Raw genomic sequence first — 49,492 nt, forward strand, 5'->3', positions numbered from 1 at the left:
GATTGAACAATCCTGACCCATAACCTGATTTGGATAATGCCAACGTAGGGAAATAGTCCGCTAAGGGACAGGTACTTATGATTCTTCATTCTGCATCTCATGAGACCATGAATTCTACGCTATCCTTTTTGGGGATGGCGTTTTTTATTCTTAACAAGTGTCGCTCGCGTAGTGTGCGGTATCTCGTTCCACTTTATTCTGCTTATATTTCTCTCCTAAAGTGTGTGAGACCTCATATGTCAGGAAATAGGAGGTCTTGCCTATCAGGAAATATAAGGTCTCGTCCATTAAGAAGCCGGCAAAGAAGTTTACAGAAAGAAAGGAGCTAAAAAGTGAAGGAATGTTTGGAAAATGTCAGAAGGAAAGCCCCATTGGTGCATAATATTACAAATTATGTAACGGTAAATGATGTGGCAAATGTAATCCTGGCCATAGGTGCCAGTCCGATTATGGCGGATGATAGGGAAGAGGTGGAAGAGATTACTTCCTTATGCGAGGGGCTAAACATCAATATCGGAACCCTGAACCAAAGAACTATAGAGGCCATGCATTTGGCAGGAAAGAAAGCCAATGCTCTTCAACATAAAATTCTCTTGGATCCTGTGGGAGCCGGAGCTTCCGCTCTTAGGACGAAAACAGCCCTTTCCTTAATGAAGGAAGTGCATTTTGATGTGATTCGGGGAAATGTCTCCGAAGTGAAAGCTTTGGCATTGGGAAGCCAATCCACAAAGGGCGTGGATGCGGATGCTGTGGATGTGGTGAGAGAGGAAAATCTTCAAAAGATGCTATTCTTTGCGAAAAAATATGCACAAAGTTTTGGTACTATCCTTGCCATTACAGGGGCAATCGATCTGGTGACGGATGGGGAAAAGGCTTATGTTATTCGGAATGGTTGCCAAGAAATGAGTAGGATTACCGGTACAGGTTGCCAGCTCTCCGGATTGATTAGCGCATTTCTAGCGGCAAATCCGGAGAATGCCTTGGAAGCAGTTGCAGCAGCCACCTGCGCTATGGGGCTTGCCGGAGAAATCGGGAAAGGCCGCTTACTGGAAGGGGAAGGAAATGCCACTTATCGGAATCGCATTATAGACGCCATCAGCCTGATGACAGGGGAGGAGCTGGAAAAAGGAGCAAAGTATGAAATTCGATAAAGACTCCCTCTTGCTGTATGCGGTGACGGACCGACATTGGCTTAAGGGAAGAAGCTTAAAAGAAGATGTGGAGTCTGCCCTTAAGGGTGGCGCAAGCTTTGTCCAATTACGGGAAAAGGAAGACATGGCTCTAGACCATGATGCCTATCTTCAGGAAGCCTTGGAAATAGGAAAGCTTTGCAGAAGCTATGGAGTTCCCTTTGTTTTGGATGATGAGGTGGAATTGGCTATAGAAGCGGATGCGGACGGTGTTCATGTGGGTCAGAAGGACATGGAAGCGGGAAGGGTTCGGGAAAAGCTGGGAGAAGAGAAAATCCTGGGGGTATCGGTACAGACCGTGGAGGAAGCCATTCTTGCCAAGGAAAGAGGGGCAGACTATCTGGGAGTGGGGGCAGTGTTCCCCACAGGATCCAAAAAAGATGCGGTGGATGTGAGTTTGGAAACTCTAAAAGCGATTTGTGAGGCGGTGGACCTTCCGGTGGTGGCTATCGGCGGCATCAGCAGAGAGAATGTGATGGAATTAAAGGGGAGCGGGATTGCAGGAATAGCCGTGATTTCTGCGATTTTTGCAAAGCCGGATATAGAGAAGGCTACAGCGGATTTACGGAAGCAGTGCCTGAAAATGCTATTTCCGGAAAAGGAAGGATAGGAGATTAAAGCTTCCCGTTGGCAGGAAGAAAGTTAGAGCATCAAATAATCAGGAAATAGCCAGAGCATCAAATAATCAGAAAAAAGCCGGAGCAGAAAAGTGCTCTTAAAAGAAAGAAGGTAGGCAAATGAGAACAGCATTAAGTATTGCGGGAAGTGATTCCAGTGGTGGTGCCGGTATACAGGCAGATATCAAAACTATGACCATGAACGGCGTTTACGCCATGACCGCCATTACTGCCTTAACGGCACAGAACACCTGCGGTGTGAGAGGAATTGTAGAAATAAGTCCGGATTTTCTGGGGCAGCAGTTGGATGCTGTCTTTGAAGACATTTTTCCGGATGCGGTAAAGATTGGAATGGTCTCCTCAACGGCACTGATTGAGGTAATCGCGGAAAAACTGAAATTCTATGGGGCAAAGAATATTGTTGTGGATCCGGTGATGGTGGCAACCAGCGGTGCGCGTCTTATAGAGGATGAGGCTCTTGATGCCTTAAAAAGAAAGCTTCTTCCTTTGGCAACGGTTATTACTCCAAATATTCCGGAGGCGGAAATCCTGACGGATACCGGGATTAAAGATGCAGATGCGATGGTGCAGGCCGCTTGCAGCCTTTCAGAAAAATACGGATGTTCTGCGCTGGTAAAGGGAGGGCACAGCATTAATGATGCCAATGATGTGTTGTTTAAGGCAGGGGAAAAAAAAGAAATCTGGTTTGAAGGGAAGAGAATCCAAAATCCCAATACCCATGGTACCGGTTGCACCCTGTCCAGCGCCATTGCTTCCAATCTTGCCAAGGGAATGGAATTGGAAGAGGCTATAGAGAAGGCTAAGGCCTATCTTTCCGCTGCGTTGGCGGCTATGCTGAATTTAGGGAAGGGTTCAGGTCCCTTGGCCCATAATTTCAAAATTTTATAGAGGAGCTTGGGGATTTCACTATGGAGTGGGTATCCGGCTTTCGCTGATATTTTCAGAAAGAAATTTTCAGAAAGGTATTTTTAAAACAGTATTTTTAGAACAATATTTTCAGAATGATATTTCAAGTGAAATGTAAAAATGAAAAGGAGAGTATAGAAATGGAAAAGGCAAGAAAACAAAAATTTGACGGATTTGCCAATCTTTATGACGAGTGGTTTATGAAGAACGAAAAACTATTTACCAGTGAATTAAGACTTTTTGAAAAGGCTCTAGGGGACATTCAGGGGAAGAAGCTACTGTCCGTGGGATGCGGAAGCGGACTTTTTGAGAGTTACATAGACAGTTCCAATATTGAAGGTGTTGAACCGTCAGAAGATATGGGGAAGATTGCGGAGAAGCGGGGAGTGAAGATTCTTCAGTATGGCCTGATTGAGGACGTGGAACTAAAGGAGGAAAGCTATGATATAATTTATTTTAACGGAAGCTCCAGTTATATAGAGAATTTAAGTCCTGCTTACGGAAAATGCCTGAAAGCTTTAAAGAAGGGGGGAAAATTAATTCTTTTGGATGTTCCCAAGGAGAGCGCCTTTGGCTTTATGTATCTTCTGGCAAAGAGTGTAAATAGCTATGAGCATGAATACTTGAAGGGTACCATGCCGGAGCTACCCTATCCTCTTGGCCTGGTCTCCGCGGGAGTATGGCATACCACGGAAGAGAAAATTAATGTTTTGAAAAGCCTGGGTATTCAAAACTTTTCCTTCTACCAGACCCTTTTGAAAAATCCTATGTATACCAATGATGAGCCGGAGGAAGTAGTCGAGGGCTATCAAAGCGGTGGATATGTAGCCATTATTGCGGAAAAATAAAGCTGAAATAGGATGAAATAGAGAGAAGAAGGTGAAGTATGGTGAAACTATCGGAACTTCTCTATAAGAAGACAGAAAGTCTCTGGCTTTCCTCTATGGAAGAGCCTTTTTTGATAGAAATGGCGGAAGGAACTCTGGATCAGAGTCTCTTCGGTAACTATATGCTACAGGACTATTTCTATCTTCTGGAGTATATTAAAATTCTTAAAGAATTACGATCTCTTTCGAAAAATCCTGCAATGCAGCGTTTTATGGAGGAGATTATTTCTGTTACGGAGAAGGAGTGCTTTCTGGTGCATGTTCCGGAAATGAAGAGGCTGGGCATAGGGGATGAGGCGATAAAAAAGACTAAAGCTTGCCGGGCAGTCTGTGACTATACTTCTTATATCCATAAACAAGTTAAGGAGGAGGGATTTTTGGCCGGTCTTACGGCATTGCTTCAGTGCTCCTGGAGCTATGCGTATATAGGGCGAAAAATGACGAAAAAGTATGGAGGCACAATACAAACATCTCCGTATAAAGCATGGTTTGACGCCTATTCAGCAAAAGAGTATGTAGAGGCCAATCAACTGTGGATAGACAGCTTGAATAGAGAATGGGAAGCGGTAAGATCTGAGAATGAAAGTCAAGATGTGGAAAATACAGAGAAGCTTTGTAATATTTTTCAGAGATGTGCAGAATATGAATTACTATTATGGAAGAGCCTATATCAATTAAGCCCATAAGGAAAATGTGTAAGAGGAGGTGGTGGATTTTGATTAAGGGAGTAATATTTGATATAGACGGAACCCTTCTGGATTCTATGCCTCTATGGAATAATTTAGGAGAGCGTTATCTTCAGAAATTGGGCTTTACTGAAGAGGAGACAGAGGGGCTTAGCCAGAGGATTTCCACTATGCCCTTTGCAGAGGGAATTCATTATATAAAGAAGGAATATTCTCTGGCTATTTCGGAAGAAAGAATTCGAGAACAGCTTCAGGAGATGATAGCAAAGGCTTATTGTGATGAGGTAGTCTTGAAAGCAGGAGTCGAAGAATATTTACAATTTCTGAAGGAGCGTGGAATTCCCTGCATCCTTGCAACAGCAGGAGATGCTTCTTTGGCTACCGTTGCCCTAAAACGGCTTAAAGTATGGGAGGAGTTCCAGGGACTTTTGCTTTGCGAAGAATTTAATACCTCCAAGCGGGAGGCAAAGATCTATTTTTTGGCGATGGAGCGACTTTCCTTGTCCAAACCGGAGGATGTATTGGTTTTTGAAGATGTGCTCCATGCTATCAAAAGTGCTAAGCAGGCAGGCTTTCAGGTTTGCGGAATCCTGGATGAAGCGAACAGGGAAGATTGGGAGAAGATTCAGGAGGTGGCAGACTTTACGGCTAAGGATTTTTATGAACTTGTCTATTTTTCTTGACTGCGGTGGGTAATATAATACATCTTGAAAGAATATTACTTGGGAAGTAGAATTTACGTTAATAAAAGATTGACGTCAATTAGTACATTTGGTAACTTACTTGTAAAGTTTGGTGATTCTCCACCATTTTAAAGAGAGAGACGATAAGGTTTGGTGTTCAGCGACCATGATAGCTGATGATAAAGGAAGGGAGGCCTCATGGCCTCCCTCTTTTCATGAAGTAAAAGTGTTTCTATTGTGAAAAAGTTCTCTGAATCAGTTGGAATCAATAATTAGAACAATCGAATATTTCCTCAAAACATTCTCATTAAATCATTATTCTATAGCAAAATTGATGCTTTTATGGTAAAATTCCAGATACAATTAAACATTTTGTACAGGAGGATTATTATGAAGAAAAAATTATGTACCGTAGCAGTATCGCTTATGGTAGGTCTTTCTCTGATGGCATGCGGAGGGAATGCAAAGCAGGCTGAGTCGGCGAAGGGCTCTGAGGCAGGAACAACGGCGGCAGCGGAAGAAAAGGGAACTGATTCTGCTGAGAAGGCTGAGGATGTGAAGGGCTCCGGAGAAGTTGTAGTATATTCTCCCAACTCCGATAGTGAGATTGCAGCAGTAGTACCATTATTTGAGGAGAAGACCGGCATTAAGGTTATCATTCAGTCCATGGGAACCGGAGATGTTCTTGCTAGGCTGGAAGCAGAGAAGGATAACCCACAGGCAGACGTAAACTGGGGAGCCATCAATATGTCTTTCTGGATGGGACAACAGGATTTGTACGAGAAGTATGTTTCTCCCAATGATGCGAAGTTACCAAAGGAATATCAGAATCCTAACGGATATTTTGAGTATACAAAGCTTTCCGGTTCCGCAGCTCTTCTTTTAAACAAGGATGTTTTTAAAGAGCTGGGACTGGATGCGGAGAAGTTCAATTCCTATGAAGATTTACTGGAGCCGAAGTTAAAGGGACACATCGCTATGGGTGATCCTACCAACTCTTCCAGTGCCTGGGCAGAGCTCACCAATATGCTTTTGGTAAAAGGTAAAGAACCTTATGATGATGCCGCTTGGGATTGGGTAGCAAAATTTGTGGATCAGCTGGATGGCACCATTCTTTCCTCCTCTTCCCAGATTTACAAGGGAACAGCTGATGGGGAGTATGCAGTGGGGGTTTCTTACGAGGATCCCTGTGTAAGCTTGCTGGAAGACGGTGCAGAGAATTTAAGAGTTGTTTATCCTTCTGAAGGTGCTGTATGGTTACCTGCCGGTGTGGCTATCGTAAAGGGTGCTAAGAACGAAGAAAATGCCAAGAAGTTTATCGACTTCTTGATTTCCGAAGAAGGACAGGAAGCTCTGAAGGATACCACCATTCGTCCGGTTATGACCTCTGTGGAAAATACCTCCGAGTTTATGCCTCCATTCTCCAAGATTAAAGTAGCTTATGAAGACATTAAGCTGGTAGCGGAGAAGAAGGAAGAGTGGCAGAACCGTTGGCAGGAGCTGGTAAAAAAGTAAAGAGTTAGAATAGGGGCTGTAAAAAATAGTTTCAATATTCTATTTTTTACAGCTCTTTTTATAAAGGGGAAGATTTTATGAGCGTGAATATTCGAATTCAAAATGCGGTAAAGAAATACGGGGACAATGTAGTTATTCCGGATTTGTCCTTAGACATTAAAGAAGGAGAGTTTTTTACTCTCTTAGGCCCTTCAGGTTGCGGAAAAACCACTTTGCTTCGTATGATTGCAGGCTTTAACTCCATTGAGGGTGGGGATTTTTATTTTGGAGATAGAAGAATTAATGATTTAGACCCTTCCAAGAGAAATATTGGAATGGTTTTCCAAAACTATGCGATTTTCCCGAACATGACCGTAGAAAAAAATGTGGAGTTCGGTTTAAAGAATAGAAATGTGTCCAAGGAAGAAAGAGCGGTAGAAGTCAAGAAATTTCTGAAGCTGATGCAGATAGAAGACTTTGCGGAGCGTATGCCGGAGAAGCTTTCCGGAGGACAGCAGCAAAGAGTGGCATTGGCAAGAGCGCTGGTGATTAAGCCGGATGTGCTTTTGATGGACGAGCCTTTATCCAATCTGGATGCCAAGTTAAGAATCGAGATGCGTACCGCTATTAAGCAATTACAAAACAGTATCGGCATCACCACTGTTTATGTTACCCACGACCAGGAAGAGGCTATGGCTGTGTCCGATAGAATTGCGGTATTTAACCATGGTGTGATTCAGCAAATCGGAACGCCCAAGGCTTTATATCAAAGACCGGCCAACCTCTTTGTGGCGAACTTTATCGGTCACAGTAATGAGCTGGAAGGAAGCTTGACAAAGGAAAACGGTCAAATGGTGGTTTCCGTTTGTGATGATTATTCCTTTGTTTTAAACAATGTGAAGGAAGAGCATTGTCAAGATGGAGTGCTTCCTGTGAAGCTTGCGGTAAGACCGGAGGAGTGGATTATTCAGGAAGAAACAGAGGCGGGTATGGAAGGAACGATTATCGACAGCATTTTCTTAGGCTTAAATACCCACTATCTGATTCAGTTAAGTAACGGTAAAGAAGTGGAGGCGGTGAAAGAATCCGAAATTGACTCTATTTTGCCAAAGGGAAAGAATGTAAAGCTGCAGATTAAGAGCCATAAAGTCAATGTTTTCTTGGAAGGCGGCAGTGAAAATATTCTCCAGGGCGTGATGTAGAGAGAGGAGAAGACGGATGAAAACAAAGAAAAAATGGGAAGTCTGGACCTTCATCACGATGATCATATTGGTGGTTTACCTGATTTTTATGATCTACCCCCTGTCCACCCTCCTTCGAAATTCTATGATTTTAAAGGAAGGCGGCGTAGGCTTTGCCAATTTCCAAAGCTTTTTTGCAAAAAGCTATAACTTGCAAACCATTTACCATTCCTTTGCAGTGAGCTTTTGTGCCACCATTATTACTTTGATTGTAGGAATTCCCCTAGGCTATTTCCATAGCTTTTACAAGATTCGGGGACAAAAGATTTTACAGATTTTTATTATCCTCTGCGGTATGTCTGCCCCTTTTATCGGTGCTTATTCCTGGATTCTTCTTATGGGAAGAAACGGTTTGGTTACCCAGCTCTTTAAAAACCTCTTCGGGATTAAGCTTCCCACCATTTACGGTTTCCGAGGCATTATGATTGTAGAGTGCATGCAGTTATATCCCCTGGTTTTCCTGTATTTCTCTGCGGCTTTAAAGAACATTGACAATACACTTTTGGAAGCTTCGGAAAATATGGGCTGTTCCGGATGGAAACGCTTCCTTACTTTGGTAATTCCTCTCTGCGCGCCCTCCATTATTGCCGCAACCCTAATGGTATTTATGCGTGCCTTTGCAGATTTTGGAACCCCTCTATTTATCGGTGAAGGATATAAGACCTTCCCGGTGGAAATCTATAACTCTTTTATGAGTGAGACGGGATCGGATAAGCATTATGCATCGGCGGTGGCTGTGATTGCCATTGTGATTACCACTATCATTTTCCTGATTCAAAGGTTCATTAACAGCCGTTTTTCTTTTTCCATGAATGCCTTGCATCCTATTGAGAAGAAGCCGGCAAAGGGAATCAAAGGAGTACTGATTCATCTGTATTGTTATCTTGTGGTGATTATCGCCTACGCACCTCAGGTTTATGTGATGTATACCTCCTTCCTGAAAACCAAGGGAAAGAGATTTCTGAAGGAATTTTCCGTACAGAGCTATATTGATGCTTGGAAGTTCTTGGACAATGCCATTCCCAATACCTTTATTATTGCCGGAACATCTTTGATTTTGATTATTATCCTAAGTATTATGGTAGCCTATCTGGTGGTAAGAAGAAATAATTTTGCCAACAAGTTGATTGATACCTTGTCCATGATTCCTTATGTTATTCCCGGATCGGTTGTGGGTATTTCTCTTGTACTTGCCTTTAGCAGAAAGCCAATTGTGCTGGTGGGAACCTTTGCCATTATGATTGTGGCCTTGGTGATTCGAAGGAATTCCTATACCATACGTTCTTCCATTGCTATTTTACAGCAAATCCCCCTGTCCATAGAGGAGGCAGCGATTTCTCTGGGAAGCAGCAAGATGAAGGCTTTCTTTGCGGTAACCATGCCCATGATGATTAACGGTATTCTTTCCGGAGCCCTGCTTTCCTGGATCAGTATTATTACGGAGCTGTCTTCCGGTATCATCCTGTATAACTATAGGACTACAACGCTGACGATTCAGATTTATACCTATGTTTCCAGAGGTTCTTACGGAATTGCGGCAGCAATGGCGACTATTTTGAGCCTGATGACCAGCATTTCTTTGATTGGACTGATGCTGTACTCAAAGAATAAAAATGTGATGTTCTAAAGGGAAAAGGAAAAGTCCCTTGAAAAAATAGAGACTTTATTAGAAAAGTCCCTTGAAAAAGTTGAGGAAATAGAAAAAAGTCCCTTGAAAAAGTTGAGAAAACTGTAAAAAGTCCCTTGAAAAAGTTGCTTTTTACTTCTATCATTAGCATAAACCAGTCCTATAGGAGGGGAGTATGCTAAAAAGGAAGATTGAAAAGCAACTTTTAAGTTGGAAAAATAGTAAGGAGAGAAATCCCCTCATTCTGAAGGGGTGTAGGCAGTGCGGGAAGACCTGGTCTGTGAATGCCTTTGCCAAAGAGCATTATAATAATGTGATTTACCTGAATTTCTTTGAAAATCCCAATTACAAGGAGATTTTTTCCGGTGCTTTAGAGGTTGATCATCTCACGATGATGATGAGCGTTTTTCTGGGACCGGATATTTCTTTTGAAGCGAATGAAACGATTATCATTCTGGACGAGATTCAAGAATGCCCGGAAGCTAGGACTGCTTTAAAATTCTTCAAGCTGGATGGTCGTTATGATGTATTGTGTACCGGTTCTTTGCTGGGCGTAAAGGGATATGGAGAAAAACCGGCTTCCATACCGGTGGGATATGAAAGTATCTTGGAAATGTATCCCTTGGACTTTGAAGAGTTTTTGTGGGCAAATGGGATCAGTGAAGAGATAATCACCATGCTTCAAGGCTATTTGCAAAGGGAAGAAAAAATTCCGGAAGCTTTACACCAAAGACTGCGAGAGCTATTACTTCAATATATTGTTGTGGGAGGCATGCCTAATGTTGTCCAAAACTTTGTGGATTCCAAGCAAATGAATTTGATTTTACAAATGCAAAGGGACATCCTTCATTCCTACCAGGACGATATGTTGAAATATGCTGAAAAGGCGGATAAGGGAAGAATTCGAGACTGTTTTAGTTCCATCCCCAAACAGCTCAGCAAGGAAAATAAAAAATTTCAGTATTCTCTTGTGAAAAAGGGAAGCACTGCCTCTCAGTATCTTGGCAGTCTGCAATGGATAGAGGATGCAGGGATAATCAGCCGTTGTTATAACTTGACGACTCCGGAATTGCCCTTGTCCGGAAATGCTATAACGGATATTTTCAAAGTATATATGAATGATACAGGCCTGTTTGTAGCTATGCTGGATGACGGTACCCAATTCGATATTTTGCAGGGAAATCTTTATAGCTATAAAGGCGCGATTTTTGAAAACCTAATTGCCGGAATATTTCAGAAAATGGGAAGAAAGCTTTACTATTTTCATAAAGATACCGGTTTAGAAGTGGATTTTGTGATTCGTTATCAAGGGAAAGCCACCTTGGTAGAGGTGAAAGCCTCCAACGGAAACACGAAAAGCACAAAGACCATCCTGAAAAATAAAGATAAATATCATGTGGAACAGGCGATTAAAATCGGAGATTACAATCTGGGACGAGAAGGGGAGATATTAACGGTGCCGCACTATATGGCGTTTTTGCTGAGGGGAGTGTAAGGAAAGAAATAAAGGATTTATACTTCGTGCAATATTAATATATCTTGAAAGAGTCTAAGTGACGAAATTTAACCTACGTAATTATAGGATTGATAGCAATTAGTATATTTGGTAACTTGTTTAATAAAGGTTAGTGATTCTCAATTGACAAGTGGGAGACGATAAAGTCTGGTGATCAGTAACTATGATAGTTGCTAATAGAGAAGGGGAGATCGTGAGGTCTCCCTTTTTCATTCGTAGCCTAAGTTGATTGTAACAAAATGCAAAGAAAAATAATGAAATAGCTGAAATCATTATGAAACATATGAAACGATATTGACTATACTTAAACACTATATACAATAAAATCTATAAATTACAATTATTATTTACATATAATACACTAGAAAGTGGAGATAAGTTATTGCATGGTAAATGATAGTCCAAAAGAAATTTCAGCAACAATTAGAGACGTTGCCAAAGCTGCAGGTGTTTCTCCGGCTACTGTTTCAAGATACTATTCAGGAAGTAGTGTAGTAGGAACAGAGCTGAGTAATCAAATTGAAAATGCGGCAGAAAAGCTTGGCTATATTCATAAATATAGAAAAAGAAAGGATAGAGGAGTTATTGCTCTGTTGCTCTCGGATTTAGAGCTATCATTTTATGGAGATGTAGTAAAAGAAATTTTAGAACAGCTATCAAGGTACAGGTTTCGTTTGATTATCATTCCTTATTCCAATGAAGAAAGTGACTATAAGCATTTTATTACGGAAATGAATATCGAAGGTGTTATTTATTTAGATGAAAATATTAACCCGGATATTTTAAAATATATTCATTCAAAAAACATAAAAACCATTATGTGTGGCGGTGTTTCCCAAAATGATAAGGTGGAATCGGTACATGTTAATGATTTGCTTGCGGCCTATGAAGGGATGAAATATCTTATCAAGTTAAAACATGAAAAGATACTGGTTCTTTCTGACTTTGAAAATAAAATGGGCTCTACTTTTCAAAGACTAATGGGATGTAGGAAAGCCTTAGAAGAGTATTCTCTTCAAGGTCAAGAGGAACTTATTGCTTACGGAAAAATGACCTATGAAATGGGGTATCGTTTGACTGAAAAAATGCTTAAAGCAAAAAAAGATTTTACCGCAGTGTTTGCATTTAGTGATGAGATGGCAATGGGTGCAATTAAAGCATTAATTGCAAACGACTTAGAGGTTCCAAGGGATACTTCGGTTTTGGGCTTTGATGATATAGCTTTTGCAGAAAAATATAATCCGCCATTGACTACGATTCACCAACCTATTAAAGCCTTTGTTACACAGTGTTTGGATTTTTTTATGAATGAAACAGAGCATAAAACTTTAGATATTATGTTCCCCTTTAGAATAATAGAGAGGAGCACATGTGCGGAAAATAAAAGGGTATAGATATAAAAGAAATGAATCCAAGAGAAAGGAGAAAATAAATGCCGAACTACCAACGAATACTTCTTTTTAGAACAATAAAGATTATTTTATTAGCTGTTTTCACTCTAATATCGATTGCTCCTTTGGCATGGATTTTACTTTCTTCCTTTAAAACAAATCGAGAAATCATGCTTTCTGCATTTTCGCTTCCTTCGAGCTTTGATTTTAAAGGATACAAAGTTGCGCTGGAGGTGTCTCCAATACTTCGGTTTTATGGAAACAGCCTAATCATTGCTACTGCAAGTACAATATTAAATCTTTTGTTTGTATCCATGACTGCATATGTATTTGCAAGGTTCGAATTTAAAGGAAGAGCCCTTATGGCGTTAATGATTTCTTCTTCCCTATTGATTCCAAGCTCTGCACTCCTTATGCCGATTTATAGGATCATGGTGAGTATTCATCTGTTTGATACGATTATCGGATTGATTTTGGTTCATACTGCCTTGGGATTACCAACGTCCTTCTTTGTTATTCGAAGTTACTTTCAAAGTATTCCCAAGGAATTGGAAGAGGCGGCATATATTGATGGCTGTGGATATATGAAAACATTTTTTGTAATCGTACTTCCGTTGGCTAAGTCGGGACTGTCTACCGTTGCTGTTCTACAGTTTTTAATGTCATGGAATGAATTTATGTTTGCCCTGGTTTTGACAAAGTCAGAAAAAGTAAGAACATTACCCTTAGCGCTAAATTATTTTACTACGCAGTTTTCGTTTAACTACACGGCTCTTTTTGCAGCCCTTACGATGGTGATTCTTCCCAGCATTATTATTTACATCATCTTACAAGAACAAGTGACGCAAAGTATGGTCACCGGAGCAATAAAAGGTTAAGGAAGGAGAAATTATGAAAAAAGTAGTTAGGAAGTCATTGTCTATGCTATTAGCAGGAGTGGTATGTTTTGGGGGGCTGACAGCTTGCTCTCCTTCTTCAAAAGAAGCATCCGGCACCGAAGCTAAGGGGCAAGAGGCAAGCAAAGAAGGCCAAGTAGAAATCACCTTTGCCACATCCTGGGTTGGAGTGAGTTCGTCTAAGGAATGGTTTCATAATAGACTGGACGCTTTCAATAAGGAATATGGCAGTGAAATCAAAGTGAATGTTGAGGAAATTGCCGGAGATCAGGCTTATGTAGATAAGATGAAAGTCTTATATAGTTCGGATGCGTTGCCGGATGTGATTGCGGCAGGAGGCTATAATTTAATTGATACGATGCAGGATAAATTTGTGGATTTAACACCTTACATCGATGAAGAGTGGAAAAATTCCATTGATGAAAAATGCTGGGAAGTCAATTCCCGTGATGGAAAGATTTACGGTGCTCCCATTTCCAAACAGGTTATAGGCTATTTTTATAATAAAGATTTGTTTAAAAAGGCCGGTATAGAAAAGCCTGCAAGTACTTGGGAAGAGTTTTTCCAAAATTGCGATAAATTAAAGGCTGCCGGAATTACTCCTTTATCTATGGATACGGCAGATTCCGGATGGGTAACTTCTCTTATGCTTGGTGCCATAGTTGGACAGACAGAGGAAGGGGAAAAGTTCATGAATACCAGCCTTCCCAAGGATTATAATCAAGAATATTTTGTAAATGCGGTTTCCGATATTCAAAAGATGTTTAACGAGTATACTTCTACAGATGCCATTGGCGGTGCTTATGAAAACGCAGCCGGAAATTTCTTTACGGAGCAAACTGCTATCATAGCGAATGGACCTTGGATGGTGGGGGATTTTTATGACACGGATAAGGTGGAAGAGGGCTTTGCAGACAAGATTGGCGTAGCTGCTTTTCCCGGAGATCTTATGTATGATGCCGGAAAGATTGGCTTTAATGTAGCAGCTAAGACGGAAGAAAAAAGAAAGGCAGCAGCTACTTTTGTAAAATTTATGACCAATGAAGACAGTCAAAAAGCTAATGTGGAAATTACCGGTGAGATTCCTTGTTTAAAGAAGGAAGTGGCTACTAATGTGTATCCATTAGTTCAGGAAACAATTCATTTAGCGAATACAGCAAAGAGACATATCAATGACTTTCAGTCTTTATGGTTTGCCAATGTAGTGGATGAAGTGAGTGTAGAATATCCGTTGTTGGCTCAAAACCAGATTACGGCTGAAGAATTTGCAAAAAAATTATCGGAAGCGGCTCAGAAGAATCAGTAAAATGATAAGTTAATTGATGATGCTAAGACTGTTTCCGGCAATAGGAATGTGAGGAATACTATGCAATCAAGGAACAAGAAATGGATGATTATACTTTTTTCTCTACCGACAATGATACTATTTATGATGTTGTATCTTGTTCCTATGCTCATCGTGTTTATAACTTCCTTTTTTGAATGGAAATCCGGTGGTGTATTTCATCCGGTAGGGCTCAAGAACTATCTGCTTGGATTTACAGCAGATCCAAGGATGCTTCAATCTATCTTTAACACAGTGATTTGGACTATTTTGCAAGGTATTTTTCATGTTTTCATAGGGACAGTTTTAGCATTGATATTAGCCAAGCGTTTTCGTGGATGGAAGATTTTTAGAACCATTTTTATGATTCCCAATGTAATCTCCTCTGCGGCATTAGCGGTTATCTTTTTAAATGTTTTTAATGCAAAATATGGACTGGTGAATTCTTTTTTGTCATCAATACTAGGTAAGCCAATTACGAAAAACTGGTTTTTTGATCCGAATAGTGCCTTTTTTACGGTAACAAGCATGTGGTTACTCTATTCAGGGATGATTGTTATTATCGTTCTTGCAGGGCTGTTTTCTATTCCTGAGGATATTTATGAGGCGGCAAAGATTGACGGTGCATCTGATTTTGTTATGGACATTAGCATTAGATTGCCTTTGATTCGTCCGGTCCTTGGGACAGCGGTAATTATTGCGGCTACAAGTATGCTAAGAGAATTTGAGTTAATTTTCTTGACGACAAATGGAGGCCCGGGAGATTTAACTTTAAACTTGCCGCTATATTTGTATAAAACAAGTCTGAAAGAAAGTAATTATGGTTATGCCAATATGATGGGCGTTGTATTAATCATCACCGGAGTTCTCTGTGTATTCTTTATCAATAAAATATTTAAGATGAATGAAACAGATATGTAATGGTTTGCAAAGGAAGGAGTTTTGTCATGAAAATAGCGGTTATAGGCGGTGGGGGAGTCAGATCCATCTTTTTGGCAAAAAGCCTTATGCAGCAGGCAAAAAGATTAGGGATTAAGCACATAGTTTTCATGGATAACGATTCCAGAAAGCTCAATATCTTTGGGAAAATGTCTGCTAAGATTGCCAAGTTAATTGACCCGGACATAGAATTTGAAATCACAAGCAATCCGGAACTTGCCATTAAAGATGCAGATTACATGATCACTACTATACGAGTTGGTGGTGATGAGATGCGAGTTCGTGATGAGAGAGAAGCTTTATCTCTAGGAATCTTAGGGCAGGAGACAACCGGAGCAGCAGGATTGTCCTTTGCCATGCGCTCTATCCCTGCCTTACAGGAGTATTGTGAACTGGCGAGAAAAATAGCTTCTCCGGAGGTTAAGATATTTAATTTTACGAATCCGGCAGGGGTGGTATCTCAGACTTTAAGGGATTTGGGCTATGATTTTACTTTTGGCATCTGTGATGCTCCCAGTGGCTTGTTGAGATCTTTTGCTAAATTATATGATGTGAGCCCGGATAGTATTACAGGAGACTGCTACGGCTTAAATCATCTTTCCTACTTTAATAGTATAAAATTGGATGGAAAGGAGATCTTACCGGAGCTCCTTAAGAATCCGGATATCTATAAAAAAACGGATATGCGAGTTTTTAAACCGGACCTTGTAAATCACTTCTCCTGCGTGTTAAATGAATATTTGTATTATTTTTATTACAGAGAGGAAGCGGTAGAGAATATTCTCAGAGCAGGAATTACCAGAGGAGAGGTAATCAGAGATATCAACGAACAGATGCTTCAGGAACTGGAAAAAATGGATGTGGATCAAGACTTTGAAGCTTGCCTGAAAGTTTTTGAAAAATGGTATGGTAAAAGAGAATTGGCCTATATGTCAAATGAAACAGGTGTAAAGAGAGAAGAGTCAGAATACCATTTTGATATTTACTCTCCGGATGAAGGGGGATATGCCGGGGTAGCGCTTCGGTATATAGAGGCTGTAGGTGAACAGCAGGATAAAGAAATGATTCTCTGTGCGCCAAATGAGGGAGCTATTCCGGGATTGCGGGATGATGATGTTGTGGAGCTTACATGCACTATTCATAAGGGGAATATCTTGACACATAAGGTTAATCCTGATCCGATTTCTATGACCTTGATTCGACAAGTGAAAGAATATGAGAGACTGGCATCCTATGCGATAAGAAATCGAAGCATCTCTGCTGCGATAGATGCACTAATGGTGCATCCACTGGTAAACTCCTATTCTTATGCTAAAAAGCTTGTGAATAGATACATTGATCTTAATCAGGACTATATTGGAGGGTGGCACTAATGAGCTTTGTGGCAGGTGTTGGAGTTTCCAATTTGGATATGATTTATACCGGAATAGGACGTCTTCCGGAAGAGGGAGAAGAAGTCTTTTCGAATGATTTTCGGCTTTGTTTAGGTGGTGGAGTTCCTGCTACCATCATTAATTTACATCGTTTAGGCGTTCCTTCTAAATTTGCTACTTTTCTTGGAAAAAATATGTTTTCCCGCTATGTTGAAGAGCAATTCAAACAATATGGCGTGAACTATACCAATCTTTATCATGGAGAGAAAAATCCTATATGTATTACCACTTCCATGGTGACAGAAAGAGATAGAACCTTTATGTCCTATAGGGAAGAAGTAGAATTTGACAAAAGATTGCAAGCACAGATTTTTGAATATTTAAAGGATGCAAAAATCGTAACTATGCATTTTGGGCTATTTGATGTATACAAGAAGTTAAAAGAAATTGGTTGTACCTTAGTCCTGGATAGTGGTTGGGATGATAATATGTCCTTGGAGCAGTATCAGGATTACCTTAGGTTAGCGGATTATTATCTTCCCAATAGAAAAGAGGCATTGAAAATAACCGGAAAATCCACTATAGAAGAAGCGGCTAAAGTACTTAGTGATTTCTTCGAAGATGTTACGATAAAATTAGATCGGGATGGTTGCTACCATTTTAATAGAATAGACAAAAGTTCTCGGCTGATACATACTATTCCGGTGGAAAAAGCAGTGGATTCTACAGGTGCAGGGGATGCATTTTTAAGCGGATTTCTTTATGGCTTGGTGAAAGGAGAAAGCATTTCAAAATGTATTAGCTATGGAAATGTCATGGGAAGTGCTTGTGTACAGGAAATTGGCTGCTTGGGAGCCAGTGTGAATGAGAAGGAACTGATAGAGTTATCAAGATATCATGAGCTTGATTAATGTTGCCCCTTTATTAGGGAGATGAGATATTTTGAGGCGGTATTTGCCGCCTCTTTTTGATTTCGTATTAGCGAAGACTGTAGCAGGGAAGAGATAGTATTACTTTATGGAAATTATCTAATTTGACGAAGAAAGATAGAAAGAATTTTTATTGCTAAGTGTATTTTGCGATGATAGAATTAAAAAATAATTAACATTGATGCGATTAAATGAAGATAAGTATGAAGATTCAAGATAGTATAGTTGTATCAACCGTTTTCTGAAAAAATAAGTCCTACTCTGTAAAGAAGAGAAAAAAACCAAGATAAATGACAAAATATGTCTAACAAGTTGCTTAGAATCATTGTATAAGCTTTTTTTAAAAAGAAATCTTGAAAAGCTATAGTAAGTTTCAATTTCAGTACAATAAAGAGATGCGGAGGAACCTGTGTGAGTGAGAAAAGTGAGATAAGTATTGTTCAATCCAATGAGATTTTAGACTTGTATGATCAGCTTCAAATCAAGAATGATGCAACAATTCATTCTGTTGCTAGGCTTGATTTTCCAATCAATGGCGTATTGCGTAATAATGAAAAGTGTTTTTACAAAGTAAAGCAATTGGCTTTTGATGAAGACTATCCAAGAAGAGAAGCTTTTGAAAATGTTTTATTATCCATGAATAATGAAGCCTTTAATTTTGTTTATATTCTGACAGGGACGGAAGAGGGAATAGAACTGTGCATCGGAGTAGTACAGAACAAGAATGAAAATCAGCCGGTTCTTGGAAAAAAGTTATCTGCAGTCAACTATGGAGAAATTGTTGCCAATGTTTTTGAAGGGAATTTCAATGGCAGTACTCTTGAAAAGATGACAGGGCAGGAACTGGATAAGCTCGGAGAGTCTAGTGTGCAGAATTATAAAAATGCCGGTGTAATCTTAGGAATCCCTTCCATTAATAAAAAAGAGAATGGGGAAGAATATGATTTCCAAGGCATTGATAGATTAGTAAACAGTATGTTGGGACTGGAGTGGAGATTGGTGATTGTCTGTGAACCGGTTTCTAAGGAGGAGATTCACCATGTTCGTGAAAAAGCCTATGAACTGTATAATAGACTTTCAGTATATTCAAAAAAAACTATTCAGGCAGGTATAAATGATGGAATTACCCTGTCCTTTGGAACAAATAAATCCACTACAGATGGAAAAAACTGGGGATTTAGTCATTCTCAAGGAAAGTCGAAAAGTAATAATGGGGAAACTTGGTCAAACGGGACAAATTCAAGTGATTCAAACTCTGAAGGAACAAGTCAAAGTGAACAGAAGGGGGAGAACCAAGGGCTGAATATGAATCGAGGCTTATCCGCCTCTATTACCAGAGAAATTGCCAATAAACACGCGGAAGACTTGATGAAATATATTGACGAAAGTTTAGCGGATCGTCTGAATACGGGCTATAGCAAAGGTTTGTTTAAAACTTCTGTATATTATATGGCAAAAGAACCAACACATGCCAATAGACTCAAGGTGGGAATCATGTCTTTATTTCAAGGAGGGAATTCTGCTTACAGCCCACTATGTGCACAAAGCATTGATCTGGAAAAGCCGGAAAATAAGTCTATTTTATCTACCTTTCAAAATCAGTATTTAGAGAGAGGAGGCGATTCCGATGATCAGCTACTCCTATTGGGAAGGCCTTTCTATGGGGATGTACTTGGCCTAAACTCTTATCTGACCACAGGAGAAATCAGCCTGATTGCAGGACTTCCTCAAAAGGAAGTGCCAGGGCTTTCGCTTAAAGAAACGATTGGTTTTGGATTAAATGAAAAAGCTATAGAGAAGGATTCTGCTATCTCTCTGGGGGTAATGGTACAAAAAGGAAGAGATTTGGAAAAAGTTCCATTTCTTCTCTCTAAAGATAGTTTAGCCAAACATACTTTTATTGCAGGAGTTACCGGAAGCGGGAAGACGACAACTTGCCATCGCTTGCTTTCTGAAGCGAATGTTCCCTTTTTGGTTATTGAACCGGCAAAAACAGAATATAGAACTTTGATCAGAAAAGATCAGGATGTTACAGTATTTACCTTGGGGAATGAAATGGTGGCTCCCTTTAGAATCAATCCATTTGAACTAATCAAGGGAGAGGTAATCTCTGCCCATGTGGATATGATTAAGGCTACCTTTACTTCTGCCTTTCCTATGGAAGCCTCTATGCCGCAGCTTTTGGAAGAGGCTATTTATAAGATTTATCAAAAAAAAGGCTGGAATATTGATACCAATGAAAATGAAATTTATGGAGATCAAGCATTTGATCCTGAAGTGAATAGTTTTCCCATACTATCCGATTTACTACATGTTATGAAGGAAGTTGTTGAAAGTAAGCACTTTAGTGCTCAGATGCAGGGAGATTATATTGGATCTTTGGTCAGCAGACTTTCGAATCTGACCGTAGGTTCCAAGGGGAATATGTTAAATTGTGAGCATTCCATAGATTTTCGATTTATTGCACATCACAATGTCATTTTGGAAATGGAGGAGTTAAAGTCTCCGGAGGATAAATCTTTATTTATGGGATTTATCCTAGCACGGTTATCAGCTGTTATTAAGAATGAACATCGGGAAAATCCGAATTATCAGCATATAACGCTGATAGAAGAGGCTCATAGATTACTGGCAAAAGTAGAGTATGGAGACAGCGGTTCAAAGAAAACAGCTGTAGAAACATTTACGGATTTGCTGGCAGAAGTAAGAAAGTATGGGGAAGGGCTTATCGTTGTTGATCAGATTCCCAATAAGCTGGCTCCGGAGGTTTTAAAGAATACCAATACCAAAATTATCCATAAAATTTTGGCTAAGGATGATAAAGAAGCAGTTGGTGACACCATGCTTATGGATGATAAGCAGAAGGAATATTTGTCCGCATTGACAGTGGGAAATGCAATTGTTTTTTCGGAGCATACGGATAAGCCGGTACATGTGCATATCAAACAGGTGAGCAATACCAATGAGGAACAGATAGATAACGAAGAAGTCAGAGCTCGATTTTTGGAGAAAAAGGAGTATTTAGGAGGACATTACCAATTTTTGGAACTAGGAGGATTAATGCCTCTATTTTCAGAAATCGTTCCTATGCTTAGGAAGTTATCTATGGATCAGGAGAAATATCAGAAGTTTAAAGTAAGATTTCAGGCTATTGCCAAACAATATGTTATAGCGGAAGAAAAATTATGGGAAAAGTTGATTTCCAGATATGAAAGAATTTCCGGTAAGGCAATTGCAGATTCAGAAAATGAAGAAAAACGATTAAGCGTATTAGTGGATTTCTTTTCTAAAGTATTTTTTAAAACTGATTTTAATGATGATGATATTTATGAACATAAGCAGTGTTGTTTTTATTTAAGTTAAAGGAGGAATTAGACAATGGGATTTTTTTCAGGAGTTATTGAAGCTTTCACTTCAGCAGTGGCAGGGGTTATGAAAGGACTGGCAGTAGGCGGATTAGCTCTTCAAGGTTTAAAGGGTTTAGCAGCTACTTTAATAGAGCTTGGAAAAGAACTGGGGCTCATAGAACCGGAAACAGATGTGGAGGATTTAGGGGATAAGGCGATGCAAAGTGACTTAAAACCTGATGATTTTGATTGCTATGAGGAATATCTTAAGGCTGTAGAAGACTATAAACTGGACCCGGAACAATCAAAATTAAATAAGGAAGACGATAAAATTCGGAAAGGCGTGGAGTTAACCATAGGAGTTATGATTGCGAAATATCAAGATTTTCCTATGGGGGAATTTATTAATATGATTGGTCACAATCAGAATTTCTTTACAGAAGCAAAAATGGGAGAGCTGGCAAAAGTTATTAAAACGGATGGGCAAAGCATTACTGATATTTTGAATTATGTCGATGGTACAGAAAAAAATAGTACAAAGATTCAAGGGGCTGTTGATACTCTTGTTGAAATTGAGAAAAACACCAATCCCGGCATCAGTGATAAAGAAGCGTTTAAGAACGTTATGGAATTAAGACAGTAAAGTATATATACAGCTCAGCAGTATTAAGACTAAACTTATATTGCTGAGCTGTAGAAATGTTTTCCTACACACAAGGATGTAGAGATAGGAGTAGAGTTGCAGACTTTTTATATCATCATAAAAAAAGACTATTTATCGTTTTTTGAAAAAAATGGAAATTCATATGAAAGAGTATATCTTGGGGGAAATCCTCAGTTTGAATACAGCTTACATAGTGTTAATGATAATGTGGATCGACTTTGTACTATAATAGTTGAAGAATATAATTTGGATACTATTGCCGAGGTGGATTTTGTTGTAATCAATAATGAGAATACTTTTATTTCAGAGGTAATGACCAAAGCACTAAATCAAAATATAAAAGAAATAATCAGCATTGACAGCCTCATAAAGACAGCAATGATAAATTTAAGTAGGGATCAAAAACTATATATTCAAAAATACGGAATTCATTTTGATGGCAAATCCTATTTCCTTCGCGATGGTAATTTATACAAAGAAGAATTCAGCTTAGTATCGTATGCCTTGAAGGATGATATGCTAATGAATTTTTTAAGCTAGGAGGAAATATGGAATATAATCTTTTGATTTGTACTTCTACGACGAAGTGGATTGCAATAGATATAAATCCCAATGGAGAATTAGATAGAATTAGCTTAGATGGCAACGACTTCGAAGAAGTTTGCTCTATAGAGAATGTCTTAGAGTTTTGTACAAAAATTTTGGGCTATTATAACATTAATAAATTTAATGATATTCAACTTAATGTAAAAATTGTAATGGTATCGAAATATTCTCCTTTGATTTCAGAACTTTTTGGGCATATAAAAGATGCTTGTAGTGTCAACATAATCGACGCAAAAACTATAATACCAATTTATGTTTTAAAGAATTACCCAGTCAAAGCCAATAGAAAGATTGGTATCTTTTGTATGGGAGAGAGATTTTGCTTTAAAGTGGATGATGAACTCACAGTAAGCTATGAAAGTGCTGGGGATGGTGAGGAATTAAGAATAGAACCGGAAAGTTTTTCTGTGGCATTTAGTTTTAATTGCCAGAATTTAATCTCTGATGAAAGAAAATATAAAGCCTTAGAGAAAAAATATATCGAAGAAACTGAAAAGCAAAAACAGGAAATAACAGAGAAAGCAGATGAGCTTAGTGTGTTGAATAACAAATATTCTAATATAAAGAGTGAATTAGAAACGTTAGAGAAGCAATTTATATCAGCTACTTGCAAAATAGAAAAAACTGAAGCAAAGCTTAAAGATCAAAGATCAATTATTTATTTTGACACAAAGTCTATTGCATATCTGCCCAGCTCACGTTTCGGTTTATCCGCTACGATTCATCCCCAAAAGAAATATAAATGTACATTATGTAAAACGGATGGAGAAGTAATTAAAAAAGGGCAACCCATTATTGAATTCGATTTGGAGGATTATAATAAACCTGGAATTGTCAAATCTAAGTTTAAGGGTGAAATTCATTATCTTGTACGGAAGGGCGATTCTATAAGTCTCAATGAGGCAGTAGCGATTGTTTCCGATCCGATGGATGACAATGAGGATGTTATGAAATGGTATAAGGGTATTAAACTGGGAGATAAAGATGAGTAAAAAGCTTAAGTGTCCAAAATGTAGTAAAGAAAATGTTTCTACAAGATATTTTTGCAAAGAATGTGGAGCTATGTTAGATAGTTCTATGTTTCCAAATGAAATTATCTACGAGGAAGAAGAATTAAAAATTGCACGTATATTAGAGAATATAGAGCATACACCTCATAGTCGTATACTTTGGAATGATACGGTGGATTTATATGCCCAAAAAGTGGAAAGATATCGTGCGATTATGAGACTTCCGGAAATGCATGGAGACGAAGGTGTAGAAGGTAAAATGCAGGATTTTCTGGAACTGTGTACGAAGGCGGAATTTCAGATAGCCTTTGTAGGAACTATAAAAACAGGAAAATCTACTTTGATTAATGCACTATTAGGAAACAACTATGCATCTATGGCAGTAACACCGGAAACTGCTGCCTTAACTAAATTTAGAAGTAGTGCAAAAGACTATGTAAGAGTTGAGTTTTATTCCAAACAGGAATGGCAGAAATTATGGAATTCAAGAACTTCTGCGGCAGATGCTTTTATGAAAGAATATCAAGATCTGGATGCGGATTCCATCAAAGATCAGTATCTTGATCATCCGGCCATTGAACAGGAAATGGAGAATAGTTGCATCAAAGAGTATTTAAGCAAGTGGTCTTCGTCTAAGTCTGCAGAACATTATTTTGTAAAAGAAATTGAAGTTGGAATCTCTACCTTACCTGAAAATTTTCCTAAGCAAGTAGTATTTGTGGATACCCCCGGATTATCAGATCCGGTTGCATATCGCTCTGAGATTACAAAGCAATATATTCGAAAAGCCAACGCCGTATTTGTGTGTGTAGATGCACAAAAAGTTCAAAAAGATGAGATAGAAACGATTTCATCAGTCTTTTCATTTTCTTCTCATAATAAAAATAAGGTTCATATTATTGCAACTCATTGGGATAAATTGAACCATCCTTTAGAGGACTGGATAGAGCAGAAAGCTTGGTTACAAAGTAGAATCGTAGGGAAAGGATTCTTTGATACAAAAGAAATGGCAGAAAAGAATATTCTCTATTCTGCTGCATATATTTATAATCTTTGCAGAGATTTTGAGAAATCCGGCTCTATTGATCCGACTCCTCTTTTTCAGTTCGCATTGGCTATGAAAGTGATAGATTTTGCAAATATAAAGTCTTATATTCCTATGCTTAAAGAGCAAACAAACATAGACAAAATTCGTTTAATAGTGAATGAGGAACTAGCAAAGAACTATCAAAAATTACTGATCCGAGATATCGAAAATAAATATACAGATGTTATGGTACATCTTAGACGAATAGCCAAAGAAAATCAGAAAGAAGTATCAGATATTCTTGAGATGACTTATGCTGATTTGGAAGAAGTAAAAGCGAAACTCGAGGAACAGAAATCCAACTATGAGGAGATTATGAGATGTAGAGGTCAACTGATAGCGAGTTTAAAAGCTGTTGAAAATGCTACGCAAAAACGCCTTGTGGCTGTTTTGGGCAATTTACTTTCTTCGTCTAAGAACAAAGGTTAAATCATGAAAATAAGTGAACTTACGAAGCTATGTGGATATGAGTTTTTTGGAGAAGACTTGGATGTTTGTTCTATTCGCTGTTTTGACCACGCAAATGAAAATGATATTGCGATTATAAGGGATTTAAACTGTATTGAGCAAACAAAGGCTAAATGCGTTCTGCTATCTCCTACTGTAGTAAATACAAATAAAACGATATTGTTTACTTGTGATTCTATTGATTTAGCATCTGTAAAACTTGGGAAGTTATTAAAAGAAAAAAATCCATATAAAGAACAAAAGCAATATAAACGACAGGGACATTTTTTTGCTGCTGGAAATGTTAAGATTGGCAAGGGGACAGTTATAGGTCCCAATGTATGTATAGAAGCGAACACTGTTATAGGGAATGACTGTTATATTTCGTCAAATGCTTATATTGGAGCAGGTACTATTTTAGGCAATAATATCAAAGTGGGGAGTGGAACTATTATTGGAGCGGATAGTTTTTACCATTACTATGATCAAGGTTTGCAAGAGTTTGAAGGATTAGGAAGAGTTATTATCAAGGATGGAGTTTCAATAGGGAATAATACGATTATTCAGAGGGGAACATTTTCAGATACAATTATTGGGGTTCGAAGCAAAATAGGAAATTTAATTGATATTGGTCACGATGTAGAAATAGGATGTGATTGTAAAGTGGTTTCTCAGACCGGAATAGCTTCTAATGTGAAAATTCAAAATAATGTCATAATATATGGCCATGTTGTAATTGCAAATCATGTTTGTATTGGGGAAAATGCTGTTATATATGCAAAATCACTTGTGACAAAAAATATTCCTCAAAATCAACATGTTTCAGGAATTTTTGCGCAGGAGCATAAGAAAGAATTAAGAATGCAAGCTAAATTAAGGAGGATATAAGTAGCTATTATGGGGTTTGTTGGAGATTTTATCTGTAATGTCGCTGAAGGAGTTCTTGACGGAGTAAGCGCAGCTGGAGATTTTATTGGAGGTGTTTTTGGTGACCTTTTTGGAGGAAGTTCAGGCTATCATCCCGGGCCATCTGAAAATGAGTCGCATACTAAAAAGATTGCTGATGAATTAGCGGAAATGAAGGAGAAGGTTAGAAAGCGTTCTGAGAAGCAAGAAGAAAAAATTCTTAAATATATTAATCAGTCCTTAGAACAGCTGATAAAAGGTCTGGAAAATGTTAATCATCAGGAATTTGGCGGTAAAACATTAAATATCAATATTGAAAATATTAAACGACAATATGAGTATTTAAAGAATGATGTGGTAGGTTTTATTGGAAATGAAGTGGATGGAAAATTGGTTCTTACGGATTCAGAATTATCTGTCATCTTAAAAGAACGAAACGACAAAAAAAGAAATAAGAGTTTTGACGATTTTTGTAAAAAATTAGAGCGTCAAGTGACAGAGAAGCTAAGTCGGAAAATAGAGTCTACAGTTAAAAAGCAAGAGAAGATAATTAGAACAGAGATTGAAATTAGGCTTAATGAGGTGAATAGAAGTATGGAAGAAGCACAAAAGGCATATACTGAAATATTAAAGATTAAAGAGCAAGACGAGTCTAAGATGGCGGAGACTCAAATAAAATATATGTATCAATATGAGTTATCAGAAATACTTTTAGACCAGTTAGGAGGATAATCAGTGTTTTTCTTTAATAGAAAGAAGTTGACAGCTATAGATGGTAAAGTGGATATTATCCAAGAGCAGCTTGAACAGAATACTCATAAAATTGAGGAAATTATGTTAAATCTTCATAAGCTGGACAACCGTTTAGAAGTAATAGAAGAGCAAGTAGAAAAAAACAGTACAGTTTTATCTCAAGCTATCAAGGAAGTAGAGGATGGCATGTCAACAGAATTAAGTTGTATGCTGAAAGATTTAAATAACATTCGTGACGAAGTGAATACTTCGATTGAAAAAGTTTTGGTGACTTTACAGTCAAGCTTGCAAAGTTCAAATGATGAGATAAAACTTATGAAAACTGATATTTTAAAGGAACATAGTGAAAGTACTGCTAAGTTAATTGAGGAAGTAACACAATCCCGCGATATTATCCGTAATAGTCTTATAGAGGAGAGCACGCAAAGCAAAAAATCTATAAATGAGTTCCAGAGCAATATTAAATCTGACATAGACAGAATCAAGGAATTACTCAATAGAGTGGATGAAGATTTAAATTCTTTATCGAGAACAGAACTAGCCGAAGTATCCTCGAAACTACAATTAATAATGAATGAAATTCACGCTGTGAAGAATGATACCCTTCAAGAACAAAGAGAAGTTTCTTCTATGTTTACTAGAAGACTAGATGAAACGAAAGAAGAGCTAAAAGATATAGTTTCTGAAGCGCAGACTGTAAGTCATGAAAAAGTAGAGCAACATACACAAGAATTAGAAAGTAAATTGGAAATGATGGAATCTTCGCTAAAACTATTGTTGCTCAATAGCGTTATGGAACAGATAAAGTAAGAGACTATAGCAAAGTTATTACAATAAGAAAATTTGAAAGCCCTCGGTGACCCCCATGAACCCAAAACCCTCAACAACTGAAAAAACCTTACCCCATAAAGCCTCTACCCAAGATGATTATAATTATCTCGGCGATAAAACCTCCAAAACCCTGCGTATTTTAGAGTTATACGATGAGTTTACCAAGGGGCATCCGGTGAATAAGGCTGCGCTGGCCCGGAAGTACCATGTGGACGAACGCTCTATTCAAAGGGATATTGATGAAATCCGCATTTTCCTATCGGAAGTATTGGCGGACGGTAAGGAAGATGAATGCAAGATTCTTTATAGCAAGGCAGAAAAATGCTTTAGGATGAATCGAAATAAGTCCTCTAAGATGAGCAACAGCCAAATCCTTGCAGTGTCTAAGATTATTTTGGAATCTCGTGCATTTCCGGAGAAGGAAGTTAATGAGATTTTACAGAAAATGGTGGATTCTTGTGTTCCTACTGAAAGTATGAAGCTTGTACAGGAGCTTATTGGAAATGAGCGTTATCATTATGTGGGAATACAGAAGGAAAGTCTTCAGGATAAGCTATGGGAAATCGGCTTGGCTATTCATGAAAAGAATTTACTGTCAATTGACTACTGCAAGGGAAGTAGCAAGAGGGATAGAATTAAAAGAGTAGTAGCGCCGGTATCCATTTTATTTTCGGAATATTATTTCTACTTAAATGCCTTTATTATGGAAAAGAATGAAGAAGGGCGTTATCTGCGAAAATATGACTTCCCTGCTATTTTCCGTCTGGATAGGATTGAAAAGTATAAGAAATGTAAAGAAAGCTTCTTTGAGCGGGGCAGTGAGCGTTTTGAAGAGGGAGAATTCCGTAAACGAGTACAGTTTATGTATGGTGGAGATTTGCAACGAGTGCTCATCAAATTTTACGGAGAAAATCCGGAGCCTATCACGGATCGATTACCTACTGCAACCATTGTGGAGCAGGGATTGGACTATTTCATTATCAAGGCAGAGGTTTACGGAAAGGGAATTTTGATGTGGCTCTTAAGTCAGGGAAAGAAGGTAGAGCTGCTAAGCCCGGAAAGCCTTCGCTTGGAATTGAAAGAGAGTATTGAAGAGATGCTAAGGCTCTATCAAGGATAGCATTCTATCAGAAGTGGTTTTTTATATCATTGGAAAGCATAATATTTTCAAAGGAGGAATTAACAATGTCCCTATTACCGGACTATAGGATTTGTCCCCATTGTCATAAGAAGTTTAGCTTTAACCCCGATGTGGGAAAGTTTAATTGTCCTCATTGCGGCCATCCCGTTCTGGGAGGAAAGGCGGATATTTCCTTAAAGCTTCAGGATCCCTTTGGAAAGGGAGAGAATTCTCTATTTGGGGGAAAGAAAAAGTAAAGATTGAGCCATCATCCAATTGTTTTAGTAAATTTAAAACATTGGGTGATGGTTCTTTTTTTTTGCAAAATCCTGTTGGCTTTAAAGAATTTTCCTTTGAACGCCTTTATATCTTTTAGTCTCTTTAAATCCTATTAGCCCCTTTTATTCCCCTTTACACTTGATAAAAAATCTTAGAAAGAAAATGTAGAATGACAGTATTTGTCCTCCTTAAAAGCTAAAATCATCTTATCTTCCCCAGGAAGAGTAGATTTATACCTCGCTTTTAGGTTCGGAAGGAATTGTCTATCAGGGATAGGTGGTACTTCCGGACCGATAATCAAAGAAGTTTTACAAGGAGAATGTTTATAAGGAGAATGCGTATGGAAAAGCGATTGTTTGGAGATTTGGAAGATTGCCTGAATCCTGTAGAGGAACTTTTGGATGGGCTGCAATCTGCGATGGAGGAGTTTTGCGAGAATCTATCGGATTTTGGAGATACGATAGGAGAGGGATTATCCTATATGGAAGAGAATTGGGAGGATGAGCTGGAAACGATTTCGGGAAATTTTCTGGAGGAAATCGACTGTGCCAAGGAAGAACTTTCTGCAGGGATAGAAGATTCTCTGGAGGATTTGGGCCGAGAATTAAAGGATATAGGGGAGCAGATTGGGGAGGGAATAGGTCAGCTTCCCAGAATCATTAGCGAAAAGGGAGACTGGGAAAATGCTAAAGAGCTTCAAGGCTTTTCCTTGCAGAAAGACCGTTTGTCCAATCGATACAGAATTGTGGACAGTAGTTCTGTGCAGCAAGCTATTGGCAGTAAGGAGGCTATGGAAGCAAGGCTGGAAAGGCTTGCCAAGGGACATTTTCTGGAAGCAGGAGATGTGATAGGTGTGCATAGACCGGGCTATGAGCATTATGGGATTTATATTGGAAATGAAAGAGTGATTCACTATGCCGGAGAAGGCAGCGATTTCTTAGGGCCGATTTGTATTCATGAGGCTAGTTTTTCAGAGTTTATGAAGGATGGAGGCGAGTGTTTTTATTTGCATTTTCAGGAAAAGCTGCCGATAAAGATTTATCGTTCCGAGAAGCTATATTCCGGAGATAGACTTCCCTTTGCCAATACCAAGGAGTACCGGATTTTTTCTCCGGAAGAGACGGTGAGAAGAGCTAGAGAAAGGGTGGGAGAGGAAGAGTATAACCTCATCTTCAAAAATTGTGAGCATTTTGCGCTTTGGTGTAAAACCGGCGTGGAGGAGTCTACCCAGGTAATCCATGGCACCATGCAGTGTCTCGCCTTTGGACTGAGCTGCGCGCTTCCGATCTTGCCCTTTGACCTTTCGGAGCAGTAGAAAGGAGGTTCTTATGGATTTATTTTTTGAATATTCCTTACTGGCTCTCGGTCTTTTCTTTTTAGGGCTTATCGGTTTTTGGAAGGGGATAGAAAATACAAAGAAAATACGAGGGCTGTTCTATGAAAGACGTCAGCCTAAGGAATCCTTTCTTTTCCTCTATTTTGGACGAATTTTTGCTTGGATTTTTCTGGGAGGCTTTGCAGGATATACTTTCTTCTTCATGGCCCTGCGCTTTCATCTTCGGAATCATGAGCTCATCTTGAAGACTTTCCATCCTATTTCTTCCAACTTTGCATTTACCGGAAAAATGCTTGGAGCGCTGGGAAATACTCTTGCCCAGGGTGGTACAGCAGGCAGTATGATTTCACTAAGCCTTTTCTTGTTTATGCTGGCTTTGATCTTTTGTAGTAGCGGAAGGTTCTTTGCGTGGATGAGTAAACTTTGTTTGCAGGAAAACTGCAGCAGTACCTAAGAAACTTTAGCGAGCATGCAAAAAATTTTTAGAGATGGCAGAAAGCCATCTCTATTGTTTTGAAGAGGTGGATTAGGCAGATTACGGTGTTTTGTTTACCGAAGGAACAGAATGGTGAAAGATTACTGGTAAATGAGTGTAAAAGCAAGCAATTTGTCAATCTGCAAGCATCATATGCCTCGTTGGGAAACCAACGGGGTGTTTTTTGCTCTGAATCAGACGATACAGAGCACGTAAGAAGTTAGAACTAACAGTATGGAGAATAATATACAGCATAGATGTAAATATTGCTTAGATAGTTGGACAATTGTCCTTGAAATGCTCTTTTAAATAGGATATCATTAGTTCGGATAAAGCGAAATAATGAAAAGGAGACTTTGACATGATCGTATTAGACTTTGAGCTAAAGGGAATTTATGGATTCAATGATTTTCATATCAATTTTAGTTATCCCAAAAAGATTGTCAATTCGATTATCGATCAGGAATATGTGAAAGGAAGAGAGCGGTTTCGCTATAAAAAGGCTGTAATTCTTATGGGTGCAAATGCTACAGGAAAGACCAGCCTTGGAAAGGCTTTGCTTCGTATTTTCGGATATATGACTGATGGAAATCCAACACCGCTGTATGAGATGGTTTCAGGCGATAAGGGATACTTTAGTATTGATTTTGTTAATGGTGATTACCGCCTGCAGCGGTTGTCAGCTCAGATTGATGCTTTTAATCAGGAAATTGACATTCAGTATCAGACCGCAGACATTGATACGATGGATTCGTATGAAAAATGTGTAAAGAAGCTGAAAGATCAAACAATAGAGGCAAGCAGAACCGCTACAGCACTTAAGAAGCTGGTAGGTGCTGTTCGATATCGTTTTGCATATTCTGAAATAGAAAAATCTTTGAAACTTACAGGTGCAAATAAAAGCAGTTTGTTGAAGACACTGCGTGCTGTTATTGGAACTCTTGATCCTACATTGCAGGACGTTAGTTTATCAAAAGATTTGAAGGATACTTTTATTATTCGGCGCGGTGGAACGGAAATCATCATTCAGGAAGGTAAACTGCTGAATCGGGAGATACTGTCCAGTGGTACAGCAGAAGGAATAGATGTCGCAATGTTCCTTGCTGCAATGGCGACAAAAGAAAGCAGTTTCTATTATTGTGATGAACATTTTTCTTATATTCAGAGCGATATTGAAAAACGGATTTTCGGTATTATGTTGGAGCGTATCGGAGACGATGAACAGTTGATTTTTACAACGCATAATACAGATATGCTGGATTTGAACCTGCCGAAACATAGTTATGTGTTTTTGCGTAAGCATCTGGAGGAAGGTGTATATCAGGTTTCTGCTGTTTCTGCATCGGATGTACTGAAACGAAATACAGACTCTTTACGCTGTGCGGTCGAGAATGATGTGTTTGCCTCGCTTCCGCAGGATTCCCTTTTGGACGAGTTGGAAATGGGGTGGGAAGATGAACAATAAGTGCATCTATTATGTAGAAGGCCCCTGTGAACAACAACTGATTGCGGCCTTAAAAGAAGCACCCTTTTTTATTTCTCCACCTCTCCGATGATATACATGGTCATTCTGGCGGTACAGAAAAGCTTATCTTCCTCGTCTTTAACCGTCACATCCTGCACTACCGTGGTTTTTCCCTTGTGCAGAGCATTACATTCCACAAAGAGCTTCGTGGCGCCTGCCGGGCGAACGTAATTAATGTTGCCGGAGAGGGTGACATTTTTTACTCCGTAGGCATAGGCGGCCATGCCGGAGGCAATATCACAGAGGGTGTAAAGGGCACCGCCATGAACGGCGCCATAATGATTCAACATTTTCTCTGTAGCCTCAATGCTGTAGAGGCAGTGTCCCGGCTCGATTTCTAAAAGCTCTATCTTGTCAAAACCGGATAATTCCTGAATATGGGCACGAACGCCCTCCATTACCTTTTCTCTCATTTTCATCCCCTTTTTAAATCCTTGTGTGCGGAAGAAATAGATGATTCTTCTACGCACCGGATTTATCTATACAACAGAATCGTTTTATGAAGTCTATAGCGAATACGGCTTTCCGGGAAAATGCTGAACGTGCTTTAGCCGTTTCGGGCATTCAGTATAGCATTTCTTTTCCGTAGTTAAAATGCCTAATTGGGCGATTCCTGTTTTTAATGCTTGTTTGAGTCACGGGAAAAGTTTAAGTTATTTTACTTTCGAATAGAAACTATACGAAAAACTCTAATTTTTTGCAAAAATTCTATAAACTTAAGAAAAATTCCTTTTCAAGAAAACGAAACTACAGTAGTATGTGAACTGGAAAAAAGCTCTATTTTTTTGAAGAGGAGAATGATTATGAAGAAGCCGGACAAAAACAAGATGGGAAGAATCGGGAAGATGCTTGTCTTAGGAACAGCTTTACTAAGCATGGCAACACCCATGGCAGCTTTTGCCAAGACCGACAGAGTGGATACTCCGGGAACCTGGCGGAAGCAGGGCGAGAAATGGCAATTTGTCAGAGAGTATGGTGCGCCGGAAAAGGGCTGGCTGGTGTATAAGAATGACTGGTATTATCAAAGTCCTGTAGAGGATTTGATGGAAACGGGCTGGCTGAACCTGCAGGGAAAGACTTATTTTCTCAGTACGGAAAATAATGCAAGCTTCGGGCATGTTGTTACGGGCTGGCAGTGGATTGATGGCTATTGCTATTATTTTGAAGAGGCGGATCAGGCAGATTACGGTGTTCTGTTCACCGGGGGAAGAACCAAGGATGGCTACTATGTGGATGCCAATGGTCGTTGGTTAAACGGTGCAGGAGGAGAGCCTGTTTATATCAGCGGGAAGGGATTATCTGCAGCGGTGTCCGATCAGCAGGTAGCCGGTGTCAGCCGTAGTATTCCTTCCGGAAATGCAGGTCAGGTAGCCGGTGTGAGTCGTTCCGGCGGTAGCTCTTCCGGCGGTTCTGTAAGCAGAGGAGGCTCAAGCAGCTCTTCCGGCGGATCCACAAGCGGAAGCGGCTCAAGCAGTAGTACCGGCAACTCCACAAGCGGAAGCACCTCCGGTGGCAATACCGGAAATACCGCTTCTTCCTCCAATCTACCGAAGGAAGAGGATGGAAAGCCTGAGGAGAAGCCCGGCACCGGAGATAATGGCAATACTGAAGAGAAGCCAGGAACCGGAGACAACGGCAATACCGAAGAAAAACCCGGCACCGGAGACAACGGCAATACTGAAGAGAAGCCCGGCACAGGAGAAAGCGGAAAGCCGGAAGAGAATCCCACACCGGAACAACCTGAGGAAAAGAATGTTATTAAGCTGGTGGGAGAAGCCAAGGTGAATCAGGATGTGAAGCTGTATGTATCCAAGGATATTATGGACAGCATCGCCTTTGTTTCCGTCGGTTTTCAGCCGGTTTTACCCGAGTCTCATAGAGAGAACGAGCCTAGCTACTCCTTGGATCGGGAAAAGCAGATTCTGACTCTTCCCAAGAGTCTATTTAAGAAAAGTAAAACTTATGACATCTCTATCCAGGCAGGGGGGATTCAGCCTTTCCATGATATTACAATAGAGGTAAAAGACGATGTGGAAGTACCTTTTACGGCAGAAAAGGGTGAGCCGGAAGTGTTGAATAAGGGAATTCTTTTAGGACCTACTTATGCAGCTTTGAATGAAGAAGCGGATTTACACGCTTTCCGAGTTACCTATGTTCCCGGAAAAGGAATGCCGGAAAAGCCCTGGTGGACAACGCGTTTAAAGTCTGTGGTGGTAGAGAAAACCCTCTATGAAAGAGTAAACTCCGAGAAGGAGTTTTTAGAGAAGAAGGATGTGTATTACATTGTGCCTGAGGATGCAGAGGAAGGCGCCAATACCATTCTTTTGTCCGATTCCGCATTTGAAGATAAGGAGAAATTTGATCTGATGTTGGAGTCCGGGAATCCAATAGAGAGTGTGATTTGGGACATGAAAGGCTAAATCAACGCGAAGGATTTTATTGTATTTTCATTCCGGCCGAAATATAGTAAGGAAGAAGTGACAAAATATGCTCGGAATTCTATGCTAAGCTAAAGCAAGCCTTTTGCCTTAAGGGAAAGGGTTCATTTAGTGGCAGAAGGCCGGAAAGAGAGTACTAATGGAAGATAAAAATCTGGATCAAAAGCTTTCGGACAATCATCCGGAAGAAACGAAAGTATTGGATACGAATACTGAAGTAGCGGACAAGCCAAAATCAAAGAGGAAAAAGAAGCAAAGCTTTATTCATTATTTGATTCCCACGGTGCTGTTTATTTCCATGATTGTCTTTGGCGGCCTGTTCCTCCGGGATTTTCTGGAATATCGGGCGGCGGAGGACGAATACGCATCCCTGCAGGATCATATTGTGATTTCCGAGGAGCCGAAGAAGGAGGCTCCGAAGAAAGAGAAGGCCGGTGAGGAAGAATTTGATGATGAGCCGGAAGAGGAGCCTGTAGATTTGCTCCATCCTCATTTTCAGATTGACTACGGAGCGCTCTCCGGGGTAAATGCTGATTTTACCGCGGTTTTGCATGTGCCTGCCCTTTCCATCACCTATCCGGTGGTGAAGAGTAAGGACAATGAAGAGTATCTGCATAGAACCTTTGAGGGAAAGGCGAACTTTGCCGGTTCTATTTTCCTGGATGCCAATGCCAAGGGAAGCTACGATCATAAGAACACCTTCATTTTCGGTCACAACATGAAGAATGGAACCATGTTCGGAAAGCTGAAATATTTCCTTCGGGATGATCAGCTGGCAAACAGCAATCCTTACGTCTTTCTTTGTAGACCGGAGGGGATTACCCGCTATCGTATCTTTAGCTATTATTTAACGACGGTGGAAAGTCCTATTTACAATGACTTCGAAGGGGACAAGGGCTATGATCAGTATTTGAGTCTGGTTCAGAGACTTTCTTCTTATAGAAATTATCCCAAGGACAGTATCGACTTTTCCCAGCGGCCGGATATCATCACCCTGTCCACCTGTTCAGGGCCTTCCGGAGGAAACCAGCGCTTTATTGTGCAGGCGGCTCTGGAAGAGGTATATCAGAACGGATAATAGAAAAGTAAATATAGACAAGAAAGAAGAAACAGTCTTGCCTGTGTTTTTCCATTTTAAGCTTTCGTAAGCTGAAGAATGGGAAATGCCACAGAGCAGGGCTGTTTTTTTGCCTTTTGGGCTGAATACTTATGGAAAGCATTGCTCAACACGCTATCGTATGGATGGAGCAAAAGTATTTGATGGAAATTACTCTAAAGCCTTAAGAATCAAGGTCAGAAGCAGCTTTTATTTCTGGTGAAAAATTAAATATTAAAAGCGTAAAATCACAGATATAATTATTTTTAAAAAATAGTTTGAAAAATGCTTATACAAATTAATAAACGAGGCGATACATTAAACAGAGATAGAAATTCCACTAGAAAACAAGTATCTCTTAAATAAAATAAAGATTTTGTTTATCGCCCAGTATAAATTATGAATGCACTCTCAGAACTTATATAAATAAAAGTGATAACAAATTCAGAAAAACTTTTAAGAAAATTGTTGACATAGCAAAGGAATATGCTATAATCCAAATTGTAAGTCATTTGGAACTCTTGCGCAGGGGACGAGTAAGAGGATCTCGACTTACCAGCAGATTCTGACCGGATCTGTTTGAGCAAAATCGGGGAAACCCGGTGACGCAAAGCTATAGGGCCTGTAATATGGCAGCCAGTTGCGATCTTCCAGTATGAAGATGTTACTCAACAAGTAAACAAACTCATTTCATCGAAGATTACGGTTAGCTGGCAACTAGAAAGGGAATTCTAGATGTCGGTTTTTTTATTACTCGAAAAGAAAGTATGGATTTTTTCTTTTCATCATATGGTGTCACCGTAAGATACGGTAGGACATCGGCAAACCCGGGGAAATCCGGCGACGCAAAGCTATAGGGACTGTAAAATGTCAGCCAGCTGCAATCAAGAATCCCCTGACCAGGGTGAACTGATTCTGCTTCCTGACTCCCTCTTTATGAAGGAGTTATCACATGAAAAAGTTAGTTATCAAACTTGTTGTACTTACAGCATTATTTACCGCATTTTTCGCTATGACTGCATTCGCTGCAAAGGGCGATGCTAAAGCCGCTTTTACTAAAGTTAACGAAATCAGAGTTGCAAACGGCCTTCAGCCACTTACTTGGAACTTCCAGATCGAAAACGCAGCTAAGGTAAGAGCTACAGAAATCGTTAGAAGCTTTTCTCACACAAGACCTGATGGATCTGCATGGTACACAGCTGACCCAAGCGTTCTTTACGGAGAGAACTTAGCACAGTATTTCGATGGCGCTGATGAAGTTGTAGTAGCTTGGATGAATTCTCCGGCACACAGAGCAAACATCCTTAAGCCGGAGTTCAAGTCCGGAGCTATCTACACTGTAGAAGTAAATGGCGAAGTTTACTGGGCACAGGAATTCGGTATCTAAAGAAGAAGTATAAAAGAACTGAAAACGAAATTGAAAAATTTGAAAAAATTGAAAGAGTATGTAAGGGAAAGAGCTACCGAAAAATCATCGGCAGCTCTTTTTCGTTATAAAAATTTTCTTTTTATCAAAAAAATGAAAGGAATTGCAAAGCTTGCTTTTTTTATGATAGAATACAGTACACCGTAGCAGTACCGGCAATACTTCATAAAGGGGATAGCGCATGGATAGCAAGGAAATTCGAAACGGAACATTTATCGTACAGGTAAAATACACGGAGAATGAGACTTGGCAAGGAAAGGTTACCTGGGCAGAAAAGAATAAGAGCCAGTATTTTCGGAGCGCTCTGGAGATGCTGAAGCTGATGGACAAGGCTCTTACCGAGGAAGATTTCCCGGATGAGGAAGAAGAGGAATAAGAAAGCCGGGAAGGCAATCAGATAAGTTGAAAAGCTTAGTTGTCAGAGATTGTTGCGAATCAGGCAATAGGACAGCGGTGAAGGAGACTATGGAAAATCAATTGGAAAGGCTTTATGCCATAGACTTATTAGGTATTCTGGTACATAAGTATCAGGATGGTCAGCTTGAGGGAGAAATTATTCATCAATATAAAGAGGAAAGTACTCCCTTTTTTGGTGTACTGGATTTAATCAAGAAAATGGAGTTTCAGTACGATGAGTGGGACTATCCCCAAACCTCCACCAGAGACCGGAGCTTTCGGAAAAGAGAGAAGTATAGCTATCCCAATCGTAAGGGGAAGAAACGTCTTCCGGATGAGGCGGGAACTTTGGAAAAGTTCCCCATTATTCAGAAAAGAGGGAAGGTGAGTACCTTCTTTATTCATACCAAATATCGGCAAAATGCTACCTGGCAGGGTGATATTTTTCGTGTGGAGGAGGAAGCCTGCTTCCCCTTTAAGAGTGTACTTCGGATGCTTCAAATCATGGACCGGGAAATGAGAAAGGATCAGGGGAAAGATGCATAAGAGGGCTGCTTTTTTCGGCAAGCTTACTGTTCTGCCTCTTTTTTTGTTTGTCCTATTTTTTGCCATCGTCTTAAGTTCCTGTGGAAAGAAGAGTACCGGAAAGATTCAGGGCAGGGAAATCCGTTTGGGGATTGACCGGGACAATGCGCCCTTTTCTTACCTTGATGAGGAGAAAAATCCCGCCGGCTTTGATGTGGAGTTGATAGAAGCCATTGCCAGGCTGGAGGGCTTTACCGTGAAATTTGTTCCCATGAATCCTTCGGCCTTACAGTCTGCCGTGGTGACCGGCACCATTGTAGGGGCTATGGGAGGGATTGAAATTCGGGAAGAAAAGCAGCTGAGCTTTTCGGAAGCCTATGGAAGTTCTACCCTTGGACTTTTATATGGAGAGGATTTTTCGGAAACGAAGGAGCAGTCATCTGTGCCCATGGGCAGGTCTTCGGAATCCGAGGAACATCCTTCGGCATCGGAGAAGCAGTCTTCGGAATCTGAGGATCAGTCTTCGGAATCGGAGCAAATGACTTCTTTACAGGGGAAGAGCATCCTGGTCAAGGAGGGAAGCGGTACGGCGGTTTTTCTGGAAAGCATCCGACAAAAGGAAGGTTTTTCTCTGCTGGTGGTGCAGGAAAACCAAGATCTTATCCGGGAATGGCTGGAAGGAAAGGGGGATTTTATTGCGGAGGATCTTCCGGTATTGGAGGCCATGAAGGAAGAAATTCCCAAAATCGATGAGACGGGAAGAACGGAAGACTATCTTCCTCCGGATCTTTTGGGCATCAGCGAATTTGATGTGCAGAAAGAGAAAAATAGCAGAGCAGGACAGAATATAGAAATATTTTCCCTAAAAGAGGAGCAGCATTACGGCCTGATGGTGGGAATGGGGCAGAATAAGGAGCTGCTTCGTGCCTTTGTTCGGGGGCTGAAAAAGATGAAGGAAAATGGAGAGTGGGAGGCGCTTACGAAAAAATATTCTCTTTTTTCTTCCAATTTAAATCCCCAGTAAAATGCTATGAAATACTTGACAGGGAGAAAAAAAGCTGTTAGCATAGCAAACAATTCAGTCTGATGAAGGATTTTTTGGGAAAGGATCGTTGGCAAGATGAGAAGAAACAGAACAGAAATCAATAGGATGAATTGCTGCTGTTGCTGTTGCCGTATGCATAGTCATAGGGCTTTTTGCCGTGCCAGCTGATTCTGAGGGTATTTTTGTGGATATATTTCAGCGAGCTGTTTCGGCAGCTCGCTTTTTTGTTTCTAAAACAATGGATTTTTACGGCATTGACTTTCTTAAAATAGAAGGGGACTTTCATTTTTAAGAAAAGGAATGAGTTCTAAGGGGGAGAGAGTTTTGGATATTGCATTTATCAAACAGTACATACCGATGTATGTGGAGGCGGGAAAGCTGACCCTGGGCATTGCCTTTCTGGGGATTTTGTTTTCCTTACTGATCGGTTTTGCTGCCAGCTTGATTTTGTACTATAAGGTTCCGCTTTGGCGGAGAGTAGTGCAGATTTATGTGGAGCTTAGCAGAAATACGCCCCTTTTGGTGCAACTGTTTTTTCTTTATTTCGGCTTGCCCAAGCTGGGAATACGTTTCAGTTCGGAGCTTTGCGGGGTTATCGGCTTAAGCTTTCTGGGGGGAGCCTATATGACGGAGGCCTTCCGTTCAGGACTTTCCACTGTACAAAAGATTCAAAAAGAATCTGCCCAAAGCTTGGGGCTGTCTAAAGGACAGATTATGCGTTACATCATTTTCCCTCAAGCCTTATCGGTTTCCATTCCGGCTATCGTGGCAAATATGATTTTCCTGATTAAGGAAACCTCGGTATTCAGCGGAATTGCCCTTGCGGATCTGATGTTCGTCAGCAAGGACTTGATCGGCCTGTATTATAAGACGGAGGAAGCCCTGTTGATGCTGGTAATTTCTTATCTCATCATGCTTCTGCCCCTCAGTATTTTGGGAAATGTTTTGGAAAGGAGGATGCGCATTGCTTATGTTTAATATTTTGCTCTCGGCAAATGCAGAGAAGCCTCCGGTATATACCATTCTTTTTGCGGGGAATAATTTTCAACGTCTTTTGTGGGGGCTCTTTGTTACCCTTCGAGTCAGCCTGATTGCGGTTTTGCTTTCTCTTCCCCTGGGGATTCTTTTCGGGCTTTTCATGAGAAGAAAGGATCCCATAAGTCGGGGAATCAGCCAGCTTTATCTGGCCTTTATCCGGATTATGCCGCCGCTGGTTTTACTGTTTTTGGTCTACTTCGGAACGGCAAGGATTGCGGGCTTTCATCTTTCCGGAGAAGCCTCCGGAATTCTGGTCTTTACCCTCTGGGGTACGGCGGAAATGGGAGACCTGGTTCGAGCAGCCATCGGCAGTATTCCCAGACACCAGAAGGAAAGCGGCAGGAGTCTTGGTTTAAGTTCTTGGCAGATTTACCGTTATATCATTATTCCCCAAACGGTAAGACGCTTGATTCCTTTAAGCATTAACCTGATTACCAGAATGATTAAAACCACTTCTTTGATTGTGTTGATTGGCGTGGTGGAGGTGCTGAAAACAGGGCAACAGATTATCGATGCCAATCGTTTCCAATATCCGAAGGCCTCCATTGTGATTTATGCGGTGATTTTTTTCCTCTACTTTATCGTGTGCTTCCCCATTTCTCAGCTGGGAAAGTATCTGGAAAAGAAGCTTAAGGTATAGGATTATAGAAAGGAAACTATGGAAGAAATCGTACAAGAACAGCTTTTAGAGATAAAACATCTGGAAAAAAGCTATGAGGATGACAGCCCCGTGTTAAAGGATATTTCTTTATCGGTGAAAAAGGGAGAGGTGGTGGTGCTTCTGGGACCCTCCGGCTGCGGTAAGTCCACCCTGCTTCGCACCATTATGGGGCTGGAGCATATCCAAGGGGGAGAAATCCTTCTGGAAGGAAAAAATATTGTGGGAAAAAGTGAGGAGGCTCGGAAAGAGCGGCAGAATCTGGGCATGGTTTTCCAAAGCTATGACCTCTTTCCCCACATGAATATCATGGAAAATCTCCTTCTGGCGCCTATGAAGGTGCAGGGCAGAAAGAGGGAGGAGGCTGTGCAGGAAGCCCGGGAGCTTTTGGCCAGGGTTCATCTTTCCGATAAGGAAAATGCCTATCCTTCCATGCTTTCCGGAGGCCAGAAGCAGAGAGTGGCGATTATTCGTTCTCTGATGATGCATCCGAAGCTGATGCTTTTTGATGAGGTCACTGCGGCCTTGGACCCGGAAATGGTTCGAGAGGTTTTGGATGTGGTGATGGAGCTGTCGGAGCAGGGCCTGACCATGCTGATTGTGACTCATGAAATGGGCTTTGCCAAGGCGGTGGCGGATAGAGTGCTGTTCCTGGAGGGGGGAAAGATTGTAGAAGAAAATACCCCGGAGAACTTTTTCCAAAAGCCTGATACGGAGAGGGCACAGCAGTTTTTACAAAATTTTTCTTACGTGTCTCATAGACATGTTGGAAGATAAATGTTTATTCCGGAGACCCGGAGAGAGGAGAAAATATGAAGAAAAATGTGATTTTTAGCGGAGTGGCGATTTTAGCAGCCCTTTCCCTGGCAGCCTGCGGAGGCGGAAAGAAGGCGGAAGAGGGACAGACTACTGCAGCTGCGGAGCAGGGCTCCCAAAAGGCGACAGAGCAGGCAGGAGAAAAGGCGGAAGCGAAGACAGCTGAAACCGATGGAAAGTCCAGCTTTAGAACTGTAGATGAAATTAAGAAATCCGGTGTGATTCGTATCGGTGTGTTTACGGATAAGGCTCCCTTCGGTTATGTAGATGAGAAGGGCGTAAACCAGGGCTATGATGTGTACTATGCCCACAGAATTGCGGATGATTTAGGGGTAAAGGTGGAATTCACTTCTCTGGATCCCGCTTCTCGTGTAGAGTATGTTTCTACCGGCAAGGTGGATATTACTCTGGCGAACTTTACCGTAACCAAGGAAAGAGCGGAGAAGGTGGATTTTGCTCTTCCTTATATGAAGGTGGCTCTCGGTGTGGTTTCTCCGGACAATGCGGTGATTAAATCTGTAGATGAGTTAAAGGGAAAGACGCTGATTATTGCCAAGGGAACCACTGCGGAGACTTATTTTGAGGCAAATCATCCGGAAGTTAAGCTGCAGAAGTATGATGCCTATGCGGATGCTTACAATGCACTTCTGGACGGAAGAGGAGACGCTTTCTCCACCGACAACACCGAGGTAATTGCTTGGGCTAAGTCCAATCCGGGCTTTACTGTAGGCATTGAGACCTTGGGAGACTATGATACCATTGCCGCTGCAGTGGCTAAGGGTAATGAGAGTCTTCTGAACTTCCTGAATGAGGAAATTGAAACCCTTGGAAAGGAGCAGTTCTTCCATAAGGATTATCAGGAAACCCTGGAGCCTGTTTTCGGTTCCGATACCGATCCGGACAGTATTGTGGTAGAGGGCGGAAAGCTTAGCTAAATTGTTATGTGTTTCAGTACTATAAAAAATATTTTTGTAGAAAATAATTAACATTTAAGTAAAATGCAAAAAGAGAGAAAAGAGGGGATTATATCTCCTCTTTTTTTTGACGATAGAGGTAAAGCAAAGGTTTAAACTGCTTCCTTCAGGGAAACAGCTTGGAAGGACAGCAGGAAACAGTTTCGATGGATGAGCAAGGATGCTCTGTTGCGTGGGAAGGAGTCAAATTGAATACAGAACAAGAACTTCTTCCGGGATGGATGAAGGAAAAGGACAGCTTAGGCAGTATTTTCAAGGATCCTTTAAGTAAGACCGTAAAAAACCAGGCCTTTCGGGACTTGGCTAAGCGGTATATGGAAGTAGGGCAATGTGCGATTTACTTCAATATTATAGATTTTAAGTTATACAATGAGCGCTTCGGCTTCGAGGCGGGAGATGCTTTGATTCTGGCTATGGCTAAGATTTTGAAAAAATATTTTCCTTATGCCCTGATTACCAGAATGTATGCGGATCAGTATGTTTTATTAACCCCAAGTTCCGGACATTATGAGGCGATATCCAAGGTGAGAGCCGCTATACAGAAGCTGGATCTTCCCATGGCTTTGGATTTTAAAGCCGGAATCTGCTTTGTTCGGGAACAAAAGAGCATCAGTGCGCTTTGTGATAAGGCAAAAATCGCCTGTGACAGTATAAAAAAAGAACGGGAAATTTTTTCTCGCTATTATGATGAGGAGCTGGGACAGCTTCTGACCAAACAAAGATATATTGTGGATCATATTGAAGAGGCTATGGCAGAGGGCTATATCAAGGTCTATTACCAACCGCTGGTACGGGCTTTGACCAAGGAAATCTGCGGTTTCGAGGCCTTAGTGCGCTGGGCGGATCCCCATTACGGCTTCCTCTCCCCGGCGGAGTTTATTCCGGTCTTGGAAGAATATCATTTAATCCATAGGCTGGACCTGTATGTGCTGGAGAAAATCTGTCAGGATTATCAGAAAACCAAGGAAGAGGGGGGCAGTTTGGTGCCCGTTTCCTTGAATCTTTCTCGAATGGACTTCGAGCTTTGTGACGTTTTCCGGGAACTGGAAGAACGGATGACAAAGTATCAGGTTCCCAGAGAGATGTTGACGCTAGAAATTACCGAGTCGGTTTTAAATAAAAGTCAGCTGCTTATCAGCAGCCAGATTAAGCGCTTCCATGAGGCGGGCTATAAGGTTTGGATGGATGATTTCGGCTCCGGCTACAGCTCCTTGAATATTTTAAAGGATTTCGATTTTGATCTGTTGAAAATCGATATGCTGCTTCTTCGGGAATTCAATGAGAAATCCAAAAAGATTGTCAGCTCCATCGTGGACATGGCAAAGAAGATCGGCATTCGCACCCTGGCGGAGGGTGTGGAAACGGAGGAACAGCTGGAATTCTTAAGGGAAATCGGCTGTGAGAAGCTGCAGGGCTACTATATCGGAAAGCCCGCCCCCTACCTGGAAAGCATTATGCAATGTAGGGAAAAGGGATTTCCCTTTGAGGCGGCCTGGAAGAGAAGGTACAACGATGATCTTGGCAATGTAAATCTTATGGGAACGAGCTCCTTTCATAGCGGAAAGGAACAGGATGGCGGGGAGGAAGAAGGCTTTCCTCTGGCCATTGTGGAGCGAATGGGGGATAGAGTGGAGTTTCTCTATGTGAATCCCTCCTTTGAAAGGGAATTGTCCATTATGGAAGGTTTAAATTCCGGCGTAGCCCAGGAGATTCTCAATAACAGGGAAGAAGAGATTTATCGGAGTATCCGTCATTTTTTTGATGACCTGTCCAAGGGCCTGGATACCGGACTGGATACCATGGGAGGCGATGCCTTTTTCGCCATTCGGGGTAGAGAAATCAGTCATATTCCGGGGAGAAATGCCTACCTTGTAAATTTGCAGGCTTTTCAGGGGAATTTCTTAAAGCTGAAGCAGAAGAAAATGATGGAAAGAGTCAAGGACTTGTACCGAGGCTATGAGCTTGTGCTTTTGACCGACCCGGGCAGAGGCGCTGCGGAAATCCTCTATGAAAAAGAAGGGGCTTATTCCTTCTCTATGGAAGGAAAAATTTTGGAAGAATTTGCAGGGCAGGTATTTTCCAAAGAAGAAAGTAAACGTTTTTTCCGCTTTTTGCAAAAGAACAAAAGGATTAAGGAAAGTGAATTTGCTAAGGAAGACTTTTTCCTGGCAAAGAATCCCGGAGGGGGCACCATGGTTTTGATGGTCAGCCTGAAACCCTCGGAGCTTGAGCAAAAGGGAAATATTTTGGTGAGCATCCGAAAGATTTATAAGGATAGCATTGCCGTATTGATTCACAAAACTCTTTTGGAAGAAAGAGAAAAAGACAAGGAAGAGAAGTAAGGGAGAAGAAGTATGTCTTATAAGGATATGAAGTTGCGTAGTAAGTTTATTTTTACACTGGTTCTCATGACGATTATGGTCACACTCTTAATCGGCTTGGCACAATTCTCATTTTTGAAGATGAGTGACATGATGGTAAACGATTTTGTGCAGATTGAGTATGACAACATGAAGTCGCAGATGAGTATGCGAAAGGATATTCAGAGTATCAATAAACGTTTACTTTTGGCCATGTATGATCCTAGCAACAATCCGGTAAAGGAGCAGAGAGAGGATTTTGACAGTCGTTTCAAGGATATGCGGGATAGGCTTTCCAAACTGGAAAATACACTGGAGGATAAGACCTTATTAGCAAACCTTTCCACTGCAATGGATGCTTTGGAGAAGGACAGTTATGCTCTTCTGGATATGCTGGATAAAGGGGACACGGCAGGAGCGATTGCTTTTTATCAACAGGGCTTCAATGCGGTTACCTCCGAGAACTTTGTATCCGCACTTTCCGCTGTAGGAAAGCTTTCCGATGAGCACTCTGAAGCGAAGATTCAGGAGGCCAAGGATATGCGGTCTAAGGAAAGCTTGCTTTTGGGCGTGGTCTTTGTCATCGTAATTCTTCTTTACGTCTTTGCCTTCCTGAAGCTGCAAAGAGATATTACCGGAAGAATCGGTACGGTTTCCAAGGCAATTAAGAGAATGCGCAGCGGTCATTTAAATATTGCTTTCAATAAGAAGTATATCGGAAGCGACGAGCTGGGAGAGATGGTGGACGACTTCTCCGCCCTGTCCGGGGAATTGAAGAAGATTATTACCGACATTTGTGCGGTATTATCCGAGATGAGCAAAGGAAACTTTGCGGTACAGTCCATGGATGAAAATATGTATGTGGCGGATTATGCCAGCATTTTACAGTCCTATAGGGAAATTAACCAGAACTTGAAGAATGTTTTCGGCTCCATTAATCAGGTGGCGGCGGATGTAGAGTCCGGTTCCGAGCAGATTGCCAACGGTTCCGTGGCCCTTTCTCAGGGGGCTACAGAGCAGGCCTCCACCTTGGAGGAGTTAAGTGCCAGCATTTATGCGCTTTCCACAAGAATCAGTGCCCAGGCACAGAAGGCGGGCAATATAGAAAGCTATTTCGGAGAGGTTTCCGAGAAGATTTCCGATGAAAACCAGCAGATGGGCGAGATGCTTCTGGCTATGGAGGAAATCGAGGATAAGTCCAATCAGGTAGAGCGTATCATCAAGGCCATTGATGACATTGCTTTCCAGACCAATATTCTGGCATTAAATGCAGCCATCGAGGCGGCAAGAGCCGGAGTTTACGGTAAGGGCTTTGCCGTGGTAGCGGATGAGGTTAGAAACTTGGCAGGAAAGTCCGCGGATGCGGCTGCAGAGACCTCTGTTTTGATTGAGAGCACCATCAATGCGGTGAAAAAGGGTGTAAATATCGTGGATCACGCCGCAAAGACACTGGGCGATGTTATGGACGGCTCTGAGAAGAGTAAGGAAATGGTAAGCGAAATTGCCGGTTCCATGGTAACGGATGCAAAATCCATTTCTGAAGTAAGTAAGGGCTTGGAAGAGGTTTCCAAGGTGGTACAGCAAAACAGTGCCACCTCCGAGGAAAGCTCCGCTTCCAGCCAGGACTTGAATGAGAATGCAGCTTCTCTGAAGGAGATGATTTCCCGTATTCAGGTTTAAAAGAAATAGTTAATTATGTAGAAATAAAAAGATATCTTCTATATAATAGCGGTATTGTTATAAGAATATACAGGCAAACTCCTCTTGGAAAAGAAGAGGAGCGTTTTTAAGGCTTTGGAAAAATAAGGAAAAGAAAAGCCTTTGGCTAAACGACCGGAAAGAACAGGGGAAAAGGAGGAAAAGCCTTATTTTCCCTTGCTCTAACAAGAAAGGAGTAGATATGAAAAAAAGAATGGCAAAAAAAGAATAGACAAATTTTCCCGGCTTTATTGGGGGAGAATTTGTCTATTTTCATGAGTAAAAATGTAAAGGGCAAGCAGCTTTTTTATAAATTAAGTTTTTCCTTCCTTTTCATAAGAAAATGCGAAGATTTTCAGGAAAAAAAGGGGAAAACAGAGACTTGTCATTACGGAAACAGTTTGTTATAGTACCATGGATTTAATATTAAAAAAATCGTAAATTCAGTTCTTGTGCTTATTTTTCCTTTTGGGAAAAAATAAGATTTCCCGTAAGTGTTCGGGAAGAGCTAAGAAGTGAATCCGCGTTTACTGTATTTAGGAGGAAAAAAGATGAACGTTTCAGATTTCATCAGTCCCTTATCATCTTGGAAGATTGGAAGTGTAGGGAGCATTGACCAGGGAACTCAGGTAGGAGGAACAGAAGGTGCAAGACTTTTTAAGGACGTGTTTCGTTCCGCCATTGACAATGTAAAGACCAGCCAGCTGGATGTGGAAAACAAACAGTATCTCCTGGCTACAGGACAATTATCCGATGCCCACAGCTTACCCATTGCGGAGGCGAAGGCGCAAATCAGTTTGGATTTATTGGTATCACTCAGAAATAAGGCGTTGGAAGGCTATAATGAATTGATGAAGATCAATTTATAAGGATCAGGAATAGGAGAGTTTGCAGGTGCAAAAGCTCAAGGAAATGTGGCAGAATCTGTCTGCTAAATCAAAAAAATTACTAGGCATCATTGCGGGAATTACCGTAGTGGTTATTGCCGTTGCCGTCTTCCTCTTGGCAAGAGGGCAGAAAACCGAATATCAGACTCTGTTCTCTTCCTTAAGTCAGGGAGAGGCCCAGCAGATTGTTTCTCTTTTGCAGGAACAGAATGTCCCCTATCTCTATGACGGAAAGTCCGGAGCCTTAAAGGTACCCTCCGAGTCTGTGGATACCTTAAGAGCACAGCTTTTGTCCAAGGGCTACCCGAAGTCGGGATTTGCTTACGACATGTATATCGGAAACTCCGGTCTTATGACCACCGAGTCCGATAAAAAACAATATACCCTGTATGATTTACAGGATCGTTTGGGGGCGACCATTCGCCTCTTTGATGGAGTTCGGGACGCCAAGGTTACCATTGCCGAGGGAACGGATCAAACCTATGCCATTGAGGATGAGAATCCGGTACAGGCCAGTGCCAGCGTGGTGGTGACCATGGAGGAGGGACAGAGTCTTTCCGAAAAGAATGCGGAAGCTATTAAAAACCTTATTGCAAGGTCGGTAAAGGGAATGAACTTTACCAATGTTTCCGTTTTTGATGCAGGTACCATGGAAGAGGTGGCTGCAGATGCGGGAGACAGTGCCAGCGGTTCCGGTACCAGCATGGCAAATCTGACCACCACGGTGGAGAACAATATTGCCAACAATATTAAAAGGGTATTGGGAAAGATTTACGGAGGAGAAAACCTGGCGGTTTCCGTAAAAGGAACCCTGAATATGGCGAAGCTGATTCAGGAGAACACCCAGTACACCGTACCGGAGAAGACAGAAGCCACGGATAAAAGAGGCTTACTGAGCAATGAAGAGGTGGCCGGGGAAAATGCCGGAAACAGCGGGGAAAACGCTGCCGGTGTGGCCGGGGCGGATGCCAATGCGGACACCCCCAGATACACCACCCAAAACGGAACGGCTACGACTACGGACAATTATTCCAACTCCAGTGCTACCAGAGAGTGGCTTTACAATGTGCTAAAGGAGCAAAAAGAAATTGCTCCCGGTGTTTTGGAGGATGCTTCCGTGGCGATTGTCATCAATACGGATGACAACAGTATTCCGGAAAGCGATTTGATTAACCTGGTGGCAGATGCTGCGGGAATCAAGCGGGATGAGGCGGCGGATAAGATTACTATTCTTCGTTCTCTGAATAAGACCGCGGTACAACAGACTACAGAGGAGAAGAAGCCGGCAGAAGAGCCTAAGACTCTCCTGAACCAGTTCCCGTTGTGGGCACTGATTGGAGCGGCGGTATCCGCATTCTTACTGATTTTGATTCTGTTGATTTTGATTCTTCGTGGAAGAAAGAAGAAGAAGCTGAAGAAGTTGGCACAGGAAGAAATGGAAAATGCAGCAGCACTCAGTATAGAGCAGCCTACGGATGAAATTACACCGGTAGAGGAAGTTGATGAAGATGAGCTGACTGCTGAGGGCAAGATGGCTCACGGCATGAAGCTGAAGAAGAGTATCGGCGAATTTACGGATCAGAACCCGCAGGTAGTGGCAAAGCTTATTCAAAGCTGGATGAGAGAAGAGGAGCAAAACCTTGGCAGAAAACAGCACAGATCAACAAGAAAAACAAGCTAACCCCATCGATGAAAATCAGGACTTTGTCCCAAAGCTTACAGGAAAACAAAAAGCTGCCCTTGTGGTGGTGTCCCTGGGCTCCGATCGTGCCTCCCAGATCTACAAGTATTTGGGAGAGCATGATATCGAGGAGTTAACCTTTGAGGTGGCGAAAATGGGAAAAACCACCAACTCTATGGTGGAGACTACCTTGGATCAGTTCTATCGTCTTTGTCTTACCCATAAGATGATGACAGACGGCGGAATGGACTATGCCAAGGCGGTTTTGGAAAAGGCCTTCGGAGAATCCGCGGCCAAATCCCTTTTGGACAGAGTTTCCCAGACCTTGGCTTCCAAGCCCTTTAACTT

The 49,492-nt window shown here is 40.9% G+C and carries 44 protein-coding genes, 1 pseudogene and 2 riboswitches; of the genes and pseudogenes, 44 read left to right on the forward strand and 1 reads right to left on the reverse strand.

Going from position 1 to position 49,492, the window contains the following annotated elements; all coding sequences use genetic code 11:
• Nucleotides 1-332: 332 nt before the first annotated feature.
• The 29 genes from thiM to RDQ32_RS03665 all read left to right on the forward strand — a co-directional run bounded on the left by thiM (nt 333) and on the right by RDQ32_RS03665 (nt 32,046).
• Nucleotides 333-1,151 carry a hydroxyethylthiazole kinase gene (gene thiM / locus RDQ32_RS03525; protein WP_007156933.1) on the forward strand — a complete coding sequence of 273 codons (819 nt, stop codon included), beginning with the start codon at nt 333-335 and terminating at the stop codon, nt 1,149-1,151.
• Complete coding sequence (thiE, locus tag RDQ32_RS03530) at nt 1,138-1,800, forward strand: thiamine phosphate synthase (RefSeq protein ID WP_308579136.1); 663 nt, start codon at nt 1,138-1,140, stop codon at nt 1,798-1,800. Before thiM ends, thiE begins: the two co-directional genes overlap by 14 nt.
• Before the next feature lie 127 nt (nt 1,801-1,927).
• Complete coding sequence (gene thiD / locus RDQ32_RS03535) at nt 1,928-2,716, forward strand: bifunctional hydroxymethylpyrimidine kinase/phosphomethylpyrimidine kinase (RefSeq protein WP_308579137.1); 789 nt, start codon at nt 1,928-1,930, stop codon at nt 2,714-2,716.
• A gap of 158 nt (nt 2,717-2,874) precedes the next feature.
• Nucleotides 2,875-3,582: a class I SAM-dependent methyltransferase gene (locus RDQ32_RS03540; protein WP_308579138.1), complete on the forward strand. Its 708-nt coding sequence runs from the start codon at nt 2,875-2,877 to the stop codon at nt 3,580-3,582.
• Between the two features lie 38 nt (nt 3,583-3,620).
• On the forward strand, nt 3,621-4,307 hold the full coding sequence (locus RDQ32_RS03545) for a hypothetical protein (protein ID WP_308579140.1): 687 nt from the start codon (nt 3,621-3,623) through the stop codon (nt 4,305-4,307).
• 29 nt (nt 4,308-4,336) lie between these two features.
• Nucleotides 4,337-4,990 carry an HAD family phosphatase gene (locus tag RDQ32_RS03550; RefSeq protein WP_308579141.1) on the forward strand — a complete coding sequence of 218 codons (654 nt, stop codon included), beginning with the start codon at nt 4,337-4,339 and terminating at the stop codon, nt 4,988-4,990.
• Between the two features lie 390 nt (nt 4,991-5,380).
• Nucleotides 5,381-6,505 (forward strand): extracellular solute-binding protein, encoded by a 1,125-nt coding sequence (locus RDQ32_RS03555; RefSeq protein ID WP_308579142.1) that lies wholly within the window; start codon nt 5,381-5,383, stop codon nt 6,503-6,505.
• A gap of 77 nt (nt 6,506-6,582) precedes the next feature.
• On the forward strand, nt 6,583-7,686 hold the full coding sequence (locus RDQ32_RS03560; protein ID WP_308579143.1) for an ABC transporter ATP-binding protein: 1,104 nt from the start codon (nt 6,583-6,585) through the stop codon (nt 7,684-7,686).
• A gap of 16 nt (nt 7,687-7,702) precedes the next feature.
• The gene (locus RDQ32_RS03565; RefSeq protein ID WP_308579144.1) at nt 7,703-9,352 is read left to right on the forward strand and encodes an iron ABC transporter permease; all 1,650 of its coding nucleotides are present in this window, start codon (nt 7,703-7,705) and stop codon (nt 9,350-9,352) included.
• A 175-nt stretch (nt 9,353-9,527) separates the two neighbouring features.
• Entirely contained in the window at nt 9,528-10,847 is a 1,320-nt protein-coding gene (locus RDQ32_RS03570; RefSeq protein ID WP_308579145.1) for an ATP-binding protein, read from the forward strand.
• A gap of 407 nt (nt 10,848-11,254) precedes the next feature.
• Nucleotides 11,255-12,262 carry a LacI family DNA-binding transcriptional regulator gene (locus tag RDQ32_RS03575; RefSeq protein ID WP_308579146.1) on the forward strand — a complete coding sequence of 336 codons (1,008 nt, stop codon included), beginning with the start codon at nt 11,255-11,257 and terminating at the stop codon, nt 12,260-12,262.
• Nucleotides 12,263-12,300: 38 nt separating this feature from the next.
• Entirely contained in the window at nt 12,301-13,137 is an 837-nt protein-coding gene (locus tag RDQ32_RS03580) for a carbohydrate ABC transporter permease (protein ID WP_308579148.1), read from the forward strand.
• Between the two features lie 13 nt (nt 13,138-13,150).
• Entirely contained in the window at nt 13,151-14,461 is a 1,311-nt protein-coding gene (locus tag RDQ32_RS03585; RefSeq protein ID WP_308579150.1) for an extracellular solute-binding protein, read from the forward strand.
• 60 nt (nt 14,462-14,521) lie between these two features.
• Nucleotides 14,522-15,400: a sugar ABC transporter permease gene (locus tag RDQ32_RS03590; RefSeq protein WP_308579151.1), complete on the forward strand. Its 879-nt coding sequence runs from the start codon at nt 14,522-14,524 to the stop codon at nt 15,398-15,400.
• A gap of 26 nt (nt 15,401-15,426) precedes the next feature.
• Nucleotides 15,427-16,791 (forward strand): 6-phospho-beta-glucosidase, encoded by a 1,365-nt coding sequence (locus RDQ32_RS03595; RefSeq protein WP_308579152.1) that lies wholly within the window; start codon nt 15,427-15,429, stop codon nt 16,789-16,791.
• Nucleotides 16,791-17,702: a carbohydrate kinase family protein gene (locus RDQ32_RS03600; RefSeq protein WP_308579153.1), complete on the forward strand. Its 912-nt coding sequence runs from the start codon at nt 16,791-16,793 to the stop codon at nt 17,700-17,702. Before RDQ32_RS03595 ends, RDQ32_RS03600 begins: the two co-directional genes overlap by 1 nt.
• 429 nt (nt 17,703-18,131) lie before the next feature.
• Entirely contained in the window at nt 18,132-21,083 is a 2,952-nt protein-coding gene (locus RDQ32_RS03605; protein ID WP_308579154.1) for a DUF87 domain-containing protein, read from the forward strand.
• A gap of 15 nt (nt 21,084-21,098) precedes the next feature.
• Nucleotides 21,099-21,710: a hypothetical protein gene (locus RDQ32_RS03610; RefSeq protein ID WP_308579155.1), complete on the forward strand. Its 612-nt coding sequence runs from the start codon at nt 21,099-21,101 to the stop codon at nt 21,708-21,710.
• A gap of 96 nt (nt 21,711-21,806) precedes the next feature.
• Nucleotides 21,807-22,271: a hypothetical protein gene (locus RDQ32_RS03615; protein ID WP_308579156.1), complete on the forward strand. Its 465-nt coding sequence runs from the start codon at nt 21,807-21,809 to the stop codon at nt 22,269-22,271.
• A gap of 8 nt (nt 22,272-22,279) precedes the next feature.
• Nucleotides 22,280-23,329, forward strand: a complete 1,050-nt coding sequence (locus RDQ32_RS03620) for a hypothetical protein (RefSeq protein ID WP_308579157.1) — start codon at nt 22,280-22,282, stop codon at nt 23,327-23,329.
• Nucleotides 23,322-24,863, forward strand: coding sequence for a dynamin family protein (locus RDQ32_RS03625; protein WP_308579158.1), 1,542 nt, complete (start codon nt 23,322-23,324; stop codon nt 24,861-24,863). The genes RDQ32_RS03620 and RDQ32_RS03625 overlap by 8 nt, the downstream gene beginning before the upstream one ends.
• 3 nt (nt 24,864-24,866) lie before the next feature.
• Nucleotides 24,867-25,769, forward strand: coding sequence for a hypothetical protein (locus RDQ32_RS03630; protein ID WP_308579159.1), 903 nt, complete (start codon nt 24,867-24,869; stop codon nt 25,767-25,769).
• Between the two features lie 9 nt (nt 25,770-25,778).
• A complete protein-coding gene (locus tag RDQ32_RS03635) occupies nt 25,779-26,519 on the forward strand; it encodes a hypothetical protein (protein WP_308579160.1) in 741 nt (246 codons plus the stop codon).
• Between the two features lie 3 nt (nt 26,520-26,522).
• Nucleotides 26,523-27,350, forward strand: a complete 828-nt coding sequence (locus RDQ32_RS03640) for a hypothetical protein (RefSeq protein WP_308579161.1) — start codon at nt 26,523-26,525, stop codon at nt 27,348-27,350.
• A 55-nt stretch (nt 27,351-27,405) separates the two neighbouring features.
• Nucleotides 27,406-28,491, forward strand: a complete 1,086-nt coding sequence (locus tag RDQ32_RS03645; RefSeq protein WP_308579162.1) for a WYL domain-containing protein — start codon at nt 27,406-27,408, stop codon at nt 28,489-28,491.
• Nucleotides 28,492-28,556: 65 nt separating this feature from the next.
• A complete protein-coding gene (locus RDQ32_RS03650) occupies nt 28,557-28,748 on the forward strand; it encodes a hypothetical protein (protein WP_308579163.1) in 192 nt (63 codons plus the stop codon).
• A 362-nt stretch (nt 28,749-29,110) separates the two neighbouring features.
• Complete coding sequence (locus tag RDQ32_RS03655) at nt 29,111-30,085, forward strand: lecithin retinol acyltransferase family protein (RefSeq protein ID WP_308579164.1); 975 nt, start codon at nt 29,111-29,113, stop codon at nt 30,083-30,085.
• A gap of 13 nt (nt 30,086-30,098) precedes the next feature.
• Nucleotides 30,099-30,560 (forward strand): hypothetical protein, encoded by a 462-nt coding sequence (locus RDQ32_RS03660; protein ID WP_308579165.1) that lies wholly within the window; start codon nt 30,099-30,101, stop codon nt 30,558-30,560.
• 382 nt (nt 30,561-30,942) lie between these two features.
• Nucleotides 30,943-32,046, forward strand: a complete 1,104-nt coding sequence (locus RDQ32_RS03665) for a DNA repair protein Rad50 (protein ID WP_308579166.1) — start codon at nt 30,943-30,945, stop codon at nt 32,044-32,046.
• 68 nt (nt 32,047-32,114) lie between these two features.
• Here RDQ32_RS03665 and RDQ32_RS03670 read toward each other — a convergent pair whose 3' ends face one another.
• Nucleotides 32,115-32,519 carry a PaaI family thioesterase gene (locus tag RDQ32_RS03670; protein WP_308579167.1) on the reverse strand — a complete coding sequence of 135 codons (405 nt, stop codon included), beginning with the start codon at nt 32,517-32,519 and terminating at the stop codon, nt 32,115-32,117.
• Between the two features lie 390 nt (nt 32,520-32,909).
• Here RDQ32_RS03670 and RDQ32_RS03675 point away from each other — a divergent pair, with 390 nt between their 5' ends.
• The 15 genes and pseudogenes from RDQ32_RS03675 to RDQ32_RS03745 form a co-directional block, all read left to right on the forward strand.
• Nucleotides 32,910-34,526, forward strand: a complete 1,617-nt coding sequence (locus tag RDQ32_RS03675) for a hypothetical protein (RefSeq protein ID WP_308579168.1) — start codon at nt 32,910-32,912, stop codon at nt 34,524-34,526.
• Nucleotides 34,527-34,683: 157 nt separating this feature from the next.
• The gene (locus RDQ32_RS03680) at nt 34,684-35,622 is read left to right on the forward strand and encodes a class B sortase (protein WP_308579169.1); all 939 of its coding nucleotides are present in this window, start codon (nt 34,684-34,686) and stop codon (nt 35,620-35,622) included.
• A gap of 590 nt (nt 35,623-36,212) precedes the next feature.
• A riboswitch (cyclic di-GMP riboswitch) is annotated at nt 36,213-36,288 on the forward strand.
• 162 nt (nt 36,289-36,450) lie between these two features.
• Nucleotides 36,451-36,526, forward strand: a riboswitch (cyclic di-GMP riboswitch).
• A gap of 66 nt (nt 36,527-36,592) precedes the next feature.
• Nucleotides 36,593-37,027 (forward strand): CAP domain-containing protein, encoded by a 435-nt coding sequence (locus RDQ32_RS03685; protein ID WP_007156896.1) that lies wholly within the window; start codon nt 36,593-36,595, stop codon nt 37,025-37,027.
• 220 nt (nt 37,028-37,247) lie between these two features.
• Complete coding sequence (locus tag RDQ32_RS03690) at nt 37,248-37,442, forward strand: hypothetical protein (protein ID WP_007156894.1); 195 nt, start codon at nt 37,248-37,250, stop codon at nt 37,440-37,442.
• Between the two features lie 89 nt (nt 37,443-37,531).
• Nucleotides 37,532-38,008: a hypothetical protein gene (locus RDQ32_RS03695; protein WP_007156893.1), complete on the forward strand. Its 477-nt coding sequence runs from the start codon at nt 37,532-37,534 to the stop codon at nt 38,006-38,008.
• Entirely contained in the window at nt 38,001-39,011 is a 1,011-nt protein-coding gene (locus RDQ32_RS03700; protein ID WP_308579170.1) for a transporter substrate-binding domain-containing protein, read from the forward strand. The genes RDQ32_RS03695 and RDQ32_RS03700 overlap by 8 nt, the downstream gene beginning before the upstream one ends.
• A gap of 345 nt (nt 39,012-39,356) precedes the next feature.
• On the forward strand, nt 39,357-40,010 hold the full coding sequence (locus tag RDQ32_RS03705) for an amino acid ABC transporter permease (RefSeq protein ID WP_308579176.1): 654 nt from the start codon (nt 39,357-39,359) through the stop codon (nt 40,008-40,010).
• A complete protein-coding gene (locus tag RDQ32_RS03710) occupies nt 40,003-40,710 on the forward strand; it encodes an amino acid ABC transporter permease (RefSeq protein ID WP_308579171.1) in 708 nt (235 codons plus the stop codon). The genes RDQ32_RS03705 and RDQ32_RS03710 overlap by 8 nt, the downstream gene beginning before the upstream one ends.
• An 18-nt stretch (nt 40,711-40,728) precedes the next feature.
• The gene (locus RDQ32_RS03715; RefSeq protein WP_308579172.1) at nt 40,729-41,505 is read left to right on the forward strand and encodes an amino acid ABC transporter ATP-binding protein; all 777 of its coding nucleotides are present in this window, start codon (nt 40,729-40,731) and stop codon (nt 41,503-41,505) included.
• A gap of 35 nt (nt 41,506-41,540) precedes the next feature.
• Nucleotides 41,541-42,479 (forward strand): cysteine ABC transporter substrate-binding protein, encoded by a 939-nt coding sequence (locus tag RDQ32_RS03720; protein WP_308579173.1) that lies wholly within the window; start codon nt 41,541-41,543, stop codon nt 42,477-42,479.
• A gap of 227 nt (nt 42,480-42,706) precedes the next feature.
• On the forward strand, nt 42,707-44,860 hold the full coding sequence (locus tag RDQ32_RS03725) for a GGDEF domain-containing phosphodiesterase (RefSeq protein WP_050768759.1): 2,154 nt from the start codon (nt 42,707-42,709) through the stop codon (nt 44,858-44,860).
• A gap of 12 nt (nt 44,861-44,872) precedes the next feature.
• Nucleotides 44,873-46,558, forward strand: a complete 1,686-nt coding sequence (locus RDQ32_RS03730; protein ID WP_308579174.1) for a methyl-accepting chemotaxis protein — start codon at nt 44,873-44,875, stop codon at nt 46,556-46,558.
• Nucleotides 46,559-47,127: 569 nt separating this feature from the next.
• The gene (gene fliE, locus RDQ32_RS03735) at nt 47,128-47,445 is read left to right on the forward strand and encodes a flagellar hook-basal body complex protein FliE (protein ID WP_007156882.1); all 318 of its coding nucleotides are present in this window, start codon (nt 47,128-47,130) and stop codon (nt 47,443-47,445) included.
• 25 nt (nt 47,446-47,470) lie between these two features.
• Nucleotides 47,471-49,144: a flagellar basal-body MS-ring/collar protein FliF gene (gene fliF, locus RDQ32_RS03740; RefSeq protein WP_308579175.1), complete on the forward strand. Its 1,674-nt coding sequence runs from the start codon at nt 47,471-47,473 to the stop codon at nt 49,142-49,144.
• A 4-nt stretch (nt 49,145-49,148) separates the two neighbouring features.
• Nucleotides 49,149-49,492 (forward strand): annotated as a pseudogene (locus RDQ32_RS03745) (flagellar motor switch protein FliG); the annotation flags it as partial.

The organism is uncultured Oribacterium sp. (assembly GCF_902481605.1).
Taxonomy (GTDB): domain Bacteria; phylum Bacillota; class Clostridia; order Lachnospirales; family Lachnospiraceae; genus Oribacterium; species Oribacterium sinus.

What these genes read in the sequence shown, in the direction of transcription:
- RDQ32_RS03660 (WP_308579165.1), top strand. Translation starts at nt 30,099, where the DNA reads ATGGATTTATTTTTTGAATATTCCTTACTGGCTCTCGGTCTTTTCTTT.
- RDQ32_RS03730 (WP_308579174.1), top strand. Translation starts at nt 44,873, where the DNA reads ATGTCTTATAAGGATATGAAGTTGCGTAGTAAGTTTATTTTTACACTG.
- RDQ32_RS03630 (WP_308579159.1), top strand. Translation starts at nt 24,867, where the DNA reads ATGAAAATAAGTGAACTTACGAAGCTATGTGGATATGAGTTTTTTGGA.
- RDQ32_RS03690 (WP_007156894.1), top strand. Translation starts at nt 37,248, where the DNA reads ATGGATAGCAAGGAAATTCGAAACGGAACATTTATCGTACAGGTAAAA.
- thiD (WP_308579137.1), top strand. Translation starts at nt 1,928, where the DNA reads ATGAGAACAGCATTAAGTATTGCGGGAAGTGATTCCAGTGGTGGTGCC.
- RDQ32_RS03590 (WP_308579151.1), top strand. Translation starts at nt 14,522, where the DNA reads ATGCAATCAAGGAACAAGAAATGGATGATTATACTTTTTTCTCTACCG.
- RDQ32_RS03665 (WP_308579166.1), top strand. Translation starts at nt 30,943, where the DNA reads ATGATCGTATTAGACTTTGAGCTAAAGGGAATTTATGGATTCAATGAT.
- RDQ32_RS03540 (WP_308579138.1), top strand. Translation starts at nt 2,875, where the DNA reads ATGGAAAAGGCAAGAAAACAAAAATTTGACGGATTTGCCAATCTTTAT.
- RDQ32_RS03565 (WP_308579144.1), top strand. Translation starts at nt 7,703, where the DNA reads ATGAAAACAAAGAAAAAATGGGAAGTCTGGACCTTCATCACGATGATC.
- RDQ32_RS03620 (WP_308579157.1), top strand. Translation starts at nt 22,280, where the DNA reads ATGGAATATAATCTTTTGATTTGTACTTCTACGACGAAGTGGATTGCA.
- RDQ32_RS03710 (WP_308579171.1), top strand. Translation starts at nt 40,003, where the DNA reads ATGTTTAATATTTTGCTCTCGGCAAATGCAGAGAAGCCTCCGGTATAT.
- RDQ32_RS03585 (WP_308579150.1), top strand. Translation starts at nt 13,151, where the DNA reads ATGAAAAAAGTAGTTAGGAAGTCATTGTCTATGCTATTAGCAGGAGTG.
- RDQ32_RS03560 (WP_308579143.1), top strand. Translation starts at nt 6,583, where the DNA reads ATGAGCGTGAATATTCGAATTCAAAATGCGGTAAAGAAATACGGGGAC.
- RDQ32_RS03580 (WP_308579148.1), top strand. Translation starts at nt 12,301, where the DNA reads ATGCCGAACTACCAACGAATACTTCTTTTTAGAACAATAAAGATTATT.
- RDQ32_RS03680 (WP_308579169.1), top strand. Translation starts at nt 34,684, where the DNA reads ATGGAAGATAAAAATCTGGATCAAAAGCTTTCGGACAATCATCCGGAA.
- RDQ32_RS03695 (WP_007156893.1), top strand. Translation starts at nt 37,532, where the DNA reads ATGGAAAATCAATTGGAAAGGCTTTATGCCATAGACTTATTAGGTATT.
- fliE (WP_007156882.1), top strand. Translation starts at nt 47,128, where the DNA reads ATGAACGTTTCAGATTTCATCAGTCCCTTATCATCTTGGAAGATTGGA.
- RDQ32_RS03575 (WP_308579146.1), top strand. Translation starts at nt 11,255, where the DNA reads ATGGTAAATGATAGTCCAAAAGAAATTTCAGCAACAATTAGAGACGTT.
- RDQ32_RS03675 (WP_308579168.1), top strand. Translation starts at nt 32,910, where the DNA reads ATGAAGAAGCCGGACAAAAACAAGATGGGAAGAATCGGGAAGATGCTT.
- RDQ32_RS03700 (WP_308579170.1), top strand. Translation starts at nt 38,001, where the DNA reads ATGCATAAGAGGGCTGCTTTTTTCGGCAAGCTTACTGTTCTGCCTCTT.
- RDQ32_RS03685 (WP_007156896.1), top strand. Translation starts at nt 36,593, where the DNA reads ATGAAAAAGTTAGTTATCAAACTTGTTGTACTTACAGCATTATTTACC.
- RDQ32_RS03715 (WP_308579172.1), top strand. Translation starts at nt 40,729, where the DNA reads ATGGAAGAAATCGTACAAGAACAGCTTTTAGAGATAAAACATCTGGAA.
- RDQ32_RS03645 (WP_308579162.1), top strand. Translation starts at nt 27,406, where the DNA reads ATGAACCCAAAACCCTCAACAACTGAAAAAACCTTACCCCATAAAGCC.
- RDQ32_RS03720 (WP_308579173.1), top strand. Translation starts at nt 41,541, where the DNA reads ATGAAGAAAAATGTGATTTTTAGCGGAGTGGCGATTTTAGCAGCCCTT.
- RDQ32_RS03595 (WP_308579152.1), top strand. Translation starts at nt 15,427, where the DNA reads ATGAAAATAGCGGTTATAGGCGGTGGGGGAGTCAGATCCATCTTTTTG.
- RDQ32_RS03625 (WP_308579158.1), top strand. Translation starts at nt 23,322, where the DNA reads ATGAGTAAAAAGCTTAAGTGTCCAAAATGTAGTAAAGAAAATGTTTCT.
- RDQ32_RS03570 (WP_308579145.1), top strand. Translation starts at nt 9,528, where the DNA reads ATGCTAAAAAGGAAGATTGAAAAGCAACTTTTAAGTTGGAAAAATAGT.
- RDQ32_RS03670 (WP_308579167.1), bottom strand. Translation starts at nt 32,519, where the DNA reads ATGAGAGAAAAGGTAATGGAGGGCGTTCGTGCCCATATTCAGGAATTA.
- thiE (WP_308579136.1), top strand. Translation starts at nt 1,138, where the DNA reads ATGAAATTCGATAAAGACTCCCTCTTGCTGTATGCGGTGACGGACCGA.
- RDQ32_RS03600 (WP_308579153.1), top strand. Translation starts at nt 16,791, where the DNA reads ATGAGCTTTGTGGCAGGTGTTGGAGTTTCCAATTTGGATATGATTTAT.
- RDQ32_RS03555 (WP_308579142.1), top strand. Translation starts at nt 5,381, where the DNA reads ATGAAGAAAAAATTATGTACCGTAGCAGTATCGCTTATGGTAGGTCTT.
- RDQ32_RS03545 (WP_308579140.1), top strand. Translation starts at nt 3,621, where the DNA reads ATGGTGAAACTATCGGAACTTCTCTATAAGAAGACAGAAAGTCTCTGG.
- RDQ32_RS03610 (WP_308579155.1), top strand. Translation starts at nt 21,099, where the DNA reads ATGGGATTTTTTTCAGGAGTTATTGAAGCTTTCACTTCAGCAGTGGCA.
- RDQ32_RS03655 (WP_308579164.1), top strand. Translation starts at nt 29,111, where the DNA reads ATGGAAAAGCGATTGTTTGGAGATTTGGAAGATTGCCTGAATCCTGTA.
- RDQ32_RS03650 (WP_308579163.1), top strand. Translation starts at nt 28,557, where the DNA reads ATGTCCCTATTACCGGACTATAGGATTTGTCCCCATTGTCATAAGAAG.
- RDQ32_RS03635 (WP_308579160.1), top strand. Translation starts at nt 25,779, where the DNA reads ATGGGGTTTGTTGGAGATTTTATCTGTAATGTCGCTGAAGGAGTTCTT.